Annotated in this window: 50 protein-coding genes, 1 tRNA gene and 1 pseudogene (2 of these 52 running past the window's edge); 34 read left to right on the forward strand and 18 right to left on the reverse strand. The window is 30.6% G+C overall.

From position 1 onward, the window contains the following. The 5 genes from FP421_RS01775 to FP421_RS01795 all read left to right on the forward strand — a co-directional run. A protein-coding gene (locus tag FP421_RS01775) for an aldehyde dehydrogenase (NADP(+)) (RefSeq protein WP_159947012.1) crosses the window boundary here: on the forward strand, positions 1-404 show its 3' end. It extends 1,180 nt beyond the left edge of the window; 404 of the gene's 1,584 nt are visible here — the last part of the coding sequence; the start codon falls outside the window, past its left edge; its stop codon occupies positions 402-404. Positions 405-406: 2 nt separating this feature from the next. After that, positions 407-2,140 (forward strand): DUF885 domain-containing protein, encoded by a 1,734-nt coding sequence (locus FP421_RS01780; RefSeq protein ID WP_159947014.1) that lies wholly within the window; start codon positions 407-409, stop codon positions 2,138-2,140. Further along, positions 2,133-3,143 carry a 4-hydroxyproline epimerase gene (locus tag FP421_RS01785; protein ID WP_159947016.1) on the forward strand — a complete coding sequence of 337 codons (1,011 nt, stop codon included), beginning with the start codon at positions 2,133-2,135 and terminating at the stop codon, positions 3,141-3,143. Before FP421_RS01780 ends, FP421_RS01785 begins: the two co-directional genes overlap by 8 nt. A gap of 61 nt (positions 3,144-3,204) precedes the next feature. Further along, on the forward strand, positions 3,205-4,452 hold the full coding sequence (locus tag FP421_RS01790; protein WP_159947018.1) for an NAD(P)/FAD-dependent oxidoreductase: 1,248 nt from the start codon (positions 3,205-3,207) through the stop codon (positions 4,450-4,452). Between the two features lie 10 nt (positions 4,453-4,462). Beyond that, positions 4,463-5,011: a 5-formyltetrahydrofolate cyclo-ligase gene (locus tag FP421_RS01795; RefSeq protein ID WP_159947020.1), complete on the forward strand. Its 549-nt coding sequence runs from the start codon at positions 4,463-4,465 to the stop codon at positions 5,009-5,011. Between the two features lie 6 nt (positions 5,012-5,017). On the opposite strand, the gene FP421_RS01800 is transcribed toward FP421_RS01795, so the two are convergent. Together FP421_RS01800 and FP421_RS01805 are read right to left on the reverse strand one after the other, a co-directional pair. Continuing rightward, a complete protein-coding gene (locus tag FP421_RS01800) occupies positions 5,018-8,296 on the reverse strand; it encodes an amidohydrolase family protein (RefSeq protein ID WP_159947029.1) in 3,279 nt (1,092 codons plus the stop codon). Positions 8,297-8,346: 50 nt separating this feature from the next. After that, positions 8,347-11,376 (reverse strand): aminotransferase class III-fold pyridoxal phosphate-dependent enzyme, encoded by a 3,030-nt coding sequence (locus tag FP421_RS01805; protein ID WP_159947031.1) that lies wholly within the window; start codon positions 11,374-11,376, stop codon positions 8,347-8,349. Positions 11,377-11,453: 77 nt separating this feature from the next. Between FP421_RS01805 and ade the strand changes: the two genes are divergently transcribed. Further along, the gene (gene ade / locus FP421_RS01810) at positions 11,454-13,073 is read left to right on the forward strand and encodes an adenine deaminase (protein WP_159947033.1); all 1,620 of its coding nucleotides are present in this window, start codon (positions 11,454-11,456) and stop codon (positions 13,071-13,073) included. A gap of 104 nt (positions 13,074-13,177) precedes the next feature. Here ade and FP421_RS01815 read toward each other — a convergent pair whose 3' ends face one another. Further along, the gene (locus FP421_RS01815) at positions 13,178-14,041 is read right to left on the reverse strand and encodes a sigma-70 family RNA polymerase sigma factor (RefSeq protein ID WP_114424921.1); all 864 of its coding nucleotides are present in this window, start codon (positions 14,039-14,041) and stop codon (positions 13,178-13,180) included. Between the two features lie 200 nt (positions 14,042-14,241). Here FP421_RS01815 and FP421_RS01820 point away from each other — a divergent pair, with 200 nt between their 5' ends. Both FP421_RS01820 and FP421_RS01825 read left to right on the forward strand, forming a co-directional pair. Beyond that, a complete protein-coding gene (locus tag FP421_RS01820) occupies positions 14,242-14,811 on the forward strand; it encodes an RNA polymerase sigma factor (protein ID WP_159947035.1) in 570 nt (189 codons plus the stop codon). Between the two features lie 5 nt (positions 14,812-14,816). Next, entirely contained in the window at positions 14,817-14,999 is a 183-nt protein-coding gene (locus tag FP421_RS01825; RefSeq protein ID WP_159947037.1) for a hypothetical protein, read from the forward strand. A gap of 114 nt (positions 15,000-15,113) precedes the next feature. Here the strand turns inward: FP421_RS01825 and FP421_RS01830 are convergent, their stop codons facing one another. The 3 genes from FP421_RS01830 to FP421_RS01840 all read right to left on the reverse strand — a co-directional run bounded on the left by FP421_RS01830 (position 15,114) and on the right by FP421_RS01840 (position 18,060). Further along, positions 15,114-15,728, reverse strand: a complete 615-nt coding sequence (locus tag FP421_RS01830; RefSeq protein ID WP_159947039.1) for a deoxynucleoside kinase — start codon at positions 15,726-15,728, stop codon at positions 15,114-15,116. Between the two features lie 66 nt (positions 15,729-15,794). Further along, the gene (locus FP421_RS01835) at positions 15,795-16,472 is read right to left on the reverse strand and encodes a response regulator transcription factor (RefSeq protein ID WP_159947041.1); all 678 of its coding nucleotides are present in this window, start codon (positions 16,470-16,472) and stop codon (positions 15,795-15,797) included. Continuing rightward, positions 16,465-18,060: a sensor histidine kinase gene (locus FP421_RS01840; protein ID WP_159947043.1), complete on the reverse strand. Its 1,596-nt coding sequence runs from the start codon at positions 18,058-18,060 to the stop codon at positions 16,465-16,467. The genes FP421_RS01835 and FP421_RS01840 overlap by 8 nt, the downstream gene beginning before the upstream one ends. A 120-nt stretch (positions 18,061-18,180) precedes the next feature. Between FP421_RS01840 and FP421_RS01845 the strand changes: the two genes are divergently transcribed. From FP421_RS01845 to gldA, 6 genes are all read left to right on the forward strand, one after another. After that, complete coding sequence (locus FP421_RS01845; protein ID WP_159947045.1) at positions 18,181-18,537, forward strand: hypothetical protein; 357 nt, start codon at positions 18,181-18,183, stop codon at positions 18,535-18,537. 11 nt (positions 18,538-18,548) lie between these two features. Continuing rightward, a complete protein-coding gene (locus FP421_RS01850) occupies positions 18,549-19,391 on the forward strand; it encodes a GLPGLI family protein (protein ID WP_159947047.1) in 843 nt (280 codons plus the stop codon). Positions 19,392-19,581: 190 nt separating this feature from the next. Next, positions 19,582-20,451, forward strand: a complete 870-nt coding sequence (locus FP421_RS01855; protein WP_159947049.1) for a GLPGLI family protein — start codon at positions 19,582-19,584, stop codon at positions 20,449-20,451. Positions 20,452-20,472: 21 nt separating this feature from the next. Further along, positions 20,473-23,265, forward strand: a complete 2,793-nt coding sequence (locus tag FP421_RS01860) for a carboxypeptidase-like regulatory domain-containing protein (RefSeq protein WP_159947051.1) — start codon at positions 20,473-20,475, stop codon at positions 23,263-23,265. Between the two features lie 77 nt (positions 23,266-23,342). Further along, on the forward strand, positions 23,343-24,113 hold the full coding sequence (locus FP421_RS01865) for a hypothetical protein (protein WP_159947053.1): 771 nt from the start codon (positions 23,343-23,345) through the stop codon (positions 24,111-24,113). 81 nt (positions 24,114-24,194) lie between these two features. Beyond that, positions 24,195-25,091 carry a gliding motility-associated ABC transporter ATP-binding subunit GldA gene (gene gldA, locus FP421_RS01870; protein ID WP_159947055.1) on the forward strand — a complete coding sequence of 299 codons (897 nt, stop codon included), beginning with the start codon at positions 24,195-24,197 and terminating at the stop codon, positions 25,089-25,091. Positions 25,092-25,339: 248 nt separating this feature from the next. On the opposite strand, the gene FP421_RS01875 is transcribed toward gldA, so the two are convergent. The 4 genes from FP421_RS01875 to FP421_RS01890 all read right to left on the reverse strand — a co-directional run bounded on the left by FP421_RS01875 (position 25,340) and on the right by FP421_RS01890 (position 32,433). Continuing rightward, on the reverse strand, positions 25,340-25,990 hold the full coding sequence (locus tag FP421_RS01875; RefSeq protein WP_159947057.1) for an HAD family hydrolase: 651 nt from the start codon (positions 25,988-25,990) through the stop codon (positions 25,340-25,342). Further along, the gene (locus FP421_RS01880) at positions 25,977-27,302 is read right to left on the reverse strand and encodes a D-arabinono-1,4-lactone oxidase (RefSeq protein ID WP_159947059.1); all 1,326 of its coding nucleotides are present in this window, start codon (positions 27,300-27,302) and stop codon (positions 25,977-25,979) included. The genes FP421_RS01875 and FP421_RS01880 overlap by 14 nt, the downstream gene beginning before the upstream one ends. A gap of 194 nt (positions 27,303-27,496) precedes the next feature. Continuing rightward, on the reverse strand, positions 27,497-31,834 hold the full coding sequence (gene dnaE / locus FP421_RS01885; RefSeq protein WP_159947061.1) for a DNA polymerase III subunit alpha: 4,338 nt from the start codon (positions 31,832-31,834) through the stop codon (positions 27,497-27,499). Between the two features lie 152 nt (positions 31,835-31,986). Next, on the reverse strand, positions 31,987-32,433 hold the full coding sequence (locus FP421_RS01890; protein ID WP_159947063.1) for a ferritin-like domain-containing protein: 447 nt from the start codon (positions 32,431-32,433) through the stop codon (positions 31,987-31,989). 300 nt (positions 32,434-32,733) lie between these two features. On the opposite strand from FP421_RS01890, the gene FP421_RS01895 reads away from it, so the two are divergent. From FP421_RS01895 to FP421_RS01905, 3 genes are all read left to right on the forward strand, one after another. Beyond that, a complete protein-coding gene (locus FP421_RS01895) occupies positions 32,734-33,270 on the forward strand; it encodes a 30S ribosomal protein S16 (protein WP_159947065.1) in 537 nt (178 codons plus the stop codon). 14 nt (positions 33,271-33,284) lie between these two features. Beyond that, positions 33,285-33,809, forward strand: a complete 525-nt coding sequence (gene rimM / locus FP421_RS01900; protein ID WP_159947067.1) for a ribosome maturation factor RimM — start codon at positions 33,285-33,287, stop codon at positions 33,807-33,809. Between the two features lie 2 nt (positions 33,810-33,811). Continuing rightward, a tRNA-Ser gene (locus FP421_RS01905) sits at positions 33,812-33,898 on the forward strand. Between the two features lie 48 nt (positions 33,899-33,946). On the opposite strand, the gene FP421_RS01910 is transcribed toward FP421_RS01905, so the two are convergent. Further along, the gene (locus FP421_RS01910; RefSeq protein WP_159947069.1) at positions 33,947-35,533 is read right to left on the reverse strand and encodes a family 16 glycosylhydrolase; all 1,587 of its coding nucleotides are present in this window, start codon (positions 35,531-35,533) and stop codon (positions 33,947-33,949) included. Positions 35,534-35,645: 112 nt separating this feature from the next. Here FP421_RS01910 and FP421_RS01915 point away from each other — a divergent pair, with 112 nt between their 5' ends. After that, a complete protein-coding gene (locus tag FP421_RS01915; RefSeq protein ID WP_159947071.1) occupies positions 35,646-36,368 on the forward strand; it encodes a tRNA1(Val) (adenine(37)-N6)-methyltransferase in 723 nt (240 codons plus the stop codon). Here the strand turns inward: FP421_RS01915 and FP421_RS01920 are convergent, their stop codons facing one another. Then, positions 36,369-37,739, reverse strand: coding sequence for a saccharopine dehydrogenase family protein (locus tag FP421_RS01920; RefSeq protein ID WP_159947073.1), 1,371 nt, complete (start codon positions 37,737-37,739; stop codon positions 36,369-36,371). It lies immediately after the preceding gene. Between the two features lie 70 nt (positions 37,740-37,809). Between FP421_RS01920 and FP421_RS01925 the strand changes: the two genes are divergently transcribed. The 9 genes from FP421_RS01925 to FP421_RS01965 all read left to right on the forward strand — a co-directional run bounded on the left by FP421_RS01925 (position 37,810) and on the right by FP421_RS01965 (position 44,512). Beyond that, complete coding sequence (locus tag FP421_RS01925; protein ID WP_159947075.1) at positions 37,810-38,187, forward strand: DUF423 domain-containing protein; 378 nt, start codon at positions 37,810-37,812, stop codon at positions 38,185-38,187. Positions 38,188-38,275: 88 nt separating this feature from the next. Next, complete coding sequence (pckA, locus tag FP421_RS01930; protein ID WP_159947131.1) at positions 38,276-39,886, forward strand: phosphoenolpyruvate carboxykinase (ATP); 1,611 nt, start codon at positions 38,276-38,278, stop codon at positions 39,884-39,886. Between the two features lie 90 nt (positions 39,887-39,976). After that, positions 39,977-41,203: an Nramp family divalent metal transporter gene (locus FP421_RS01935; protein ID WP_159947077.1), complete on the forward strand. Its 1,227-nt coding sequence runs from the start codon at positions 39,977-39,979 to the stop codon at positions 41,201-41,203. Then, positions 41,204-41,935: a 5-oxoprolinase subunit PxpA gene (pxpA, locus tag FP421_RS01940; RefSeq protein ID WP_159947079.1), complete on the forward strand. Its 732-nt coding sequence runs from the start codon at positions 41,204-41,206 to the stop codon at positions 41,933-41,935. Then, entirely contained in the window at positions 41,928-42,656 is a 729-nt protein-coding gene (gene pxpB, locus FP421_RS01945) for a 5-oxoprolinase subunit PxpB (protein ID WP_159947081.1), read from the forward strand. The genes pxpA and pxpB overlap by 8 nt, the downstream gene beginning before the upstream one ends. Then, positions 42,653-43,504 carry a 5-oxoprolinase subunit C family protein gene (locus FP421_RS01950; protein ID WP_159947083.1) on the forward strand — a complete coding sequence of 284 codons (852 nt, stop codon included), beginning with the start codon at positions 42,653-42,655 and terminating at the stop codon, positions 43,502-43,504. Before pxpB ends, FP421_RS01950 begins: the two co-directional genes overlap by 4 nt. A 106-nt stretch (positions 43,505-43,610) precedes the next feature. Continuing rightward, positions 43,611-43,943, forward strand: coding sequence for a YtxH domain-containing protein (locus FP421_RS01955; protein ID WP_159947085.1), 333 nt, complete (start codon positions 43,611-43,613; stop codon positions 43,941-43,943). 4 nt (positions 43,944-43,947) lie between these two features. Then, positions 43,948-44,295: a hypothetical protein gene (locus tag FP421_RS01960; RefSeq protein ID WP_159947087.1), complete on the forward strand. Its 348-nt coding sequence runs from the start codon at positions 43,948-43,950 to the stop codon at positions 44,293-44,295. A 13-nt stretch (positions 44,296-44,308) separates the two neighbouring features. Then, positions 44,309-44,512, forward strand: coding sequence for a DUF6327 family protein (locus FP421_RS01965; RefSeq protein WP_159947089.1), 204 nt, complete (start codon positions 44,309-44,311; stop codon positions 44,510-44,512). 83 nt (positions 44,513-44,595) lie between these two features. On the opposite strand, the gene FP421_RS01970 is transcribed toward FP421_RS01965, so the two are convergent. From FP421_RS01970 to FP421_RS01985, 4 genes are all read right to left on the reverse strand, one after another. Continuing rightward, the gene (locus FP421_RS01970) at positions 44,596-45,621 is read right to left on the reverse strand and encodes a helix-turn-helix transcriptional regulator (RefSeq protein ID WP_159947091.1); all 1,026 of its coding nucleotides are present in this window, start codon (positions 45,619-45,621) and stop codon (positions 44,596-44,598) included. Between the two features lie 135 nt (positions 45,622-45,756). Continuing rightward, positions 45,757-48,144, reverse strand: coding sequence for a sodium-translocating pyrophosphatase (locus FP421_RS01975; protein WP_159947093.1), 2,388 nt, complete (start codon positions 48,142-48,144; stop codon positions 45,757-45,759). 281 nt (positions 48,145-48,425) lie between these two features. Beyond that, on the reverse strand, positions 48,426-48,959 hold the full coding sequence (locus FP421_RS01980; RefSeq protein WP_159947095.1) for an inorganic diphosphatase: 534 nt from the start codon (positions 48,957-48,959) through the stop codon (positions 48,426-48,428). 79 nt (positions 48,960-49,038) lie between these two features. Then, positions 49,039-50,019, reverse strand: coding sequence for a pyruvate dehydrogenase complex E1 component subunit beta (locus FP421_RS01985; RefSeq protein WP_159947097.1), 981 nt, complete (start codon positions 50,017-50,019; stop codon positions 49,039-49,041). A gap of 220 nt (positions 50,020-50,239) precedes the next feature. Here FP421_RS01985 and FP421_RS01990 point away from each other — a divergent pair, with 220 nt between their 5' ends. The 5 genes and pseudogenes from FP421_RS01990 (at position 50,240) to FP421_RS02010 (ending at position 55,140) form a co-directional block, all read left to right on the forward strand. Next, complete coding sequence (locus tag FP421_RS01990; protein WP_159947099.1) at positions 50,240-50,986, forward strand: electron transfer flavoprotein subunit beta/FixA family protein; 747 nt, start codon at positions 50,240-50,242, stop codon at positions 50,984-50,986. A 100-nt stretch (positions 50,987-51,086) separates the two neighbouring features. Next, positions 51,087-52,043, forward strand: a complete 957-nt coding sequence (locus FP421_RS01995) for an electron transfer flavoprotein subunit alpha/FixB family protein (protein ID WP_159947101.1) — start codon at positions 51,087-51,089, stop codon at positions 52,041-52,043. A 154-nt stretch (positions 52,044-52,197) separates the two neighbouring features. Continuing rightward, on the forward strand, positions 52,198-52,800 hold the full coding sequence (locus FP421_RS02000) for a bifunctional nuclease family protein (protein WP_159947103.1): 603 nt from the start codon (positions 52,198-52,200) through the stop codon (positions 52,798-52,800). Positions 52,801-52,814: 14 nt separating this feature from the next. Beyond that, a pseudogene (locus tag FP421_RS02005) lies at positions 52,815-54,199 on the forward strand (NupC/NupG family nucleoside CNT transporter). Between the two features lie 116 nt (positions 54,200-54,315). Then, a complete protein-coding gene (locus FP421_RS02010) occupies positions 54,316-55,140 on the forward strand; it encodes a thymidylate synthase (RefSeq protein ID WP_159947105.1) in 825 nt (274 codons plus the stop codon). 72 nt (positions 55,141-55,212) lie between these two features. Here the strand turns inward: FP421_RS02010 and FP421_RS02015 are convergent, their stop codons facing one another. After that, positions 55,213-55,509: an isoamylase early set domain-containing protein gene (locus FP421_RS02015; RefSeq protein WP_159947107.1), complete on the reverse strand. Its 297-nt coding sequence runs from the start codon at positions 55,507-55,509 to the stop codon at positions 55,213-55,215. A 305-nt stretch (positions 55,510-55,814) separates the two neighbouring features. On the opposite strand from FP421_RS02015, the gene FP421_RS02020 reads away from it, so the two are divergent. Next, positions 55,815-56,306, forward strand: a complete 492-nt coding sequence (locus tag FP421_RS02020; protein ID WP_159947109.1) for a dihydrofolate reductase — start codon at positions 55,815-55,817, stop codon at positions 56,304-56,306. On the opposite strand, the gene FP421_RS02025 is transcribed toward FP421_RS02020, so the two are convergent. Next, complete coding sequence (locus FP421_RS02025) at positions 56,303-56,734, reverse strand: DUF6146 family protein (protein ID WP_159947111.1); 432 nt, start codon at positions 56,732-56,734, stop codon at positions 56,303-56,305. The two genes, FP421_RS02020 and FP421_RS02025, sit on opposite strands and share 4 nt — an antisense overlap. Positions 56,735-56,943: 209 nt before the next feature. On the opposite strand from FP421_RS02025, the gene FP421_RS02030 reads away from it, so the two are divergent. After that, on the forward strand, positions 56,944-57,671 hold the 5' portion of the coding sequence (locus FP421_RS02030; RefSeq protein ID WP_159947121.1) for a M24 family metallopeptidase. 616 nt of this gene lie beyond the right edge of the window; only the first 728 of its 1,344 coding nucleotides appear in the window; it begins with the start codon at positions 56,944-56,946; its stop codon lies beyond the right edge, outside the window.

Genomic DNA, 57,671 nt, shown 5'->3' on the forward strand with positions numbered 1-57,671 from the left:
TTGGCCCTTTTTCTATGGTAGTTCAATGTGAAGATTCAGATGAATTAGAAAAGATAATCGCTAATTTAGAAGGTCAATTAACAGGAACAGTTATTTCTGATAATGATGAAATTAAAAATTATTCAAATGTAATTGCTGCTCTGCAAAATAGGGTAGGTAGAATTATTTTTAATGGAGTTCCAACAGGTGTTGAAGTTTGTGAATCTATGGTGCATGGTGGTCCATATCCTGCTTCTACAGACAGTAGATTTTCTGCAGTTGGAATTAGTTCAATAAAACGTTGGGTAAGACCATTTAGTTATCAAAGTTGGCCTAATAATTTATTGCCTAAAGAATTACAAAATGAGAATCCTTTATCAATTTTTAGAACGATTGATGGAATTAGAACAAAAGATAAGATATAACTATGAGAATTTATAAAGTTCTTTTTGTTGCCTTTTTTATGAATTTATCTTGTAATAATGGAGAAGAAAAATGTGGAAATTCATCAGCAGAATTAGAGATCATTATTCAATCTCATCAAAGAAGACAATCTTATGATAAAAACAAGTATCCTTTAGGATTGTATACAAGAGAACATTACAAAGCTGAAGCAGAATATGCAGAAAACCAAATGCAATATTTTGGTTGTGTGGTTTTTGAAGAGCTTTCTGAAACAGAGCAAATCTCTTATGAATTACTAAAATTTGTGTTGCAAGATAAAATCGATTATTACAAGTTTGAACGATTTTTAAATCCCTTGCTGTCTGATTCTGGTTTTCATAGCAGTTTAAATTATCAAATCAAACCACTTAATAATTACAGGCAAGTAAAAGAATATTTAAAGAAATTAAATAGTTTATCAGATTTTGTAAATCAGCATTTTAAAAATCTAAGAGAAGGTTTAGCAAAAGGAGTTTCGCAGCCTAGAGTTATTTTTAAAGGGTACGAATCTACTTATAATGATCATATTGTTGATGATTTTCAACAAAGTCCATTTTACAAACCGTTTCAAAATTTACCTTCAAGTTTAAATGAAACGCAAAAGGATTCAGTTTTAAAGGCTGCAAAAATTGCAATAGAAAACACAGTAGTTCCTGAATTCAAAAGAATAAAAACTTTTTTTGAAACTGAATATTTACCAAAAACAAGAACAAGTTTAGGGGTTTCAGAAACCCCAAATGGTGCTGCTTATTATCAAAATAGAATTAATTTTTATACCACAAGCACACAATACACTGCAGAAGATATTCATCAAATAGGACTAACAGAAGTTGCCAGAATTAAAGCAGAAATGCAAAAAATAATTAGTTCTCTAAACTTCAAAGGAAGTTTTGCTGATTTTTTAAAATTCCTAAGAACGGACGAACAGTTTTATGCAAAAACACCAAATGAGTTGTTAATGATTGCGAGAGATATGGCAAAAAGAGCAGATGCAAAGTTGCCAAAATTCTTTAAAACCTTACCACGAAAACCTTATGGAGTTGCACCTGTGCCAGAAGCAATTGCTCCAAAATATACTGGAGGACGTTATATAGGGACATCAAAAAATAGTACAGAAGCTGGTTATTATTGGGTAAACACCTATGATTTACCAAGCAGAACTTTGTATACTTTACCTTCTTTAACGGTTCACGAAGCTGTTCCAGGGCATCACTTACAAGGAAGTTTAAATAACGAATTGGGAGATTCTATTCCGCAATTTCGAAAGAATTTATATTTATCTGCTTATGGAGAAGGTTGGGGATTGTATTCCGAATTTTTGGCAGATGAAATGAACATGTATACGACACCTTACGAACAATTTGGAAAATATACTTATGAAATGTGGCGTGCGTGTCGTTTAGTTGTAGATACTGGAATTCACGCAAAAGGTTGGACAAGAGAACAGGTTGTGAATTATATGTCAGAAAATACGGCATTATCACTTCACGAAATTAATACAGAAACAGATCGATATATTTCTTGGCCAGGGCAAGCTCTTTCTTATAAAATAGGGGAATTAAAAATTAGAGAATTACGTGTAAAAGCTGAATCTGAATTAAAAGACAAGTTTGATATTAGAGATTTTCATGAAGTAGTTTTAGAACAAGGAACTGTAACCTTATCAATTTTAGAAAAAAGAATCCATAATTATATTAATAAAGTGAAAAATGAGTAAACATATTTTTGTCTGTGTAGATGCACATACTTGCGGTAATCCTGTAAGAGTCATCAAAAGTGGAGGCCCAGAATTGCTTGGAAATTCAATGAGCGAAAAGCGTTTACATTTTTTAAAAGAATACGATTGGATAAGAAAAGGCTTAATGTTTGAACCTCGAGGACATGATATGATGAGTGGTTCAATTTTATACCCTCCACACAATCCAGAAAATGATTTTGCCATTTTATTTATAGAAACTTCAGGTTGTTTGCCAATGTGCGGTCATGGAACAATAGGAACCATCACTATTGCTATAGAAGAGGGTTTGGTTCAACCTAAAACTCCTGGAAAAATAAAAATGGAAGCTCCTGCAGGTTTGGTAGAAATAGAATATTCTATGAGTAACCAAAAAGTTGAGTGGGTAAAATTAACCAATGTAAAGAGTTATTTAGACGCAGAAAATTTAACCATAGATTCTCCAGAATTAGGCGAGATTACTTTTGATGTATCTTATGGAGGTAATTTTTATGCCATTGTAGATCCGCAGAAAAACTTTACTGGTGTTCAAGATTTTACAGCCTCTGAGATTATCAAACATTCACAAGTTCTAAGAGAATTAATTAATAAAAAATATCCAAATCAATTTATTCATCCTGAAAACCAATCCATAAAAGATGTAACGCATTTGTTATGGACAGGAGATACGATTCATCCAACTTCCAATGGTAGAAATGCTGTTTTTTATGGTGATAAAGCCATTGATAGAAGCCCTTGTGGGACAGGTACATCAGCAAGATTAGCACAATTATATGCCAAAGGAAAATTAAAAGTAGGAGAAGAGTTTATACACGAAAGTTTTATTGGAAGCACCTTTATTGGTAAAGTAGAAAAAGAAACTATTATAGGAAATCAAAAAGCAATTGTACCAAGTATTAAAGGTTGGGCAAAAATTTACGGACAAAATACCATAACTATAGATACAGAAGATGATCCTTATGCTTTTGGTTTTTCAGTAATTTAGAAATATGAACAGTGTAATGTTGAACATAGTTGAGAAATCTATAATATATAATTAAATAGATATGTCTAAAGAAGTTGTTATTATTGGAGGTGGAATTATAGGTCTATGTTCTGCTTATTATTTGCTTAAAGAAGGTCATAAAGTTACTGTAATAGATAAATCTGATTTTTCTACAGGGGCTTCTTACGTAAATGCGGGGTACATTACACCTAGTCACATTATTCCCTTATCTGCACCAGGAATAATCACAAAAGGTATAAAATGGATGTTCAATGCAGAAAGTCCTTTTTATGTAAAACCAAGATTAGATACCGATTTTTTAAAATGGGCTTGGTTATTTAAAAAATCGGCAACAAAACAAAAAGTAGCTAAAGCAATTCCTGTAATTAAAGATATTAATATTTTTAGTAGAGAATTGTATGAGGATTTAAAATCATCTGAAGATTTCAATTTTACATACGATCGTAAAGGCTTGTTAATGTGTTATCAAACAGAAAATGCAGGAGAGGAAGAATGGGAAACTGGTCAAAGAGCCATAAAAGAAGGCCTAAAAGTTGAAAACTTAACGAAAGATAAAGTTAAAAAACTAGAACCTAATGTTGATTTAAATGTTACAGGAGCTGTCTATTATCATTCTGACGCACATATGACACCTAATAATTTTATGCAAGAATTAAAAACATATTTAGAGCAAAAAGGTGTTATTATACTATCTAATGAAGAGGTTGTAGATGTAGATTTTAAAAACGGAACAATACATTCTTTAAGGACTAATAACCAAAAAATTAAGGGAGATAAGTTTGTGTTGGCAACTGGTTCTTGGTCTCAATATTTTGCGAAAAAAATAGGGGTAAATATCCCAATTCAAGCAGGTAAAGGCTATTCTATAAATGTAAAAAGAGAAACTAATATTACAATACCTGCTATTTTAATAGAAGCTAAAGTTGCAGTAACACCTATGCATGGTTTTACTCGTTTTGCAGGCACTATGGAAATAGGAGGAATTAATCATACCATGAATGTAAAAAGAATAAATACAATTGCAAAAGCAAGCGAATCTTACTATAAAGATTTGAAAATTTCTTTAAAAGAACAAAAGAATGCAAAATGTGGTTTACGTCCTTGTTCTCCTGATGGGTTACCATACATTGGTAAATCAAATAAGGTGGATAATTTAATCATAGCTACAGGTCATGCAATGATGGGATGGAGCTTGGGGCCTGCATCTGGAAAATTAGTTTCTGAAATTATTAGTGAATCAAAAACATCTTTAAACTTAAATCCTTTTTCTGTGGATAGATTTTCTTAATTTCGAAATTATGTTGAAATCAGAATTAAGAAAATTATACAAGCAAAAACGGCAAGAGTTAACCCAACTAGATATTGAGAGATTACAAGATAATCTCTATCAACAGATTTTTAATGTAGCGATTTCTGACGTAAAACACATTCATATTTTCCTGTCACTTAGTAGATTTAAAGAGATTGATACAAAACCAATAATCAATTATTTTAGAAATCAAAACAAGCAAATTGTAGTTTCTAAAAGTAATTTTAAAACAAATACGCTATCTCATTTTCTATTAGAAGAAGATTCAGAAATAGAAATAAATAGCTATGGAATTCCAGAACCTGTAAATGCAAAACCAATTACAGAACAAGAATTAGATTTGGTTTTTGTTCCGCTTTTAATCTCTGATAAACGGAATTATAGAGTAGGTTATGGAAAAGGTTTTTACGATCGATTTCTGTCTAATTGTAGAAATGATGTAAAAAAAATAGGTTTAAATTTCTTTAAACCTATTGCTGAAATTTCTGATGTAAATGAATTTGATATTGCTTTGGATGATGTGATTTATCCAATGTAATAAACTTTATTCATGACAACTACACCTTGGAGTCAAGAAATTATTGGTCTTTGTATTTAAAGGAAATCCTTGGTTGTATCCATCTTGTTCAAAATAGAATTTAGATCTTGTTTTATCATAATTTCCAATTTCGTTCATTGTATTGATATCATACAAACGACCATTAACCATCGTGTAAATTACAGAATTTGAGTTTTTGATATCTTCTAACGGATTTTTATCCATAATAATTAAATCAGCTAACTTTCCTTTCTTTAAAGAACCAATTTCATCACCTGCACCAATATATTCTGCTCCATTAATTGTTGCAGCTTTTAAAGCTTCGTGATTCGTTAAGCCCCCTTGTTGTAACATCCATAACTCCCAATGCGCACCCAAACCTTGTAACTGTCCATGAGCACCTAAATTTACTTTTACACCTTCTTTGGCTAATGCAGTTACGGTTTCTGAAGTTAACACATGTCCGTTTTTATATTCCTCTTCAGGCACCATAGTTCTATGTCTAGATCGAGTGTCAATTACATATCTTGGCGTATATTTTAGTAAGGTTTTGTTTTCCCAAACATTCATTTTTTGATACCATTCAAACTCACCATTCATACCTCCATAATTTACAATTAGTGTAGGGGTATATCCTGTTTTGCTGTTTTTCCAAAGTGATAATACATCTTTATACACAGGATTTACAGGAATGTTATGTTCAATTCCTGTATGACCATCAAAAATCATACTCATATTTGCATAAAAATTAGATCCACCTTCAGGAACCACGTTTACCCTTTGTTCTCTTGCAGCTTGCATAATTTGCTGACGTTGTTCTCTTCTAGGTTGATTGTAACTTTTAATAGATTTTGCACCAAAAGCTTTGGTTCTAGAAATTGCAAAACGTGCATCGTCTAAATTGTTTACCACAGCTTTAAAATCTCCTTCTGCACCATATAAAATAAAACCAGTAGAAAACATCCTTGGACCAACTATATTTCCGCTTTTTTGAAGCTCTTCCAGTGTAAAAGCAGCAGCAGTATGTACAGATGGATCATGAGCCGTAGTTACACCAAAAGCTAAATTTGCATAAAATTGCCAATGTTTTTGGGTACTTAATCCATTTCTAAATGCACCAACGTGTGCATGAACATCAACAATTCCTGGCATAATTGTTTTTCCTTTTAAGTCGTATACTTTTGCATCAGAAGGAATAGAAACTTTTCTTCTTTTTCCAAGTTGCTCTATTCTGTTCTTGTTGATAACAATGGTTCCGTCTTCAATAACTTCATCTCCTTCCATAGTAATAATTCTCACATTTTTAAATGCAATTCTACCTTCAGGAACATCAGATTTTACTTTTAAATTGATTTTAATACCTGGTGTATTACTTTCTCCTAGGTTTGTCTTCGCAAAAGGATCTGTTGTGTTATTTACAATAGATTTTGAAAAATAATCACCACCTAATGTCCAAAAAACTTCTTTATTATTGGTAGCCCAATGCAAGTTGATCCCTGCATTTTCAGACAAACTTTCTACCTTAAACGATTTTGTGTTTTGATCTAAATTAATTTCACTTCCGTTCATTACAAACGGAGCAACATATAATTTATGCAAATGAATAAATGCAATCCATTTGTTATCATGACTAGGCACAAGTCTATTGGCTAATTTTGAAGAAAAATGACTTTTTTCGTCTTCTCCATTCAGATTGACACTTTTTAATTTCTTAGTTAAACCTCCAAAAAAAGATCCTCCAGTTTGAAAGAAAATACGTTGATCATCACTAGAAAAACTAGGGAATTCTCCAGTTTTAGAAATTCTTTTGACTAGTGAGCCATCTGTATTTGCGATATAAATTCCAGTATTTTTTGTGAAATCATACCCTTGATCTCCATTCCCAGATTCTTTTCTATATACAATTTTAGTGTTAGCATTATTGAATTTTGGTGTTCTGTAAATTCCTTTTTCTTTGGTGATTTTAACCAAACCAGTACCATCCAAATTTATTTGATAAATAGCACCTAATTCCTCATCATTCCATGTTACAAACAAGATTGAATTTCCATCAGCAGAAAAACTAGGTTCTGCTTCAAAATCTAATAAAGTTGTTACTCTTGTTATAATTCCATCAGGTAAATTTTTCTTGTAAACATGACCTAAAGCAGTAAAAACAATCGTTTTTCCGTTAGGAGAAGTTTGTACATCTTTAATCATTTTAGAGGTAAATTCGGTTTTAAAAACCTTACGTTTTACACGATGTGTTTGCGCTAATTTTATTTGTTGATTTACTTGAAAAGGAATATTACTAACTTCTTTTGTATCAATATTTATGCTGTTTATTTTTCCTTGAGACCAAAATACAATTTCTTTGTTATTAGGCATCCACGCAAAATGAGGGTACACTCCAAAAACTGCCCAAGCTTCACTTTGATCTTTACTCAAATCTTCATAAATAGGATATTCTTTTCCAGTTTCTAATTCGTGGATATATAATACTGATTTTGTTCTTACTCTTTTTACAAAAGCCAGTAATTTGCCATCTTTAGAAACTACAGGTCTTGCAGCACCTCCAGGACCACCAGTTACTTGGTCTATTTCTCCAGTTTCAAAATTATATCGTTTAATAACATAAATTTGTTTATTAGGGTCTTTATTATATTGAAAAAACCCACCTGGATACATGTCTTCTGCATAATACAAATACTTACCATCAGGAGAAATTGATGGGTCATTTACATCTTGTTGATCATTTTTACGCTTTGTCAATCGCAATCCAGCAGTACCAGAAAGAGGATATTGCCACATTTCTCCAGCACCAACAGAGCGTTGAGAAGTATAATGTTTTCTTGCAACTAAAGACTTTCCATCTGGAGTCCAAACCGCATTATTTAACAATCTGTACTTTTCTTTGGTGATGGATTTTGCATTTTTACCATCAGCTGTCATCACCCAAATATTATTACCGCCTTCAACATCACTTGTAAATGAAATATATTTACCATTTGGACTAAATCTAGGTTGAACTTCATACGCCAAACCAGAGCGTATAATTGTGGTTGTTCCACCCGAAATTGGCATTTTGTAAATGTCACCTAATAAATCAAAAACAATAGTTTTTCCATCAGGAGAAACATCTAAGTTCATCCAAGTTCCTTCAGCAGTATCTAAATTGAAAGAGTTGTAGAGCCAAGTTTCATGAGGGTTGTTTACATCCCATTTTTTTTGGGTATCAACTTTTTTTTGACCGCTAATTTGAAAAGAAATTGCAATGATTAATAATAAGATTTTATTTTTATACATACGATTTATGTTGATAATTATTTTGGTTTTATAAATGTAAGAATTCTATTTTAGTTCTGTTTCATAAAGTCTTCCGTAAACACCTTTTCTAAGTAAAAAATAACATCTTTAACATTTTCTTTAGTAAAAGTGATAGGAGGTTTTATTTTAATGACGTTATGATCTGGACCATCAGAACTCATTAAAAACCCAAAATATTTCATTCTATTGATTAAATAGTCTGTTTTTTCAGCTAATGGATTAAGGTTTTCATCAACCAATTCAAAACCCAAAAATAAACCTTGCCCTCTTATATCACCAATAATTGGAAATTTTTGAGCTAATTTTTTTAATTCAATCTTTAAAAAATCACCAACTATTAATGCATTTTTCTGAAGTTTTTCTCTTTTTACTTCTTGTAAAACTTGGGTTGCAATTGCGCAAGAAACTGGATTTCCACCAAATGTATTGAAGAATTCCATTCCGTTTGCAAATTTTTCAGCTACCTCTTTGGTGCAAGCAACAGCAGCAACAGGGTGTCCATTTCCTAAAGGTTTTCCAATGGTAACAATATCAGGGATTACATTGTGCAATTGAAATCCCCAAAAAGTCTTGCCCATTCTTCCGATTCCTGTTTGTACTTCATCAGAAATACACAAACCACCAGTTTTTCTAATCTTTTTATATGTTGCCTCTAAAAAGCCTTTTGGCAATTCTACTTGTCCGCCACAAGAAATAATGGGTTCAATAATAAAACCACCCACTTTTTTATTTTGTTGATGAATTTTATCAATTAAAAGTTGCACTTCTTCAACATAGTTATCAGCGGTGTTTTTACCCCTATATTTTCCTCTAAAGGCATTAGGTATCGGAAAAATATGGGTGTTTTCTGGTTTTCCTTTACCTCCTTTTCCATCAAATTTATAAGAAGAAATGGCGATAGTTGTGTTTGTATTACCATGATAACCGTGTTCAGATGCAATAATTTCATCAGAATTTGTATTTGCCTTTACCATTCTAATTGCTAACTCATTGGCCTCACTACCTGAATTTACAAAATGTAAAACGGATAATTCTTCGGGTAAGGTTTCCAATAGTTCTTTAGCAAGTGTAGTAATATTTTTGTGTAAATAACGTGAATTGGTGTTTAATAAAGCCATTTGTTGTTGACCAGCCTTAACCACATTAAAATTTTCATGACCCACATGCGCAACATTATTTACAGTATCTAAATATTTTTGACCAAAATTATCTATTACATATTGATTGGATCCCTTTACGATATGTAAGGGGTGCTGATATTGTAGACTTAGACTTTTCCCTAAATGTCTTTTTCTATCCTCTAAAATATTTTGAGAAACATCAATTAAATTTTCTGTAAAACCGTCTAATTTGAATAGTAAATTAGGATCAGGACAAATACTTTTCCATACTTCAATTTGATGAAAATACCCAACACCAGGAAAATCATTTTTATAATCTAATAAAGACAACATTACTTGAAAATGCAGGTGAGGAGCCCAATTTCCATTTTCAGGATAGTTGGCCAATACAGCCACTTGTTCACCTTTTTTTATGATGTCACCAACAGCATGATGCTGAACGCTTTCTATGGTATTGTGTCCGTATAAAGTGTAAAATGTCAGTTCTTTTAGTTGATGTTTTAATACGATTAATCCTCCATATTCTTTATCGCCTTCATCGTTCACCGCAATAACTACTTCACCATCAAATAAAGCATGAGCAGGTGTACAGGTTGGTAACCAAAAATCTATTCCTAAATGGATGCTTCTGCTTTGTCTGCCATAATTTCCAATAGTGTCATATTCTGATGAGGTATATAAAGAACGAGGTTCTAAATAACCCCCAGTAAGTATTTTATTTGGAACTTCTTTTTGAAGTTGATCAATTTTAAATTGAAACAAATCTAGATTGTTAAATTCTTCTTGATGACCTGCAAACGTACTAGATACACTTAAATCTAAATGATGAATTTGATTTCTTTGTATTGTTGGAAACAAATCTACCAATGAGAAATTATGTTTTTTTGCCCAATTTTCAAATTTTTGTTGATTTGGATGTGCAGTATAGCCGCAAGCATTTCTAAAACTATAGTGCGCAAAATCTTTAGAAACTGTTTTCCATTTTTGTAACAAATTCCAAGCAGGTTTTTCACTAATTGTTAAGTACTCATTTTCTGGATTTTCTTTTTTGTTGATGGCAGATTTTGTAACTGAAATAACCAAACGAATTCCAATTAAAGTATATAAAAATTCAAGTTCTTTTTCTTGTAAAAGAAAAGAAGAGTTATAACCTCTTAGAATAGGTAAACAGATTTCTAACGGGTCTTCTGTATCTAAAATTGCATAAGCACAAGCAATCGCTATATCATTAATAATTTGTGTTTTTATGGCATCTCCAAAATCAATGATACTTGTTACTTTTGGATCTAATAAATCATAAGAAACAATAGTGTTATAATCATTGGCATCATTGTGTACAACACTTTTTCTAAGCAAATCAAAATTATTTTTATTGCGTTCAAAATCATCTAAAAAGTAGTTGACAATTGCTTTTTCTTCAGGATTAAATAAATGCAAATAATCTTTAACCCACAAGCATTGTGCAATATCCCAAACAAAGGTTCTAGTCGCTTTTGGATGCTCAAAATCTTGCAATAAATTTGTGATTTTACCCACAGTTTCACCTAAACTAAATTGTAAATTCTTTAATTTAGGATTTACGGTATTCCAAATTCTACCTTCTATAAAGTCTAATAATCGCACTTTATAAGTACTTTTATCCTTAGATGAAACCTCAGAAATCACCTTTCCATTTTTATCTAAAATTACTTTCGGTAACAGTATCTCTGAATTTTTGTGTTCAAGATGCTGTAATATTTTAGTTTGAAAATCGAGTTCTAATATTTCAACGTCCTTTGGAGCTATTTTTAAAATTAAGCTAGGAGAATCATCAACAGTTATCTTAAAATTTGCATCAATTTCTCCTGGTAATTTTGAGGCAGTTCCATTGATGTTATACAAAGTAAACAAGATGTTTTCTGCATCCTGAATAGTAAGTGTTTCAAAGGTAAAATTCATGAACTAAAAATAAGATAAAGTTTAGAAACAAACTCACTCGAATTTTTATTATTTGTAGCTTTGTGAAAAAGCAAATTATGGTTGTTAAAGGTAATATTGTAGATATTTTGAATCGTAAGATTTTTAAAGGTGAAGTTGTGGTTGAAAATGACAGAATTACAGATATACGAAATTCAAATCACCAAATAGAAAACTATATTATTCCTGGTTTTATAGATGCACATATTCACATTGAAAGCTCTATGTTGGTACCAAGTGAATTTGCAAAAATTGCTGTAACTCACGGAACTGTAGCTACTGTCTCTGATCCGCATGAAATTGCAAATGTTTTAGGAGTAAAAGGTGTTGAATTTATGATTGAAAATGGAAAGAAAGTTCCGTTAAAATTCAATTTTGGAGCACCAAGTTGTGTGCCTGCGACTTCTTTTGAAAGTGCTGGAGCTATTATTAACGCTGATGATATTAAATTGATGTTAGAAAATCCTGATATCAAATATTTAGCTGAAATGATGAATTATCCTGGTGTTTTGTTTGATGATGCAGAAGTATTTGCTAAAATAGAGCATGCTAAAAACTTAGGAAAACCAATTGATGGTCATGCTCCAGGTTTGAGAGGTGAAGATGTCTCTAAGTATATTGCTGCTGGAATCTCTACAGATCACGAATGTTTTTCTTATGATGAAGCTTTAGAAAAGTTGCAAAAGGGAATGAAGGTGATTATACGTGAAGGAAGTGCAGCAAAAAACTTTGAAGCTTTAATTGATTTACTTCCTGAATACTTTGAAAACATGATGTTTTGTTCTGATGACAAACATCCTGATGATTTGTTGTTGGGGCATATCAATGAACTGTGTGCAGGAGCAGTTGCTAAAGGTGTTGATGTTTTTAAAGTTCTACAAGCTGCTTGTGTAAATCCTGTAAAGCATTATGATTTAGAGGTTGGACTATTACAAAAAGGTGATTTTGCAGATTTTATTGTGGTAGATAATTTAACCAATTTTAATGTTTTAGAAACCTATATTAATGGTGAGTTAGTTGCTAAAAATGGAACTAGTTTTGTTAAAAATGTAGATTTCGAAATTTTAAACAATTTTAATACGAATAAAAAGAAAGTAGAAGATTTTAAGTTTGAATCATCATCTAAAAAAATTAGAGTGATTGAGGCTTTAGATGGCGAATTAGTTACAAATCAAATAGAATCAGCATCTTTAATTGAAGATAGAAACTTAGTTTCGAATACTAAAACTGATGTTTTAAAAATGACAGTTGTAAATCGATATAAAAATGACAAACCTGCAATTGCATTCATCAAAAACTTCGGGTTAAAAGAAGGTGCAATTGCGAGTTCTGTGGGTCATGATTCTCATAATATTATTGCAGTTGGTGTTTCTGATGAAATGATTTGTAAGGCTGTTAATTTAATTATCAAAAATAGAGGAGGAGTTTGTGCTGTAAATTCTAAACAAGAAAAAATTGTTTCTTTACCTGTAGGAGGAATTATGTCTGATAAATCTGCAAAAGAAACTGGAAAGTCTTATGCAGTATTAGATAAAATGGCAAAAGAAATGGGCAGTAAATTAAAAGCTCCTTATATGAGTTTGTCTTTTATGGCCTTGTTGGTTATACCTTCTTTAAAATTATCTGATAAAGGTTTGTTTGATGGAAACTCATTTCAATTTACTTCTTTAGAGATGTAAAAGTTTAAAATAAAAATAGTTATAAACTAAAAAAACTCCCGAAATAATTTCGAGAGTTCTATTTTTTTAATTTTCAGTAAGATACCAAAAACAACCTGAGATTGCTATCCTAAGTAAGTCATTAAAATTTTACTTCTAGAAGTATGTTTTAATCTACGAATTGCTTTTTCTTTAATTTGACGAACACGTTCACGAGTTAAATCGAAAGTTTCACCAATTTCTTCTAAAGTCATCGGTTGGTGTTCTCCTAAACCAAAATATAGTTTTACAACATCAGCTTCTCTAGGAGTCAATGTTTCTAGAGCTCTATTAATTTCAATTCTTAATGATTCGTGTAATAAAGTTCTATCAGGATTTGGAGATTCTCCAGAGTTTAAAACATCATATAAATTAGAATCTTCCCCTTCTATTAAAGGCGCATCCATAGATACGTGACGTCCAGAATTTTTCATAGATTCTTTTACGTCATTTACAGTCATATCTAATTTCTTTGCAATCTCTTCTGCACTTGGTGGACGCTCATTTTCTTGTTCTAAGAATGCGTACATTTTGTTAATTTTATTGATAGAACCAATTTTATTTAACGGTAAACGCACAATACGAGATTGTTCTGCTAAAGCTTGTAAGATAGATTGACGAATCCACCATACAGCATAAGATATAAATTTAAAACCTCTAGTTTCATCAAAACGTTTTGCTGCTTTGATCAATCCTAAGTTTCCTTCATTAATTAAATCTGGTAATGTTAATCCTTGGTTTTGGTATTGCTTTGCAACAGATACTACAAAACGTAAATTGGCTTTCGTTAATTTTTCTAATGCTCTTTGATCACCTGCTTTTATAAGCTGTGCTAATTCTACTTCTTCATCAGCTGTAATTAAGTCTACTTTTCCAATTTCTTGTAAGTACTTGTCTAACGATGCAGTCTCCCTGTTAGTAACCTGCTTTGTAATTTTAAGTTGTCTCATCTAATTCTTTGTGACTTTTAAAGGATTAATGTAATTGCTACATTTAATTATACGTTAGATTTTGAGTTAATGTTACAAAAAGATTAATTTTTTTTTCAAAGAACTTTATTTACCATTCAACGATTTAAGTGTACTACTAAACTTTTTTTTAAAAATAAGAGTGACATAATTGTTTTCTTCGTGTCATAAAAATAACAGAATTGAAAACATTAGTATTAAAAAGACTTTCAGACGAAGAATTGGTATTTAAAATAGCAGCAACAAATAATTCAGATTTGTTTGCAGAATTATATGACAGGTTCTCTAATGTGGTTTTTAATAAATGTTATGGTTTTTCTAAAAGTAGAGAAGAAGCAGAAGATTTAACACATGATGTTTTTGTTCGGTTATTTGTGAAGTTAAGAACCTTTAAAGGCAATTCTAAGTTTTCTACATGGTTATATTCTTTTACCTACAATTTCTGTGTAAATTATGTTCAAAGGAATAATTATAAGAAAAAAGAGAAAGTCACGGTTGTTACAGATCAAATAAAAGAAAATGATGCTTTTGATGAAGTTAACGATGCAAGTTTGTTTGAATTAAAATCAGAAAAACTAGCAAAAGTTTTAACATTAATTGATCCAGCAGAAAAAATGATTTTATTAATGAAATATCAAGACGATATGAGCATTAAAGAAATTATGGAAGTCTTAAAAGTTGGTGAAAGTGCTGTTAAAATGAGAGTTAAAAGAGCAAAAGCAAAAGTTGTAAAACTATATGATGAGCTGTAATAATTATGAAAAATCCTTTCAAGGAAATCCTCACCAAAAAAGAGGTGTCTAAGAATCTTAAAAGTAGGGTTCTAGATGATGTTGGTATGATAAATTTAACATACCATTTTGCTGATTTATTTTTAATGAAAGTTCCAGGTACTATTTCCGACATTTATATTGGAGTAGAAATATCAGAAAAAAAATAAGTTTAAATATAAAAAGTTGATAGAGAGTTGGGGGACTATCTATCTATTGTGATTTTTCACAAAAAGAAAGAGATCGCATTTGCGATCTCTTTTGATGTTTGTGTAATTTTTAGGTTAAAACAAACCATTTATTTGCGAATCTATTCTATCTATAATATATCCTAAATCTTCTTGATTATCAACAAAATCAATATTATCTACGTTTATGACTAATAGTTTTCCTTTAGTGTATTTAGAGATCCAAGCTTCATAACGTTCATTCAATCTGCTTAAATAGTCAATACTAATTGAGTTTTCATATTCTCTACCTCGTTTATGAATTTGACCTACCAATGTAGAAATGTCTGCACGTAAGTAAATTAATAAATCTGGAGGAGAAACTAAGTTTTCCATCAATTCAAACAAAGAAGAATAATTGCTGTAATCTCTGTTGGTCATCAAACCCATTGCATGCAAGTTGGGTGCAAAAATATGGGCGTCTTCATAGATTGTTCTGTCTTGAATAATATTTTTACCACTTTCTCTGAGTTCTAAAATTTGACGAAAACGACTATTTAAAAAATATACTTGTAAATTAAATGACCAACGTTCCATTTCTGCATAAAAATCATCCAAATACGGATTCTCATCAACAGACTCAAAATGTGGTTTCCATTTGTAATGTTTGGCTAAAAGTTTGGTTAGTGTAGTTTTACCAGCACCAATGTTTCCTGCAATTGCAACGTGCATATTTTTATTTTAAATAGGATGAAAAGGAATGCTAAAGGTAATAAAAAAACTAAAAACTTAGGTGCGTTAGCAAATCAATTTATATCCATAACCACGAATGTTTATAATTTGTATGTCTGTGTCTTTTTTTAATTTTTTTCTAAGTTTGCTAATAAACACATCCATACTTCTAGCATTAAAAAAATCATCATTTCCCCAAAGTTTATTTAGAATAAAACTTCTATCTAAAATCTGATTTTTCTTTTCGTGTAAATAAAATAACAATTCAGATTCTCTATGTGTTAACTGAATTGTATCTGAAGAATACTGCAAAGTTTGCTTAGTTTTATTAAAAATGTAAGTTCCTATTTTTATAGTTTCTAAGTTGGGTTTTAGTTCAATTCGAGATAATAAAGCCTTAATTCTTACAATAAGTTCTTCCATAGAAAAAGGCTTTTTTAAATAATCATTTCCACCATGGTTAAAGCCTGCAATAACATCTTCTGTTTGAGATTTTGCTGTAAGAAAAATTATAGGAATTATTTTGTTGTTTTCTCTAATTTCTTTCGCTAAGGTAAAGCCATCTTTTAGAGGCATCATTACATCCAACACTAATATGTCTGGTTTTTCTAATTTGTAAAAATGTAAAGCTTCATCTCCGTTTTTTGCATGAAATACAATAAAATCTCGAGACTCCAGACTCTCTTTAACAATCATTCCTAAACTTTCCTCGTCTTCGGCTAAAAGTACTTTTACTTTACTCATTAGGAATATTTATTTTAAAAGTTGTTTTGTTTTTGTCTGATAAAAGTAATATTTCTCCATTATGTTTTTCAACAATTTTTTTACAATAATACAGTCCAATTCCAAACCCTTTTACATTATGCGTATTTCCTTTTGGAACTCTGTAAAACTTATCAAATATTTTTTCTTGTTGATTTTTTTCGATTCCTTTTCCGTCATCAGCAACAGAAATTTCAACAGAGTTTAAAACAGAATTAATGTTAATTTGTATAGTTTCACCTCCATATTTTACAGCATTGTCTATTAGGTTAGAAACACAGTTTTCAAAATGAAATACATCAACATTAATATAAATAGGTTTTTGGTTTGTTGAAAATAGTAAAGTTTTGTGTTGTGTTAACAGTTTGTATTTGTTTACTAATTTTTCCATCAATACAACAAGATCTATGGTTTCTTTTTTCAGCAACAATTGTTCACTGTCTAAAGTAGCAGTTTCAAGCAATTTTTCTACCATTTGATGTAATTTTTTTAATTGAATAGATGACATAGAAAGATACTTTTTTGTTTTTTCTTTATCCTCTAAAACATTAAAATTTTCTATAGCCTCAATTGCAGTAGATACTGTGGCAATTGGCGTTTTAAATTCGTGAGTAATGTTACTAATTAAATCGTTTTTTATGGTTGCCAATTCTTTTTGCTGATTGATGACCTTTAGTAAATAAAACAAAGAGGTAATTACGGCTAAAGCTAATAATAACGATAAAAATATACCAAAAGAACTTCTTTTTAAAGCTTCTAGATTAGAGCTTAGGTATACTAATTCAAAGCCTTCATTTTCTTTTGCGTAAGTAGATTTAGACTTAACAACGGAAAAATCATTTTTTAAAATAGTATCTTTTGTTTGATGAAATAACGTATCATTTTTTAGATGATGAAAACTATATTCTATAGTAATTTCTTTCTGTTTTAATTGATTTTCAATTAAAGAATCTATTTTATCATATTTTATGGTCTGGTCTAAAAACGAGATAAAAATTGGCTTTAAATTACGAATAACTTTTAAGCTATCTGCGGCTCTTTTTCCTTTAAAATATTTTACCGAAGTTTTGGAACCATCTGAATTTAAAGTAATACCCTGTTTATCATCTAAAAATTGAGTTAAAACTTTGGTTTTCTTTTGTTTTTTAGCAACTATACTGTCTATTTTAGTGTTAAAATTAGTGACAAATTCTTTTGTAGAATTCATCATAGAATCTATTTTTTCTTTAGATAAATTATCATCAGATGTAATTTTAATATTGTTTATAGTAACTTTTGATTTTTGGTTTTTAGTATTTTTTTTAATTTTTTTTATAATATTTTCTACACTACTATTTTTAAATGATTTGCTATTAGAGTCCTTTGTGTCAATAATAGTTAAAAAGTTACTTTTTGCCAGTAAAGAAAAATATTCTTCGATAGCATTGTCTAAACTTAATTGTATTTCATTGGTTACTTGCCTTTTGTTTTCTTCAAAATTTTTATAATTCCAATAGAACTGTATGGCAATTGTAAATGCAATTGTAACTGAAATAAAATAGAAAATCCAATTATATTTTTTTGTGTTCATAGGTCAAATATAGTTAGTAATTTTAATAAAATCAGTTGGTTAACATTCGTTAACACTCGTTAACTGTAAAATGTTCTGTTGTGTTGCATCTTTGTAGTGTTCAATTTAAAAAACAATATTATGAAAAAACGAACCACTTTATTTTTACTAATTATTTCACTACTTATAAATGCACAAGAAACTACTACAAAAGCAACTTACTCTAAAGATAAAGTTTCTAAAATAACTTCCCTGACCTTTTCAGCAACTTCAGTAAAAGATTTAGAACAGATAAATTGGAAGGATGTAAAATCTATTTTTGAAAACAACAAACCTAGTGAGAATATTGCATTGAGTTTTGAGTTGGATTTAAAAGAATCTAAAAATAAATTTAAAGGAAAAATGGAAGTTTCTGGAGAAACAAAAAACATTGACACGCTAATAACTAAATCAAAAAAAAATATACAAAAGCTAATTAAAATTTCTAAAAAATACTAAAACACTAAATTATGAAAACACTATTAACAACATTTGCATTCTTGATGGTAGTATCATTAAATGCACAAAAATTTCAAGGAAAAGCAGTTTATAAAACAAGCAGAAAATCGAACGTTAAATTTGGCAACGATAAAAATTCTAAAATGTCAGATGAAATGAAACAACAGCTGCAAGCGAGGTTGCAAAAAATGAATCAGAAAACTTATATTTTAGATTTTGACAAATACGAATCTGTCTATAAACAAGATGTTGCATTAGGTGCACCAAGAACTAAAGTTGGTGGAGCTCAGATAAAAATGATTTCTTTAGGAGGTGGAAGTAGTACTGTTTTGTATAAAAATATAAAAGAAAAACGATACGCAAAACAGACAGAAATACAAGGTAAACGCTTTTTAATAAAAGATGAAATAAATAAACAGGATTGGGTAATGTCTTCAGAAACAAAAAATATTGGAAAATATACCTGTTATAAAGCTACTTATACCAAAGAAGTAGAAAGTAAAAAAGCAACATTTGTAGATGGTAAATCAGAAATAAAAACTACAAAAGAAAATGTAACTACAACAGCTTGGTATACGCCAGAAATACCTTTAAGCAATGGTCCTGATAACTATCAAGGTTTACCTGGTTTAATTTTAGAAATCAATGATGGTAAAAATACCATTGTTTGCACAGAGATAATTATAAATCCTTCTGAAAAAATAGTCATTGAAGAACCTAAAAAAGGGAAAGTAGTTAATCAGAAAAAATTTAATAAAATTCAGGAAGAAAAATCTAACGAATTAATGGAAAAATTTAAAAGTAGAAATGGTATGGATTTAGGAAATGGTATCAATATTAAAATGGGAGGGTAGTTTTAGTATTATGTTAAAGTTTGTTAAAGCCAATTAAACTTTATTCTTATAGATATGTCTTATGCTTAGGGTTCTTGATTTATTAGAAATATAAAATGATTTTTAATTTTAGAAACAACAAACATTTGTATTTTTTTAAGACTCTTATAAATTTTAACACATATTTTTGACTAAAACTTAAACAAAACGTATGAAATCAATTTTTACTTTTTTACTAGCATTAGCAGCTACTGTTACTTTTGCTCAAAAAGATTTTCAAGGAAAAGCAGTTTACATGTCTAAAACTACACTAGATATGAGTAGTTGGGGAAGCAGAATGAACAGCATGTCTGAAGCGCAAAAGAAACAAATTGCAGAGAGAATGAAATCGATGCTAGAAAAAACATTTATTTTAAGTTTCGATAAAACAGCATCAATTTATAAAGAGGATGAAAAATTATCTGCACCTGGTGCTGGTGGTGGAATGAGATGGGGAGGAATGACTGGTGGAGGAACCAAATATAAAAACACTAAAGATTTAGTGGCTTTAGAATCTACAGAGTTTTTTGGAAAAAACTTTCTAATTTCAGATGCTATGGAAATGCCACAATGGGAATTGGGTAGTGAAACTAAAAAAATTGGAGAATATGTTTGTTACAAAGCAACACTTACCAAAGATGTAGATGTTACAGATTGGCGAAACATGAGAAGAAGAAATAGAGATAATGATAAGAAAAAAGACGATGCTAAAAAAGATTCTACAGAAACTGTAAAAGTTACAGAAGATATTGAAATACCAAAAAAAATAACAGTTACAGCATGGTATACACCACAAATACCAGTAAGTAATGGTCCAGGAGAATATTGGGGGTTACCTGGTTTAATTTTAGAAATTAACGAAGGTAGAACCACTATTTTATGTACAGAAATTGTACTAAACCCATCAGAAAAAATAGAAATAAAAAAACCAACAAAAGGTGATGAAGTTACAAGAAAAGAATATGTAAGTATCATTACAAAAAAGATGGAGGAGATGAGACAAAATTTTAGAAGTAGAGGAAGAGGAAGAGGAAGATTCTAATTAAAAAAACTAAAAAACACAATGAAAAAATTACTACTATTAACCATCTTTATGGTTTCATTTATTTCTAGTGCCCAAGTTAAACTTACAGGTGTTGTAAAAGATAGTATAGGTGAGCCCTTAGAAATGGCAAATGTATTGGCTATCAATAAAACTACTAAAAAAATGGCTTCTTATGGCTTTACAGATGCTAAAGGAAACTACAAGTTAGACTTAGATAAAAACAGCACATTTGATATCAAAATTAGCTACATAGGTTTTAAGACGGCCAACTTTGTAATAACTACAACAACAGAAAATATTGTAAAAAATATTACTTTAAAAGAAGATAATTCTTTAGACGAAATTACAGTAGTTTCTAAAATGCCAGTTACCATTAAAGGAGATACTATTGTTTATAATGCAGACTCCTTCTCAAATGGTTCTGAACGTAAGTTAGAAGACGTAGTTGAAAAGTTACCTGGAGTAGAAATAAATGATCAAGGACAAATAGAAGTTGAGGGTAAAGTTGTTGAGAAAATAATGGTAGATGGAAAAGAGTTTTTTAGTGGTGATACAAAACTAGCGTTAAAAAATATTCCATCAAATGCGGTTGATAAAATTCAAGTACTCAGAAACTATGGTGATGTAAATCAATTAAAAGGAGTTCAAAATAATCAAGATCGAGTTGCAATGAACATCAAATTAAAAAAAGGTAAAAAGAATTTTTGGTTTGGAGATGTATATGCTGGTGCTGGTTTTACTCCAAGTGATGATTTATACCTGTTTCAACCCAAATTATTTTATTATAACCCAAAATATACATTAAATGTAATTGGAGATATCAATAATTTAGGAGAGGCTGTTTTAAACAGAAGAGATTTAAGAAGTTTTAGAGGTGGTTTTAGAAGTCAAAGTCCATCAAATGGAACTAATATTAATTTAGCAAGTGCAGGCATTGGTTTTTTAACCCCAAATGCAAGAAATGCGAATAGAATAGAAACTAAGTTAACGGCTTTAAACTTTAGTTATTCACCCAATAAAAAACTAGATTTAAGTGGATATTTAATATGGTCTAGTAACAGTAATGGACAAAGAAATAGAAATATTATCAATTATAATGATCCTGCAATTCCAGATGATGTAACAGATAACACAACAGATCAAACTAGTAATTCTGGATTATTCAATTTTAAAACGATTTATAAGAAAAACATCAACAATCAATTAAATTATGATTTGAATGGTCGTTTTACAAACGAGTTTAGATTAGATAATGGTACGTCTCAGATAATAGGTAATAATGTACCTATTATAGAAAATGAAAAGGCAACACCATTTACAATTAATCAGAATTTAAGTTACTTTTATACAGCAAACGAAAACAATATTTTTGCTTTAGAAGTGCAGCATCAATTGCAAGACGAAGATCCTTTTTATGTTTCTTCTATAGAAAATTTAAATCAAGATCCAAACAACAATGCAGATGGTTTTGATGCGGCAGCAGATGTTTTAGGTTTAGATAAAACACAACAGTTTTATACTTTAGAACAAGATAGACGTGTTAAATCAAATCAATTAGATGCCAAGTTAGATTACTATTATATTATTAACAATAAAAGTAACTTTAACTTTGTTGGAGGTACTATTTTGAGTAAACAAAACTTTGATTCTAGGTTCTTTCAATTGCTAGATAATGGCAGTACATTAGATCCCAGTTTAAATATTCCAAATGTTGCTAATGCAAGTAATACGAATGATGTAGAATATAATTTTTCAGATATCTATGCAGGTATGCGTTATCGTGTAAAAGCAGGTATTTTTACTTTTAGACCAGGTTTTACTGCGCATTCTTATAATTTAAACAATAATCAAGTAGGTGTTGTATCAGATTTTAAAGACACTTTCACAAAAATTTTACCAGAATTAAATATTATTGCTCAATTTAAAAAGAGTGAAAGTTTGCGTTTTAACTACAGACAGCGAGTTAATTTTACAGACGTAAATCAAATTGCAGAAGGTATCGTTGCTAGAAATTTTAATTCTTTTTTCTTTGGAAATAATGATATAATGAATGCACAAGTTGAATCTATTAATTTAAACTATAGTAGTTTTAATTTGTTTAACAACTTGTTTGTTTTTGCGGGAGTAAATTATAACAAAACTATGGAACAAATTGCTTCAATTGCAGATTTTGTACCTGACGTAAACAACCCAAATGTTAGATCTAATGTTTCAACAAATACCAATTTAAACTTGCCTTTTGATATTGAATCTATTTCTGCTTTTGGACGTGTTACAAAAACTTTTGGAAAGATTAGAACAAGTTTTAATGCCCGTTTTTCAGACTCTCAAGCATATCAATTATTTGGATCAGAAACAACAAAATTAAATACACAAAGTTATTCGATTACTCCAGGGATTAGAACTAATTACATAAAAGCACCTAACGTTAGTTTAAATTATAGAGCTTCATTTTCAGACCAAAACAGAACAGAATTAGGAACAGGAAATACTTCTAACTTTAAATCGGTTACACACGCACCGTCTATAAATTTTGATGCTTATATTTGGAATTCTCTAACAGTTAGATCTGATTTTTCTTACAATGAAGTTATACAAAATGGGCAACATCAAAATTCTTTTAAAATATGGGATTTTTCAATGTCATATAGAAAAGATAAAGATGCAAAATGGGAGTATGAGTTTCAAGCAAGTAACATATTGGGCACAGAATCTAGAGTAAGTGTTAATAACGGAAACATTTCAAACTCAATTAATGAAACTTTTATTTTACCAAGGTTGGTAACATTTAGAGTACGTTATCAATTATAAAATTTGCAATTTAAATCATAAAAAAAAATGGCTCAATTTATTGAGTCATTTTTTATTTACTTTAGTATTTTCGCACTATGAGTTTATTGGCTTCAAAATCTCCTTGGTATGCAGCAGGAAAAAGTATAGGTTTATTATTCTTTTTTATGTTAACGGGTCTTTATTTAGATAGTTATCATTTTGTAAAAATAACCCCAAATGCACAATGGTATGCCAATGCAGTTATGTTTATAGTAACCACTATTGTTTTTTTACAAGTAACCAAACGTTGTAAAGAACAAATGATTTCTGCTATTTTAATTGCTATTTTTGGTGAGTATTTATTTTCAATTGTTATGGGAATGTATACTTATAGATTAGGTAATGTGCCGCACTATATTCCTCCAGGACATGCATTGGTATATGTTGCTGTTTTATATTTTTCTAAAGCCAGTGCTATTATTAAATACAAAACACAACTAGAAAAAGTATTTACAATTTTTATTTTTATATATGCATTGGTATTTTTAATTTTTAAAAATGATGTTTTTGGTTTTGTGATGACCATTGCCACTTTATTAATTTTAAGAAACAAACCAAGAGAACGTTTGTTCTATTTAACAATGTATATAACAGTTGCTTTTTTAGAAATTGTTGGTACCAACTATTTATGTTGGAAATGGCCAGCTACAGCTTGGGGCGTTTTCGATTTTTTACCAAGTCATAACCCACCAAGTGGAATTAGTTTCTTTTATTTTTTACTTGATTTAGGCTCATTATGGATTTACAAACAGCGTCATAAATTAGCTTGGGCAAGAATGAAAAATATCAGAAAAATAAAAAATAAAACTTTGGTTTTTGTAAACTAAAAGTCACTTACATTCGTTACCATAATAAATTAATTGTCAGGTTGATTGATTAAGAAATCTAATTATTTGTAAATTTTTAAAATGTCCATAAAAGTATCATCAGTTACAAAAAACTACCAAGCACAAAAAGCGTTAAACAACGTTTCTTTTGAGGCTAAAGACGGACAAATTATAGGTTTTTTAGGGCCAAATGGCGCAGGAAAATCAACAATGATGAAAATCTTAACAGGTTTTATAAAACCTAATAAAGGTAAAGTTTTAGTTGATGATATAGATGTATTACAAAACCCAATTAAGGCGCAAGAGATAATTGGTTATTTGCCAGAACACAACCCTTTGTATACAGAGATGTATGTTCGTGAGTACTTGCAATTTCAAGCCTCTATTTATAAAGTAGATAAAAGCCGAATTGAAACTTGTATCAATAAAGTTGGTTTAACTTCTGAGGCACACAAAAAAATAAATCAATTATCAAAAGGATATCAACAAAGGGTTGGTTTAGCAGCTACCATTTTACACGACCCTAAAATCTTAATTTTAGATGAACCTACAACTGGTTTAGACCCAAACCAACTGGTTGAAATTAGATCTCTAATAAAAGAATTAGGGAAAGACAAAACCGTACTTTTTTCTACACATATTATGCAAGAAGTTGAAGCTGTTTGTGATCGAGTGATCATCATAAAAAAAGGGGAATTAGTTATTGATAAAACCCTTATAGATTTGCAACAAAACAATCAACAAATCATAAAAGTTATTTTTAATTTAGAAGTTGAAGAATCTCAAATTAAAACACTTGAAAACCTTGTTGTATCAAAAAATATAGGAAATAATACTTGGCAACTTACTTTTAAATCAGAAGAAGATATGCGTTCTAAAATCTTCGATTTTGCTCAAGAAAATGGTTTTAAAGTGTTAGAATTAAGTTCTGAAAATAAGACTTTAGAAAGTTTGTTTAGAGAATTGACTTTACAATAAAGTTATTTGCCTACAAAATGATAGACCTCACAGGTTTTCAAAACCTGTGAGGTCTTGTTGTTTTAAAAAAATCTTTGAATTATTGCTTTTGGAGTCTGTAATACGCGTTAAGGATTTAGTCTTTCTTCAAGCTCAAAAGAGTTTTTTGTTTGATCTCTTTTTTACTTTTTCAGCAAAAAGAGTGATTGTCTTTCGTCTACACTCAAGACAAAATCTAGCCTGACCTGAAAGGGAACGCCCTAAAAATTTTAATAAGTTAAATATTGATAGGCTTCAAACAATGTAGGAAAAACCAAATGACTCCCAGCTGCTTTAAGCTCTTCCTCAGGGTATTGAGTTAAAATACCAATAGGAATCATACCTGCTGCTTTTGCTGCTGTTGTGCCTGTTAAACTATCCTCAAAAACCCATAATTCTTTAAAATCACTTTGTTTAAAACCCAACGCTTTTGCTAAAGTTTTGTATGCTTCAGGATGAGGTTTAGGTTTCTCATAATCTTGTACACCAAAAACTGTTTTAAAATCTAAATTTAGATGATAAACACTGTTCTTTAAAAATTGTTTGGTGGCGTTACTTGCAATACCATAAGGAATCTTTTTTTCTGATAAAAAAGCCGTAAATTCTCTTACACCCGGCAATAATTTAGGTACTGTAAAATAGGTGTCTAAGTGTTTATCTTTTAACTGGTATAATTCTTTTGTTTGGTCATTTTTACCTATAACACTACAAAAATATTCAGCAATAATCATGGGTGATTTTCCTGAATGAAATTTTGGGAAAGGCACAATTTCTTGATCAAACAGTTCTTTGAAAGCCGATTTCCAAGCAGAAAAATGGCTTTCAAAACTGTTTACAATTACACCATCAAAATCGAATAAAAATCCTTTAGGCAATTTCATTTACTAATTTTTTAGCACCCACTAATTTTGTTAAATACGGGTTTAAAAACTTATTTGTGGGGTCTAATTCTTGTCTAACTTCTTTAAATGCTTTCCATTTTGGATAAATTTGAGACAATTCTGCATCTTTTGCTGCAAAACGTTTTCCCCAATGTGGTCTACCACCATATTTTAAGAAAATATTTTCTATAGTTTTAAACGCTTCATAAGTATCTGCAGTTGCTGCATTTCTAGATACACAACCCATGGTTACTGTATCGTGTCCATAGGCATAACTTAACCAAGATTTGTCTTGATATACAAAACGCACATCCATTGGAATATGAATAAATGACTTATTATTCCATTGGTTAATAACTGTTTTTAATTCTTTAAAAACTTCTGGAAATTTATCTAGACTTACTGTCCATTCTGCCAATTCTAAAGTAGATCCTCTAGATTTGGTAACAGTGGCTTGGTACAGAGTACCTTTATGTTCTTTTTTAGAGTTGAAGAAAGCTTTTGCAATAATTTTATTTGCAATTGAAGTTATCCAAGGAAATTTATGAGAATACTTATACAATATTTTAGAAACCGTTCTTCTATGTTTTAAGTATTTAGGGCCTGTATTTTCAATTACTTCTTGATTTTTGTCAATTTTATCTCCAGTAATCACATATCCTGTATCTGTGTGAGGCAACCATAAAATTCTTAAAAAGTCGTGCTTTTTTAATCTACTTTTAATTTTTGGCAACCATTCGCTATCTTTTTCTGGACCTTCCTTAATATGCAATGTGTAAGCAGGTTCACATTTAAAAGTTACTGTAGACATTACACCTAACATCCCTAAAGAAACGCGAACTGCATCTATTAAATCATCGTTTTCTGTAATGGTTTTTACGCTTCCATCAGCAAGTACTAAGTTACATTCGGTCATGTATTCACATAACAATTTACCACTTGTACCATGGGTTCCTGTAGCTAAAGCACCACCAATGGTAATGGTATTAATATCAGGTAAACAAGGTATACACCAACCTACAGATTCAACAGCTTCTAGTAGCTCACTTAAGATTAAACCAGACTGAACTGTAATTGTTTTTGCATTATAATCGTAAGAAACAATTTTATTATAACTTGTCATATCTATCAACACATCAGTACCAGCGGCAATATCTGCAGAGGACTGTTTGCTTCCAAAAAAACGTATTTTTTCATTATTAGCTACAACTTTTTGAAGCTCCTCCTCAGAAGTAATGTCATACTTTGTAAGGTAGTTATACTTTAGGTTTTCATTCCAGCTAACCCAAGTTCCGTTATTTTTTTGTTTCATGTTAATTTAATTTTGTTAAACAAAATTACAGAATAATAAGGTTAACGAAGTTTTTAAAATGTTAAGAAAAACCAAATTGAGTTTCTAATAAAAATAGATGTGATATTTAATGAATTCCTTAAAATAATCCTTTTAAAAAAGTCTTTTTAATTATAATCATGAATATGCATACTCTTAAGGTGATAAAAAAACAATTAATTTAGTTTAAAGTTAATCTGTTGTTGTTCTAAAATGGCCAACAATTCATTAGAAACTTTAATTTTTGTGTTTCTACTAGGTAAATTCACTTCTATTTTATCTCTTGCATCCCAAATGGTAAATCGTAAAGATTGTTTACCTATATTATTTTTTAAAATACTTTCTAGATTTAGAATATTTTCTTCGTTAACTTCTTCGACAGGGATTTTTATAGTGAGTTTTTTACATAACTCGTCCATAATATCATGTAATAATTTAAAATCTGTAAATTTAATTCTAGGCTCTCCAGTTACACCATCTTTATTAGTCCAACCTGGTTGAATGGTCGCTCTCACATATAAGAATGAATTTGGAACTAAAAAATGTTTGTATTTTAAGTATTCTTCACCAAAAATTCTGAACTCATTACTATCTCCATAATCTTCAATAGTAAATGCAGCCCAACCTTTTCCAGCTTTAGAAACTCGATGTTGCACATCTGTAATAATGCCTGCAAAAGATAAATTATTACCTACAATCTTTTGTAAATCACTTTTAAAATCTTTTAATTTGGCATTACAAAAAATCATTTCATTCTTAAAATCATCTAAAGGATGTGCAGAAATGTACATTCCAATAACTTCTTTTTCTTGTGATAATAATTCCATAGTACCCCAAGTATCACATTCTGGAATATCAGGTTCTGGAAATTGTACATTAGATGCTTCTCCAAATAAAGAAACTTGGGCAGAATTTAAGTTTTCTTGGTACTTATTACCAAATTTCATTGCACGTTCTAAAAAGGTTTGTCCTTTTTCATCTGTTGCAAAATATTGTGCCCTGTGTGTATCTATAAAAGAATCAAAACCACCTGCTTTTATTAAACTGTCAAAAGATTTTTTATTTGCAGCACGTAAATCAACACGTTTTGCCAAATCAAAAATAGACGAGTAATTTCCATTTTCTTCTCTTTCTTTAATAATTGCTCTTACTGCTGCAGCTCCTACACCTTTAACTGCAGCCATTCCAAAACGAACTGCACCATCTTTGTTTACAGAAAACTTTAAAAAAGATTCGTTTACATCTGGTCCTAAAACTTCTAGTCCCATTCGTTTACATTCTTCCATAAAAAAGGATACTGATTTAATATCGTTCATATTGTTAGAAAGTACAGAGGCCATATATTCTGCAGGGTAATGGGCTTTTAAATAGGCTGTTTGGTAGGCAATCCACGCATAACAAGTGGAGTGACTTTTATTAAAGGCATAACTTGCAAAAGCTTCCCAATCTTTCCATATTTTTTCTAATTTTTTTGCATCGTGTCCATTTGCAGCAGCTTGTTCAATAAATTTTGGTTTCATTTTATCTAAAACCGCAATTTGTTTTTTACCCATGGCTTTACGTAAAACATCGGCTTCACCTTTGGTAAAATCTGCCAATTTTTGCGAGAGTAGCATTACCTGCTCTTGGTAGACTGTAATTCCATACGTTTCTGCCAAATACTCTTCCATTGCTGGTAAATCGTACTCAATATCTTCTGTACCATGTTTTCTATTGATAAAACTTGGGATATATTCCATTGGTCCAGGTCTGTACAAGGCATTCATTGCAATTAAATCGGCAAAAACGGTTGGTTTTAAAGAGCGCATGTGTTTTTGCATTCCTGGAGATTCATATTGAAAAATACCAACAGTTTCTCCTCTTTGGAATAATTCGTAGGTTTTGATATCATCTAAAGGGAAACTTTCAGGATCTAATTCTACACCATGTTTTGCTTTCACAATTTTTACGGTGTCTTTGATTAGAGTTAACGTTTTTAATCCTAAGAAGTCCATTTTTAACAAACCTGCAGATTCTACTACAGAGTTGTCAAACTGAGTGACGTACATGTCAGAATCTTTTGCTAAAGCAACAGGAACATAGTTAGTAATATCTCCAGGAGTAATAATTACACCACAGGCATGAATACCAGTATTTCTAACTGAGCCCTCTAAAATAGTAGCTTTATTTACAGTTTCTGAGGCCAAATCATTTCCTAAAGCAAGGTTTTGTAATTCCTCAACCATTACTTTTTCTTCGGATCGTAACCCTGCTATTTTGCCTTTACTTTTAGCGTCATCACCAAAAATATTTTTCAGTTTTACACCTGGAATTAACTTTGCAATTCTATCGGCTTCAAACAATGGTAAATCTAAAACTCTAGCTGTATCTCTAATAGAAGATTTTGCAGCCATGGTACCATACGTAATGATTTGTGCTACTTGGTTGGCACCATATTTATCAATTACGTAATCCATTACTCTACTTCGTCCTTCGTCGTCAAAATCAATATCAATATCTGGCATTGAAACACGCTCAGGATTTAAGAAACGCTCAAAAAGTAAATCGTACTTTATAGGATCTATATTGGTTATCCATAAGCAATAAGCAACTACAGAACCAGCAGCAGAACCACGCCCTGGGCCAACAGAAACGTCCATATTTCTGGCTTCTCTAATAAAATCTTCAACAATTAAAAAGTATCCTGGGTAGCCTGTGTTTTCAATAACAGAAAGTTCAAAATCTAAACGTTCTTTAATGGCTTCTGTGATTTCTCCATACCGTTTTTTAGCACCTTCATAAGTTAAATGGCGTAAGAAATTATTTTCTCCACGTTTTCCTCCATCTTTTTCATCTTCAGGATCTTTAAATTCATCTGGAATATCAAAAGCTGGTAATAAAACGTCTCTGGCTAAGGTGAAGATTTCAATTTTATCTACAATTTCTTGAATATTGCTAATCGCTTCAGGAATATCTGCAAAGAGTTTTTTCATCTCATCTGTAGACTTAAAATAATATTCTTCATTTGGCAAACCATATCTGTAACCACGTCCTTTTCCTTTTGGAGTAGCTTGTTTTTCGCCATCTTTTACACATAATAAAATATCATGTGCATTTGCATCTTCTTTATTTAAATAAAAAGTATTGTTGGTTGCAACAATTTTAACATCATGCTTTTTAGAAAATTTCAGTAAAGTTTCGTTCACAATCTTTTCATCTTGTTGATCATGACGCATCAACTCAATATAAAAATCTTCCTTAAACTCTTCTTTCCACCATAGCAAAGCTTCTTCAGCTTGTTTTTCTCCAAGGTTTAGAATTTTGCTAGGTACTTCACCATAAAGATTTCCAGTTAAAACAATAACATCCTCTTTATATTTTTTGATGATTTCTTTATCAATTCTTGGTACGTAATAGAATCCATCAACAAAAGCAATGGAAGACATTTTTGCTAAATTGTGATATCCTTTTTTGTTTTTTGCCAATAAGACTACTTGATAACCGTTGTCTTTTTGAGATTTATTGGTATGATCTTCGCTAACATTAAATTCACAACCTATAATGGGTTTTATTGGTTTTTCTGCGTCTTTGTTATGATTTAAAACAGCGCTTACAAAGTGAAATGCAGCCATCATATTTCCAGTGTCTGTCATTGCCACAGCAGACATGTTATCGTTTGCAGCTGCTTTTACAATATTACCAATTTGAATGGTAGACTGTAATACAGAAAACTGTGTATGATTGTGCAAATGTGCAAACTGAACCTCTTTTAATTCTGCTAAACCTACAGAAGTTGATTTTTTTGTAACATCAACTTTTAATTTTTCTAGACGTTTACGAATCTTGTCACTTTCTCTTTTTAGATTGATGTGTTTAAGACCAATTACTTGAATGGGTTTTGGATTTTCTTCAGAAAAGTTTTTGAAATAATCAGCATCAACATCCAATTGTTCTTTGGTAAATTCACGCAAACGAATTAACTCTAAAAAACATCGAGTTGTGGCTTCAACATCTGCAGTTGCATTGTGCGCTTCACCAAAACCAACTCCAAATAAATGGTTGTGTAATTCCGTTAACGTTGGGAGTTTAAATTTTCCTCCACGTCCGCCAGGAATTTGACACATTTGTGCCGTTTTTTCTGTACACGTATCTAAAACAGGGAGTTCTAATAATTTATTTTCAACCCCAAGTCTATGAAATTCACACCCCATAATATTTAAATCAAACTCTACATTTTGACCAACTACAAATTTGGTTTTCTGTAAAGCTTCATTAAATAGTTGTAACCCTTTGTCTAAATCAATACCTTGTTCATCAGCTAATTCAGTAGAAATTCCATGAATTCTCTCCGCGTCATAAGGAATGTTAAATCCCTCAGGTTTAATTAAAAAATCATTATGCTCAATAAGATTTCCCATTTTATCATGTAGTTGCCATGCAATTTGGATACATCTTGGCCAGTTGTCAGTATCTGTAATAGGTGCATTCCAACTTTTTGGTAAACCTGTAGTTTCAGTATCGAAAATTAAGTACATAAATGGTGTTTTTGCTGATAAATTTGGGAAGTTAAAATTACAAAAACATTGATGATTTTTGACTGATTATTTATTGTGACTTATCAACAAAAAAAGTCAACCCAATGAAAGGTTGACTTATAAATTTAATTGTTAATTTAATGAGGTTGCATTTATGCTAACTCTTCTTCTACCATTAAACTATTAATTGCAGATTGTATTTGGTGCTTTTGGTTTTCTAACATTGTTCTAGTTGATGGGGCAAAAGCGTCTTCTTTTAATATTTCGCTGTATTCATCTAAACTTGCTTTTTCTCCACGAATTGCTTCTTCTAAAATGGCTTCTTCATCATTTGAGCTAAATAGAGATTTTAAAGACATCCAATTTCTATGCATTGTTCCTTTTATAGAGCCATCTTCTTCTGGTATTTGTCCATAACTTAATATCTCTGTTCTTATGTTTTTAGCAAACTCACTTCTTTCTGAAGCTCTTTTTTTAAAAAACATTTTTAATTTTGGACTATCAATATTATCTGCAGCATTAAGGTATCCTTTCTCTGCGTCATAATTTTTTTCTAATAATTCATTTATTTTTTTTGAAATTTTTTCACTGTACTTCATATTGTCGTTTTCATTTTAAATTTCAATAATTTCTTTTGAGATGCTTATTGTTACACATCTGTTGCAAAATTAATTGATATCTATCCTTAGGGTTTGCTGATAAGGTTTTGTTTTTGACTCATTTGAGTTTTTAAGAAAAGTGTAATCTTTTTTTAAAGAGCAAAGCATTTTAATTTCTGTAAAATTTATTGAAAATTAGTGATTTAGATTAAAAAAGGTTTTGTAATTTTGCGCCCACTTATCACGAGATGGTAAGATTTTTAATAACCAAGGTCGAGAACCTTAAAAAATTAACAAATTATGTCTGTAAAAATCAGATTACAAAGACACGGAAAAAAAGGGAAACCATTCTATTGGATAGTTGCCGCTGATGCACGTGCAAAAAGAGATGGACGTTACTTAGAAAAAATTGGAACGTACAACCCAAATGTTAACCCTGCAATTATCGATTTAAATGTTGATAAAGCTGTAGAATGGTTACAAAATGGTGCACAACCAACAGATACTGCAAAAGCAATTTTATCTTACAAAGGAGCTTTATTAAAGAATCATTTAGCTGGTGGTGTACGCAAAGGAGCTTTAACTGAAGAGCAAGCTGAAGAAAAATTCAAAGCTTGGTTAGAAGAAAAAGAAGGTAAAGTTTCTACAAAAGAAGAAAAATTAGCAAAAGCTGATGCTGATGCTAAAGCAAAAGCTTTAGAGGCTGAAAAAGCTGTAAACGAAGCAAGAATTGCTGCTGCACAACCAGAAGAAGTAGTTGAAGAAGCTACAGAAGAAGTTGCTGCTGAAGCAACTGAAACTGCTGAAGAAGCAACAGAAGAAAAAGCAGCTGAGTAAATTTTTAAACGATAATGCGTAAAGAAGATTGTTTTTATTTAGGCAAAATCGTTAGAAAACATAGCTTTAAAGGTGAGGTTGTTATCAAGTTAGATACAGACGAACCTGAGTTGTATAAAAATATGGAATCAGTTTATGTCGAATTTGGCAGTAATCTGGTTCCATTTTTTATTGACAAAAGTTCGTTACATAAAGGTAATCAGTTGCGTGTTCAGTTCGAAGATGTGTACTCTGAAGAAGAAGCCGATTCTATCTTAAAATGTGGAATTTATTTGCCACTTGATTTATTGCCAAAACTTACAGGTGATAAGTTTTATTTTCATGAAGTAATTGGTTTTACGGTTGTTGATACAAACTTTGGTGAAGTAGGAACTATTGTTCATATAAATGATAAAGCCGCTCAACCACTTTTTGAAATTGACAGAGAAGGAAAAGAAATATTTATTCCTATGATTGATGATTTTATCAAAAAAGTAGATAGGGATACAAAAACTGTTCTTGTAGAAACTCCTGAAGGTTTAATAGAATTGTATTTATAACTAGAAAGGTGGCCGAGTGGTCGAAGGCGCTACCCTGGAAAGGTAGTATACTGGTAACGGTATCGAGGGTTCGAATCCCTTCCTTTCTGCAAAAAAAAATATAATCCTTTGATAATTATATCAAAGGATTTTTTTATTTATTCAAGAAAAAGCTTTTTAATTGCTGTATTGTTGCCTGAAGAAATTTTTAGAAAATATAATCCTTTTGGTAAATTTTCGATATTAATTTCTCTATTGTCTGTGTATTTTTGTGAATATACTTTTTGACCAATATTATTAAATAGTATAATATCATCAATTTTTTCTGTAGTCTTTATTTTAAAAGACCTAGAAACTGGATTGGGATACACAGAAAAATTACTACTGAAATTTTCATCAACACTTGCAGTATTGGTGTTTTGATAAATTCTTACATAATCTACAAGCATACTGCTTTCTGTAAAACTAGGGCTTACTGCTCCAGAAATACCTCCCATTGCAAAATTAATCAACAAAAATTGAGGTTCATCAAAAGGCCAACCATCGTCTACACCATCAGAGTTTACGTCTGTAAAATTTGCGGGTTTTTTATAGGTATAATGTACTTCACCATCTACTAAAAAAGTAATTTGGTTTGGAGACCAATTCATAGAAAATACATGATAGGTATTTGCAACATCTGTTAAAGGTTTTGTTTTAGTATTTACAGTTCCTCCAAAGCTTGAACGCGTATGAAGCGCACTAGAAACAGTATTTGTTGCGTGTAAACCATGTTCCATAATATCTATTTCTCCACAATCTGGCCAAGGTGTTGTGCCAAAACCTTGGGTTTGCCAATAAGCACCTGTTTCGCTAATATTTTTTCCTAAGGTCCATATTGCAGGAAAAGTACCTTCTCCTTCTGGCAGTTTTGCTTTAACATCAACTCTACCATAAGTAAATGCAAATTTTGAGTTTAATCTTGCTGAAGTAAAATCTCTAGAAACACCATTTTGGACAATGGTTTTTCTTTTAGCCACAATATGTAAATTATCAGCTGTAACAAAAGAGTTCTCTGTGCTATTTGTGTAGTGTTGTACTTCTCCATTTGCCCAACCACCATTTACAATTCCTATAGTTTGATGATGCCATTTACTAGTATTTAATGTATTTCCATCAAATTCATCAGACCATACCAAATCACTATATACAACATCTAGCTCATTTGGGTCTGTGGGTGTGGAACCATCAGAAATATCGTCTAACAAATAGGTACCTGCAGTTGTAACGCCTAAGTCAATAAAAATTACCAATTTGCTATAAGTTCCAGATGAATTTGTAGTGTTATTGGTACCTGAAAATGTAGCGTTAGAAAAATCGAAAATAAGGTTTTGCCAGTTTGTTGCATTTCCACTTGCGATAGTTTGTGTTACTTCTACATCTGCATTGGTTCCATTTTCTAATTTTAATGTAATTGTATGTTGATTCGGATCAAAAGCATAAAATGAAAAAGTAATTTCTTTTTGATTTGTTAAATCTATATCTCTATTTAAATCAATATAAAAACCTTGATCTGCAGCTGATCCATTATTATTAAATTGTCCAACTTTATTAGAAGAGTTTGTAGGGTCATTAACTGTAGCAAAACTAGAACCTGTGAATCCTGAAAAAACATGATTGCTATTTTCGAAATCAATAGGCATCTGTTGTGAAAACGATACTAAGGTTACTAAAATAAAAAAGGCTAAGATGTAGAAATGTTTCATAAAATAGTTTTTTGTAAAAATAGCTACAAGAATCTTTTTTTAGAATTAAAACACCAATACAAAAACCATACATTATGTTAAAAACCCTAATTTTTCGTTGTATTTTTGACAAATGACAAAGCTATTTCAATTTAAAGAGTTTTCTGTAAATCAAGATAAAACTGCTATGAAAATAGGAACAGATGGCGTTTTATTAGGTGCTTGGAGTTCATTGGAAGCTTTTCCTGACTCGATTTTAGACATTGGTTCTGGAACAGGAGTACTCTCTTTAATGATGGCACAACGTTCTGATGCAATGACTATTGATGCAGTAGAAGTTGATGAAAATGCATACGAACAAACTGTTGAAAATTTTGAAAATTCAGATTGGGGAGATCGTTTGTATTGTTACAATGCAACTTTTCAAGAATTTGCTAAAGAAATTGCTGAGGAAGAAGAAACTTATGATTTGATTATTTCTAATCCTCCATTTTATACAGATGATTACCAATCTGATGATATTGCTAGAAATAAGGCTAGATTTACATCATCTTTAACTTTTGAAGATTTACTATTTGGAGTTAGTAGAATACTTTCTGAGAATGGAAGTTTTTCAGTAATCATTCCTTTTAAAGAGGAAAAAGAATTTGTTGATATTGCAACTAAAAATAACCTTTTTTTAAATAAAGTTTGTCATGTTAGAGGAAATCCAATATCAGAAATTAAACGAAGTTTATTAACGTTTTCTTTTCGTCAAAATGAACTTGTAAACGAGGATTTGATTATAGAGGTTGAACGTCATCAATACACTGAAGCGTATATCAATTTAACGAGAGATTTTTATTTAAAAATGTAATTACCCATTTACACTTTGTGGGTTATACCCTAAATAGGGAACTTTTCTTTCTGTAAATTGTATTCCGTTTTCTGCTAGTTCATCTAAAATAGGTTTGTAAATTTCTTTAGCTATAGGTATTTGTACACCTATAGTTTTTATTTCCTTTTTTAATATTTTTAATGCTGCAATTCCTACAGGTAAGCCTACCGTTTTTGCCATGGCTGTATACGTTTGATCCTCACCAATAACCACTAAGCTACTTTCTATTTGACGTTTTTCTCCATTAATTTCATAACCAAAAAGATGTTGCATTACTATCATATCTTTGTCATCATCTTTTAATGTCCAAGAGTCTGATAATATTTTTTGCAAACCTTGTGCTGGAGTTGCATTTTCAATTCCAATTTTTTTGGTATCACTAAAAATATCTAACTCTACTAACTTTTCCCACATTACATCATCTTGGTCTATTTTTAAATAAGAACGTAATTTTAATTCTACAGAATCTGAGGGTGAATAGGCTAAAAATAAGTTTACAAAATCACGATAACTCATATTAAAAGAGTTTTCTATAGTGTAAGAATCATCTGTCATCCCCAATTGAATAAAAATATTCCAAGCTCTAGAAAACCCTACTTTTCTTATGGTGCCTCTATACATTGTGGGTATATCATCCAAACCATAGACACTTCTGTATTTTAAAGAATCTCTATTAGCATAAGCTTCAAATTTTCCACTTCCATTGATATTTAAAAATTCAGTTCTACGAAACAATTTATGGTAGGGAATATATTTGTAAGTTCCCTCTTGAATAAATTTAGCAGCTCCACCTTGCCCCGCCAAAACAACATTTCTAGGATTCCAAGTGAATTTATAGTTCCAAAGATTATCATCGCTTTCAGGAGCTATTAATCCGCCAGTAAAAGACTCAAACAATAATATTTTAGCATCATTTTCACGAATTCTATCTATCACCTGCATTGCACTCATATGGTCAATTCCTGGATCAACACCAATTTCATTCATTATAATCAATCCTTTTTGTTTGGCAGCTTCATCTAATGTTTTCATTTCTTTTGAAACATAAGAAGCTGTCACCATATTTCTATGATAGTTAATGCAATCTTTGGCTACTTCTATATGGAACCTTGCAGGTAACATTGAAATTACAATGTCAGATTTTTGGATGAATTCTTTACGTTGTTCTGCGTTAAAAACATCAAAAACAACACTTTTTGCATTTTCATGATTGTTGATGAGTTTGTCTGCTAGATTGATGGAAATATCACCAATTGTTAAAAATAAATTTTCATCATAAGATTTTTCTAACAAATATTTAATCAAGTAAGAACTTGACTTTCCTGCACCAATAATTAGAATGTTTTTCATCAATAATAACGTATTTTTGTCTTAAACGAAGATACTAAAATTGTTTAAAATTTAACAAAAACAATATAAAATGTTTAAAAATTTAATAATCACATCATTTTTAGGAGTTTTAGCCATTGCTTTAGGCGCATTTGGTGCTCATGCACTTAAAGATGTATTGACTCTTCAAGAAATCTCAAGTTTTGAAACTGGAGTCCGTTATCAAATGTATCATGTAATTGTACTTCTATTTGTGAATATTTATAAAGAGTTTACTGCTGCACAAAAAAATAGAATTAGCTTCATTTTTTTCTTAGGGATTATTTTATTTTCAGGTTCAATTTTTCTAATTCATTTAACACCAATTACAGCTAAACAAATATGGTTTATTACCCCTTTGGGAGGCGTAATGTTGATAATTGGTTGGTTGTTAATGATTGCTATATTTTTAAAGAAAGTCAAAAAATAGTGATAAATTCATAATTCTTTCATCAAAATTAATCAGTTTTAAAATATTGTTTAATTTTGTAGCATATAAAAACATCAAAAATATTGATATGGTAGATACAAATACGAAATCGATTTCGTTAAATAGTCTAGGAATCAAAAATGCAACAGTTCGTTACCAATTAACTTCAGACGAATTGCATAACGAAACATTAAGCAAAGGTCAAGGAACTGAGTCTAATTTAGGAGCAATAGCTGTGAACACAGGCGAATTTACTGGTCGTTCTCCTAAAGATCGTTTTATTGTAAAAGATGAGATCACCAAAGATGAGGTTTGGTGGAGTGATATCAATATTCCATTTGATTCATATAAGTTTGAAGCCTTGTATGATAAAGTTGTTGATTATCTTTCTGAAAAAGAAATTTTTGTAAGAGACAGTTATGCTTGTGCTGATGAAAATTATAAACTACAAATTAGAATTGTTAATGAATATCCTTGGAGCAATATGTTTGCTTACAATATGTTTTTGCGTCCTACAGAGAAAGAACTAGAAACCTTTTCTCCAGAATGGACAGTGATTAATGCTCCAGGTTTTATGGCAAATCCAAAAGAAGATGGAACTCGTCAACATAATTTTGCGATTTTAAATTTTAGTAAAAAAATAGCTTTAATTGGAGGTACAGGGTACACAGGAGAAATTAAAAAAGGAATTTTTTCTGCCTTAAATTTTATCTTACCAGTTGATAAAAATACATTGCCAATGCATTGTTCTGCAAACGTTGGTGAACAAGGTGATACAGCTATTTTCTTTGGATTATCAGGTACAGGGAAAACTACGCTTTCTACAGATCCGAATAGAAGTTTAATTGGTGATGATGAACATGGTTGGACATCAGAAAATACCATTTTTAATTTTGAAGGAGGATGTTATGCCAAAGTAATTAATTTATCTAAAGAAAAAGAACCAGAAATTTATGGAGCTATAAAAAAAGGTGCGATTTTAGAAAACGTAATTTTAGATGAAAATGGAGAAGTTGATTTTGAAGATACAACCATTACTCAAAATACAAGAGTAAGTTACCCTATACATCATATAGAGAATATCAAAGTACCATCAGTGGGTTCAAACCCTAAAAATATTTTCTTTTTAACTGCAGATGCTTTTGGAGTTTTGCCTCCAATCTCAAAATTAACAGCGAGTCAAGCAGCGTATCATTTTATTTCTGGATATACTGCAAAAGTAGCAGGAACAGAAGCTGGTGTTACAGAGCCAATGCCAAGTTTTTCAGCATGTTTTGGTGCTCCATTTATGCCTTTACATCCTACAAGATATGCAGAAATGTTAAGTAAAAAAATGACAGAAGCTGGTGTTAATGTTTGGTTAATCAATACAGGTTGGTCTGGCGGAAAATATGGAGTTGGTAGAAGAATGCCTTTAAAATATACACGCGCAATGATTACAGCAGTTTTAGAAGGTAAATTAGGAGATTATACATATGAAGATTATCACATCCATTCTGTATTTGGAGTTGCACAACCAAGAACTTGTCCTGGTGTGCCAACAGAACTTTTAAGTCCAAGAGCTACTTGGAATAATGATGAAGCCTATTATAAAGAAGCATTTAAATTATCGAATGCATTTAGACACAATTTTAAAAAATTCGAAGAGTTTGCTAGCGAGGAAATCCGAAGAGGAGGACCACAACGTTATGCATTTTAGTAGTTTTTTGTTTTTAGGAAAACACCTCTTTTTGAGGTGTTTTTTATTTTAATAAAGTATCTTTAGTCAGTAAATTGAAAATTCTTTTTAATGATTAAAAAATGGTTTAAAAATATTGGACCTGGAACTTTAGTGGCTGCTGCATTTATTGGACCTGGAACAGTAACTATATGTACACTTGCAGGAGTAAATTTTGGGTTTAATCTACTTTGGGCAATGTTACTCTCTATTATTGCAACTATTGTTTTGCAAGAAATGGCTGCAAGGTTAGGAATTATCTCACAAAAAGGACTTTCTGAAGTCGTTAGAGAAGAAGTTAATAACCCTTTTTTTAAACAATTTATCACGCTTTTAATTTTAGCTGCTGTTGTGGTTGGAAATGCTTCTTATGAAGCTGGAAATATAAGTGGTGGAATTTTAGGACTAGAAACCATTTTAGGAAAACATACAATTGATTTTGGTTCAGTTAGCTTAAATGTAATGAGCTTACTAATAGGAATAGTTGCTTTTATGTTGCTTTATATAGGCAATTATAAATTTTTAGAAAAAGCCCTAGTTACCCTAGTTTTATTGATGAGTATTTCTTTTTTAATTACAGCTATAATCACAAAACCCAATGTATTAGATATTTTAAATGGATTGTTTTTCCCAAAATTTCCTGAAAGAAGTATTCTAACTATTATTGGTTTGGTAGGAACAACTGTAGTGCCTTATAATTTGTTTTTGCATGCTTCTCTAGTGAAAGAAAGATGGAGTAAAAAAGAGGATTTATCATTAGCAAAAAAGGATACACTAATTTCGATTGTTTTAGGAGGATTGGTTTCTATGGCAATCATTGTTTCTGCAGCAGCTATTCAAACCACAAATATTACAAATGCAGCTGATTTGGCAAAAGGATTAGCACCATTGTATGGAGAATTCGCAAAATACTTCTTGGCTTTAGGTTTATTTGCAGCAGGAATTACATCAGCCATTACAGCACCTTTGGCTGCAGCTTATGTGGCAAAAGGTTGTTTAGGATGGAAAGTAGGTTTGAAATCTAAAAAATTTAGAATAGTTTGGATGTCCATATTATTTTTGGGTGTTTTGTTTTCATCAATTGGAATAAAACCTATCGAAATAATAAAATTTGCTCAGGTTGCTAACGGAATGTTATTGCCAATAATTGCAGGAATTTTGCTTTGGATCATGAATAAAAAATCAGTTTTAGGAAAATTTATCAATTCTAAAACTCAGAATATTTTAGGTGTTGTCATTTTAGCAATTACCATTTTTTTGGGAGTAAAAGGAATTTTAAAAGTATTTAATTTGTTGTAAATGAAAATAGATATTAATTGTGATGTGGGTGAAGGAATAGCAAATGAGCATTTGTTAATGCCTTATATTTCCTCATGTAATATTGCTTGTGGAGGTCATTTTGGTGATCAAAAAACGATTGATAATACCATACAACTAGCGATTGAAAATAATGTAAAAATTGGTGCACACCCTTCTTTTCCAGACAAAATTAATTTTGGGAGAAAAGTGATGAATATTTCTAATGCTAAACTCCAAAAAAGTATTCAAAATCAAATGGATTTGTTTTTAGAAAGATTGTGTAAGACAGATGCAAAACTCCATCATATAAAACCGCATGGAGCTTTGTATAATTTAATTGCAATTGATGAAATTACTGCTGAAAAATTTTTAGAAAGTACTAAGCCTTATTTAAAAGATGTTTTTTTGTATGTTCCTTATGGTTCTAAAATTGAGGAAGTTGCACTTAAAAAGAATATCAGCATTAAATATGAAGCTTTTGCCGATAGAAATTATACAGACAATTTAAAGTTAGTTTCAAGAAATGAAAAAAATGCGGTAATTAAAAACCCAAAAGAAGTTTACAATCATATTCATAAAATGATTTCTGATGGAAAGGTGAACACAATTTCAGGATTAGCAAAAGAAATTAAAGCAGACACGTTTTGCGTTCATGGAGATCATAAAAATTCATTACAAATTTTAGAATTTTTATGGCAAGAATTTTCTAAAAACGGAATTGAAATTGGATAAAAACATTACATATAAGTCTTATGGAAATCAAGCCATTTTAATTGAATGGGAAGCTGTTATTCATAAAGAAATTTTGAATGATATTTTAGAATTTAAATATAAAATTGAACAACAAAAAGAAATTAAGTTTAGTGATTTAATTGTTGGATATAATTCATTAACCATAAAACTAAATCAACCTTTTAAAGATTTAGAGATTGAGAAAAAGGTTTTAAAATCGATCTATTCTTCTAAAATTAGAGTTGCTCAAAAAGACCATTTTATTTGGGAAATTCCTGTTTGTTATGATCTAGAATTTGGAATTGACCTTAAAGAAGTTGCAACAAAAAAAAGATTAACCATTGATGAGGTAATACAACTCCATTCAGAAAAAACATATACTGTTTTCTTTATTGGATTTTTACCTGGGTTTTTATATTTAGGTGGATTAAAAGAGCGACTTTTTTTTGATAGAAAACCAAACCCAAGATTAAAAGTTGAAAAAGGATCTGTAGCAATTGGAGGTCAACAAACAGGAGTGTATCCAGTAGATTCTCCTGGTGGATGGAATATTATTGGCAAAACACCAATTCCTTTTTTTAATGTAGATGAAGAAAACCCTTGTTTTGCAAAATCTGGAGATCTCATTAAATTTAAACCCATTTCTTTGGATGAATATTTAAAAATTAAAAATAAAATTGAGCAAAATTGTTATCAAATTTCTAAAACTTTAGCACAATGATTAAAGTGTTAAAAGCTGGTTTCTATGCTTCAATTCAAGATAGAGGTAGAGTAGGTTTTGCTGCTATGGGAGTGCCTGTTTCTGGAGCAATGGATATGTTTTCTGCAGAAGTTTCGAACTCACTTTTAAATAATGATTTAGATGATGCCGTTTTAGAAATAACTTTTGGCGGTACAGAATTACAGTTTTTATCAGATACTTTTATTGCTGTTTCTGGAGCAAATTTTAATCCAGTTTTAAATCAGAAAGAAATTAGACAAAATAAAAGAATTAAAGTGTGTGAGGGTGATGTTTTATCTTTTCGAAAATCTAGTTTAGGAGCAAGAAGTTATATGGCCGTAAAAGGAGGGTTTCAAACCACGAAAGTACTTAAAAGTAGAAGTCAGTTTAAAAATATCACTCAAACCTTTAGAGTTAAAAAAGATGAACTTTTAGCAATAAAATTACATCCTAAAGATTTAAAACCCACAAATGCATCTCTTAAAATAAGTCCAAATCATTTTGTGTCATCATTTATAGAATGCTTTAAAGGACCAGAGTTTTATTTGCTGTCAGAAAAACAAAAAAAAATACTATTGAATACTGTTTTTTCCATTTCATCAGATAACAATAGAATGGGATATCGTTTAAAGGAAACAATCAAGAATAATTTTTTTAGTATCTTAACATCAGCAGTTTTACCAGGAACAGTGCAATTAACTCCTTCTGGTAAATTAATTGTTTTGATGAGAGATTGTCAAGTTACTGGTGGATATCCACGAATTCTGCAGCTTTCAGAAAGTGCGATAAGTGTTTTGGCTCAAAAAACTACCAATTCTGAGCTTAAATTTAAGCTCAATTTCATTTGAGTTAAGATTTGATTTTTTAGAGTTAACGAGAAGTGTACATTTTTGTTAAGTTTGTAGTGAGCTTATTAGTAAGCAAAAATTAAGTTTAACCATAAAAAAATATATTATGAGTAATAGTAGCAACACAATATTAGGATTATTAGCAGGTACAGTAATTGGAGCAACCTTAGGAGTTTTATTCGCTCCAGATAAAGGAGTTGAAACCAGAAAAAAAATAGCTGATGAAGCAGCTAATGCAAAAGATAAAATTGTTGACACAGCAACTGAAATGAAAGAAAAAGTGTCTTCTGTATATGTTGATAGAAAAGATACTTTAGACAATCAAATAGAAACAATTGTTTCTGATGTAAGTCACAAAACAGAGGATGTGATTACATCATTAGAGAAAAAATTAAAAGAGTTAAAAGAAAAAAATAAAAAATTACAAAAAACTGCCTAATTAGATGGATATAATTGATGACATTAATAAGTCAACAGATAAAGGTACTGATGTTGGTAAGAAGTATATAGCTACATCTTACAAATACACAAAATTAAAGATATTTCAATTAGTAACAGTATCTATTACTACCATTGTAAAGCTTTTTTTTATTGGTGGTTTACTTTCTACAGGAATGATTTTTTTATCGTTTGCAGCAGCAAATTACATAGGGGAGTATTACAATGATATTGCAGTAGGATACCTTTTTGTTGGATTATTTTTCTTCATAATTTCCTTAATTATTTTTGCTTTTAGAAAATTTTTGGATAAGAAAATTATACAAAATATGTCAAAAATATTCTTCGATTAAAAACCAACCTACTATGAAAAGAACTTACGAAAGTTTTAATGAAATTGAAGCCGACTTAAAAAAGTTATACTTAGAAAAAGAGATTGCTTATGAAGAACTAAAAATTGTGAAACATGATTTTGAAGATCATTTAAAACCATTAAACTGGTTGAATAGTATTCTAAAAATGATAAGTAAATATGGTGTTTTACTGATGATAAAGAAGATGTTTAAATAAAAATCATTATTCTTCAGTGATGAAGAATAGTACTTATGGTTGGTTGATTTTAATCTCTGCATATTTAATATGTGGAGATTTTTTTAAGTAGTATTAATTAATTTTTTTTTAAATTGATTAGGAGTGATGTCATACTTTTCTTTAAAAATTTTAGAAAAATAACTTCTACTGCTAAAACCAACACTATATACTACTTGAGAAATATTTAAATCTGTACTTTTTAATAAATTTCTTGCAGATTCTAAACGAACGTGACGTATGTATTCTGTAACAGTTCTATTGTATAAAAACTTACAACCTTCTTGCAGTTTAGCCTGAGTTAAACCAGATTTGTAAGATAGTTGTTCTAAAGAGTATTCTTTAGCAGGGTTTTTTACAATATCATATCCTAATTTTCTGATAATCTTTAAATCACCTTTATCTAAAGCACTTGGTATTTTTTTACCATCTAAAATTCTGTTGTGTTGTTGAATATGAAGAGATAAAATCTCATATACTTTAGCTTCAATTTTTAGAATACGCAACATTCCTTTACCTCTAACCTTTTTCATTTTCTTTATTAAATCAGCCATTTGTAAATTAAGCGTACCAAAATTAGAAAATCGATTTTCGTGATCAGTATCTACAAAAATTTCATATAATTTTTGATTTAAAGAAGAAACATTAGTAGTTCTTTTCTTTAAAAAATGTTTTCTTGTAATCTGAATAATATTAATATCTACAGATTCATTTTTAGGGAAAGAAATGTAATTGTAACCCCCAGTTTTGTTGGTAAAAACTAAAGATTGAAATTGATCAATGACTTTTTCATCATTTTGAACACCAAAACGATGTTTTAAATATCCTAATGAAGGGTACAAAAAACGAATAGGGTTGTATTCTTCATCAGCTTTTATCTTTAAGATAAAGTCTTTATGAAGTTTTAATTCGAAATCTAGCAAGTTTACTCCCCAATCAAAACCAATAAAACGAATAAACCCAATGGCATAATCGTTATTAATTCTTAAGTAACTTTCATTCCATTCAGTTTCTAAAGTTCCTCCAGTTACATCATGTATTTGAGTAATTAAATCTTTAGGGCTATCTGCAGTGATTTCTATTTCAATCATAATTCTAATTTCTGTTTACAAACAGATTTAATTTTTTGATAAAGATAACTTATTTCATTGTTTAAAATAAAAAAATCGTTTGTAATACATTACAAACGATTTTCTATATTTATAGTAAAAATATATGTGTTGAAACTACTCTTTCTTTTCAACAATAACCTCTACTTTTTCGGTAACTTCTTTTTTGTCTTTAGAAACATTTACAGAAATTATATGTCCAGATTCTTTTGCTTTTTGCTCAATTTCAGCAACAGTTCCTTCAATTTTCTGAACATCAGAAATAACTTCACCATTAACAGTTTTAGTTGTTGTAATAGTTGCCATTGCTAATTCTCCAGTAGTTTGTTTGATTTCAACTTTAACTTCTTTTTGAGTATTGTAATCAGTAACTGCAGTGCTATTTAATGCAATACTTGGTGCAATTACCAATGCAACAACAGACATTAACTTTAATAAAATGTTTAATGATGGTCCAGAAGTATCTTTAAAAGGATCACCAACAGTATCACCAACTACAGCAGCTTTGTGTGCATCAGTTCCTTTTTTACCTTCTTCTTCAATAGTTTTCTTAGCATTATCCCAAGCACCACCTGCATTCGATTGAAAGATCGCCATTAAAACTCCACAAGTTGTAACACCTGCAAGAAGTCCTCCTAACATTTCTGCTCCACCTAAAAAACCAACAGCAACAGGAACAACTATTGCAAGTAAACCAGGTAATACCATTTCTTTAATAGATGCTTTTGTAGAAATATCAATACATTTTCCATAATCAGCAACACCATCAGCTTCATCAAAAATAGCACGTTGTTCTTTTGATGCTTTTGTCATATCAGAATCAACAGCTCTCATCACTTCTAAAGCAGCTTTTAATTTAGGAATATCTCTAAATTGACGACGAACTTCTTCAATCATAGCCATTGCTGCTCTACCGACAGCATTCATTGATAATGCTGAAAAAACAAATGGTAACATACCACCAACTAATAAACCTGCCATAATTTTAGGCTGAGAAACATCAATTGCAGTTACACCAGCAGTTTTCATAAAAGCAGCAAATAAAGCCAAAGCTGTTAACGCAGCAGACGCAATTGCAAAACCTTTACCCACTGCAGCAGTTGTGTTACCAACAGCATCTAATTTGTCTGTACGCTCTCTAACCTCACTTGGTAATTCTGCCATTTCAGCAATACCACCTGCATTGTCACAAATAGGTCCATAAGCATCAACAGCTAATTGAATACCTGTGTTTGCTAACATACCAACTGCAGCAATTGCAATACCATATAAGCCTGCAAAATGATGAGATACTATAATAGCAGCAGCAATTAAAAGTATAGGAATCATTGTAGACATCATACCAACACCTAAACCAGCAATAATATTTGTTGCTGCACCAGTTTCTGATTGCGCAACAATTGAATTAACTGGTTTTTTGCCAGTTGCAGTATAATATTCAGTTATTTTACCAACACCTAAACCAGCAACTAAACCAGCAATTGTTGCCCAAAATACACCCATAGCTCCAAATGGTAAACCTTCTACTGATTCAGGAATTAATGCGTTAATTATAAAATAAGAAGCAATAACCATTAAACCAGCAGAACCAAATTCTCCAATATTTAATGCTGTTTGTGGGTTTCCACCATCTTTTACTCTTACAAAAAATGTACCTAAAATAGACATTACAATACCTACAGCACCAAGTACTAAAGGTAAATATACAGCACCTAAACCATCAAAATTAGGTGTTAAAATAAATGCTCCTAAAACCATTGTACCAATTATAGAACCTACGTAAGACTCAAATAAATCTGCTCCCATACCAGCAACATCACCAACATTATCACCAACGTTATCTGCAATTGTTGCAGGGTTTAGAGGGTGATCTTCTGGAATACCAGCTTCTACTTTACCTACTAAATCTGCTCCAACATCCGCTGCTTTTGTATAGATACCACCACCAACTCTCGCAAATAATGCAATTGATGAAGCTCCTAATGAAAAACCAGAAAGTACATTTAATACCAATGTTAAATTTTCAGCTCCAGGCCACACACTTTGATATATCATAAATAAGGCGCTTAAACCTAAAATACCTAGACCTACAACACCAAGTCCCATAACAGCTCCACCAGCAAAAGCAACTTCTAATGCTCTTCCTAAAGAGTTTCTTGCAGCTTCTGTTGTTCTAACATTTGCTTTTGTTGCTACTTTCATTCCGATAAATCCTGCTAAAGCAGAACAAATAGCGCCAATAATAAATGATATAGCTACCATTCCATTAGAACCTACTTCGTTTGAACCTTTAAAGTATAATAAGATTGCAACTGCAATTACAAAAATTGCTAAAACTTTGTATTCAGCTTTTAAAAATGCCATTGCACCATCTGCAATGTTCTTTGCAATTCTTTTCATTTTGTTGTCACCTTCATCTTGTTTAGATACCCAGGCACTTTTAATGAAAACAAAGGCTAATGCTAAAAGACCAAAAGCCCATAAATAATTTACTATTAATTCCATATTAGTTAGTTTAATTTAAAATTTTTGAGGGGCTAAAAGTAATAAAATTAATGTGATAAAAAAAGACTATATAAATTAAAGATTGCACATTAAAACACGCCTTAAATTATAATATTTGTAATTCAATGACATCTATCAGTTTTATTTAAGAATGATATTGAATTTTAATATTGAGTAAAGATTTTGAATAAGTTAAATTGATAGAAACAGATCTATTATTCATAAATAAAAAAACACCTTAAATTATTAAGGTGTTTTTTTAACTGATAGAATCTAATAGATTAGATTGTAAACGTTCTTTTCTTTTTGTGTTCACTATTATCATAACGGTCAACACATTCGTGATAAATTTTAACAGCAGCTTCTGCATTACCCCATCCACCTGTGTCAACTTTTTTCTTTTCTAAATCTTTATATACTTGGAAAAAGTGTTCGATTTCTTTTAATCTATGTGGGTTTAAATCAGAAATATCTGATCTTTTACTCCAAATAGGGTCAGAAACAGGTACGCAGATTACTTTTTCATCTGGTCCTTTTTCATCTGTCATATAAAAAACTCCAATTGGTCTTACTTCCATAACTACCATTGGGTATGTAGGTTGATGTCCTAAAACCAATACATCTAATGGATCTGAATCTAATGCTAACGTTTCTGGGATAAATCCATAATCACCTGGATACATCATAGAAGAGAATAACATTCTGTCAAAACGTATTTTGTGTAATGTGAAATCGTACTCGTATTTATTTCTACTTCCTTTCGGAATTTCAATTAATACGTCAAACGTTACTGGTTTCTTTTGTTCTTTACTCATAATTTGATTTTAATTTGATTAAAAAAGAAAAACCTTTTTATAAAATTTACAAAAAGGTTTTTTCTAATATTTTTTTAGTTTACTTGATGTATAAAACTTCTTTTACAGCATCAATTACATCTTTGTGGTTTGGTATCCATTTTTCAAGAAGAACAGGAGAATAAGGGGCTGGTGTGTCAGCAGTTGTAATTCTCTTTATTGGAGCATCTAAATAATCAAATGCTTCATCTTGAATTCTATAAGTGATTTCTGAAGCTACACTTGCAAATGGCCATGCTTCTTCTAAAACAACCAATCTGTTTGTTTTCTTAACTGATTCAATAATTGCAGCATGATCCATTGGACGTACAGTTCTTAAATCGATAATTTCTACAGAAATATTTTCTTTTGCTAATTCATCTGCAGCTTTGTAAGCTTCTTTAATAATTTTTCCAAAAGAAACAATAGTTACATCTGTTCCTTCTCTTTTTATATCAGCTACTCCTATTGGTATGATGTATTCTCCCTCAGGAATTTCCATCTTATCACCATACATTTGCTCAGACTCCATAAAAATTACAGGATCATCATCTCTGATAGCAGCTTTTAAAAGCCCTTTTGCGTCATATGGGTTAGAAGGTACAATAACTTTTAATCCAGGAGTATTCGCAAACCAGTTTTCAAATGCTTGAGAATGTGTTGCTCCTAACTGACCTGCAGATGCTGTTGGACCTCTAAATACAATAGGGCAATTGAACTGCCCACCAGACATTTGTCTAATTTTAGCAGCATTGTTTATAATTTGATCAATACCAACTAGAGAAAAGTTAAACGTCATGTATTCTACAATAGGTCTGTTGCCATTCATAGCAGAACCTACTGCTACTCCTGCAAAACCAAGTTCAGCGATAGGAGTGTCAATTACACGTTTTTCACCAAATTCATCTAACATTCCTTTAGATGCTTTGTAAGCTCCATTATACTCAGCAACTTCTTCACCCATTAAATAAATGCTTTCATCTCTGCGCATTTCTTCACTCATTGCCTCACAAATGGCTTCCCTGAATTGAACTGTTTTCATTGATTATAGTTGTTATTGTTAATTTTTGAAAAGCAAAAATAAGGAATTAATTGTCAATTTTTAGGATTCGTTTTTAGAAAGTGATAGAATTCGTACACATTATGTACTCAATCGTTTTCGTAAAATGTTAAATTATTTAAAATTTATTATGCATGCATAGTATTTTTTAAAAAAAAGACGTAATTTCGTCATCAATTAAAAAGTATAAAAATAGAATTTTATGAAAATATTGGTATGTATTAGTCATGTTCCTGATACCACTTCTAAGATTAATTTTACAGAAAATGATACAAAGTTTGATGCTAATGGAGTACAGTTTGTAATTAATCCGTATGATGAGTTTTGTTTAACAAGAGCCATGTGGTTTAAAGAAAAACAAGGAGCTTCTGTTACAGTGGTAAATGTTGGAGGTGCAGAAACTGAACCTACGTTAAGAAAAGCTTTAGCTATTGGTGCAGATGATGCAATACGTGTAAACTCAGTTCCTACTGATGGAATGCAAGTAGCAAAAGAATTGGCAGCAGTTGTTAAAAATGGAGATTATGATTTGGTTTTAGCGGGCAAAGAATCAGCAGATTATAATGGTCAAATGGTTCCTGGAATGTTAGCAACATTAACTGATTTTAATTTTGTAAATGGATGTGTAGGTTTAGAAATTGATGGAACAAATGTTACCGCAGAAAGAGAAATTGATGGAGGTAATGAAACAGTATCGTCAAGTTTGCCAGTGGTAATTGGAGGGCAAAAAGGAATCGTTGAAGAGAAAGATTTACGAATCCCGAATATGAGAGGAATTATGATGGCGCGTAAAAAACCTTTAAATGTTATTGAAGCTATTGGAGGTGAAGTAGCAACTACTATTCAATCTTTTGAGAAACCAGCACCAAAAGGTACTGTAAAATTAGTAGATGCTGATAATGTAGATGAGTTAATCAACTTATTACATAACGAAGCAAAAGTGATATAGAAATGTGTAAATGTTTAAGCGTTTAATTGGGTAACTATACAAAGTTACTATCGATCAATTACACGATTAAACTAATAAAGAATTAAACAAAATAAAAAATATGTCTGTTTTAGTTTTTGCCGATTCATCGGAAGGAAAATTTAAGAAAACTGCTTTTGAGGTGGTTTCATATGGAAAAAAAGTTGCTGAACAATTGGAAACAACCATTGTTGTACTTACTATAAATGCAAGTGATTCATCAGAATTATATAATTATGGAGCAGAAAAAGTAATTTCAGTTTCTAACGATTCTTTAAAAACCTTTAATGCAAAGCAATATGCAGCAGTAGTTAACGAAGTTGCCAAATCAGAAAATGCAACAGTTGTTGTTATTGATTCAAGTATAGATGGTTTGTACTTATCACCCATTGTGGCGGTTAATTTAGATGCTGGTTATGCTTCTAACGTAGTAGATTTACCAACAAGTGTAAGTCCATTTACAGTAAAAAGAAAAGCATTTTCAAATAAAGCATTTTCAAATACTGTTATATCAACAAGTGTAAAAGTAATTGGTTTAGCAAAGAATTCTTATGGAGTTCATGAAAATATGGTTTCTGGAACTACAGAAAGTTTTGAAGCTACAGTTATTGATGCAGGAGTTACCTCAGAAAAATTAGATAAAGTTACAGGTACAGTTACCATTGCTGATGCAGAAATCGTTGTTTCTGCAGGTAGAGGTTTAAAAGGACCTGAAAATTGGGGAATGATTGAAGAATTAGCTGATGTTTTAGGAGCAGCAACTGCATGTTCTAAGCCAGTTTCTGATTTAGGATGGCGTCCTCATGCAGAACACGTTGGTCAAACAGGAAAACCTGTTGCGTCAAACTTATATATTGCAATTGGTATTTCTGGTGCTATTCAGCATTTAGCAGGTATTAATGCATCAAAAGTAAAAGTGGTTATTAATACAGATCCAGAAGCACCTTTTTTTAAAGCTGCTGATTATGGTATTGTAGGTGATGCTTTTGAAGTTGTACCAAAATTAATAGAGAAATTAAAAGCTTTTAAAGCCGCTTAATAAAATTCTGCATTGTGTTGTAGGATAAAATTTAGAAAAACCTATCAATGTAAGTTGATAGGTTTTTTATTTTTATTAAATTGTCCCCTCTAAAAAGCAACTGATTATATCAGGTATAAACAAACAAAACTTTTTAGATTATGCAGAAAGATATATGAGTTTAATACAATTAAACATTAAAGGAATCTCTTACAGTCAAACTCAAAGCGGTGCATATGCTTTAGTTCTTAGTGAAATTGATGGGACAAGAACATTGCCTATTATAATAGGAGCTTTTGAAGCACAATCTATAGCAATAGCTTTAGAAACAGAAATTAGACCTCCAAGACCACTAACACATGATTTGTTTAAAACTTTTTCTGACCGTTTTTTGATTACGGTTAAAGAGGTTATCATCCATAAACTGGTAGATGGGGTATTCTTCTCAAGTTTAATTTGCGAAAGAGATGGAGTAGAAGAAACTATAGATACAAGAACTTCTGATGCAATTGCGATAGCAGTGCGTTTTGAAGCACCAATCTACACTTATGAAAATATTTTAGAAAAAGCAGGAATCTATTTAAAGATTGAAGAAGAACTATCTATAGAAGATACCACAAAACCTAAAAATATTTCTTTTGAAATAGAGGACGATCTTAATACTGATTTTACAACCTTATCGCTAAGAGAATTAAATGAACAATTAAATCATGCAGTTTCTAATGAAGATTACGAATTAGCTGCAAAAATTAGAGACGAAATTAGTAAGCGCTCTTAATTAAAATACTATAGATGAAAAAAATATTCATTGCAGTTTTCTGTTTGATTTCCATTTCAGTTTTTTCTCAGAATACAGAAATATTACCTAGTCAAGGATTTTCGATAAGCAGTTTATGGCGAGGAGTTTTAGGTATGTTTTCTTTAATTGTAATCGCATTTTTATTTAGTTCTAATAAAAAAGCAATAGCTTGGAAAAAAGTAGTTATAGGTTTATCTCTTCAGTTGTTAATAGCAATTGGGGTCTTGAAAATAAAATTTATTCAATCTGTTTTCGAATTTGTAGGTGGAATTTTTATCGAAATATTAGAATATACAAAGGCAGGTAGTGAGTTCTTATTTGCAGGTTTTGTTGCTGATATGGATAAATTTGGCTACATATTTGCATTTCAGGTTTTACCAACCATCATTTTCTTTTCGGCATTAACATCTTTGTTATTTTACCTTGGGATAATTCAAAAGGTGGTAAAAATTATGGCAATTGGGTTATCCAAATTCTTAGGGATTTCTGGGATGGAAAGTCTATCTGTTGCAGGAAATATTTTTTTAGGTCAAACAGAAGCACCATTGTTGATTAAAGCTTATTTAGAAAAAATGAATAAGTCAGAAATGTTGTTGGTTATGATAGGTGGAATGGCAACAGTAGCAGGTGCAGTTTTAGCAGCTTATATTGGGTTTTTAGGAGGTGGAGACAAAGCTTTAGAACTAGTTTTTGCAAAGCATTTATTAGCAGCTTCTGTGATGGCAGCTCCAGGAGCAATTGTGATATCTAAGATTTTATACCCTCAAACTGAAGAGGTAAATAAAGATGTAACTGTTTCTCAAGAAAAAATAGGGTCTAACATTTTAGATGCCATTGCAAACGGAACCACAGAAGGATTGCGTTTAGCAGTAAATGTAGGTGGAATGTTGTTGGTTTTTGTGGCAGTAATTGCAATGTTAAACGGAATTTTAGGTTGGGTAGGAGATGTTACCACTTTAAATGATATCATTGCTGCAAATACATCCTACAAAGCATTGTCTTTAGAATTTATATTAGGTTCAGTTTTTGCTCCATTAATGTGGTTAATTGGAGTGCCAACAGCAGATATTTCCATGATGGGACAGTTGTTAGGAATTAAATTAGCGGCAAGTGAATTTGTAGGTTATATTCAAAATTAGCAGAATTAAAAAATGTAGCAAATGCAACACATTTAACGTTTAATAAATCAGTAATTATGGCTACTTATATGTTATGTGGTTTTGCAAATTTTGCATCAATAGGAATTCAAATTGGAGGTATTGGTTCGTTAGCACCTGGGCAAAGAAAAGTTTTATCAGAATTCGGGATGAAAGCGTTAATTGGAGGCACAATAGCTTCTTTAATGTCTGCTACGATTGCAGGTATGATTATTGGATAAATACATGAAATAGGTTATTAAAAAACGTTAATAACTTTATGATATTAATTTGAGCTTCAATCTCTAAAGAATTGAAGCTTTTTTTATTTTAGTAGGCACTAAATTTTTGAAAGATTATGAAGCAGTATCACGACTTAGTAAAACACGTTTTAGAAAACGGAAACGAAAAAGGAGACAGAACAGGGACAGGAACAAAAAGTGTTTTTGGATATCAAATGCGATTTGATTTGAGTGAAGGTTTTCCTATGGTAACTACAAAAAAGTTGCATTTAAAATCTATTATTTACGAGTTGCTTTGGTTTATTAATGGTGATACAAATGTAAAATACTTACAAGAAAATGGGGTAAGAATCTGGAATGAATGGGCAGATGAAAATGGAGATTTAGGGCCTGTTTATGGCCATCAGTGGAGAAATTGGAATAGTGATGAAATTGATCAGTTGCAAGATGTAATTACAACTTTAAAGAAAAATCCAAATTCAAGAAGAATGTTAGTTTCTGCTTGGAATCCATCAGTATTGCCAGATACTTCAGTTTCTTTTTCGGAAAATGTAGCTAATGGTAAAGCAGCTTTGCCTCCTTGTCACGCCTTTTTTCAGTTTTATGTAGCAGAAGGTAAATTGTCTTGTCAATTGTACCAAAGAAGCGCAGATATTTTTTTAGGAGTGCCATTTAATATAGCATCCTATGCCTTATTTACAATGATGATTGCCCAAGTTTGTGGCTATGAAGCAGGAGAGTTTATCCACACTTTTGGTGATGCACATATCTATAACAATCACAAAGAACAATTAGATTTGCAATTGTCTAGAGACATCAGACCATTACCAAAAATGAAAATCAACCCAGAAGTAAAAAGTATTTTTGATTTTACTTTTGATGATTTTGAGCTAATCAATTACAATCCACACCCTCATATTAAAGGGGTAGTTGCTGTTTAAACTTTATAAGTAAAAAAAAGAGCTTTCAAAAAAATAATTGAAAGCTCTTTTTACCTTTTCACAACATTTCTGTTATAAGTTTAAAACGCTATTGTCTGCTCCAGCAAAATCACTCCAAGCAAAAGCATCTGCATCATCTTCGTTCAAATAGCTACCATCTACCAAGTATCTAAACTCGTAAGAACTTCCAGCTTCTAAGTCAACAGTCCCTTTGAAAGATCCGTTTTTCAATTTCTTTAATGGAGTAGCTTTTTCATTCCACTCATTAAAGCTTCCTACTACTGCTACTTTTTTAGCATCCTCAGCAGGAACAGTAAAAGTTACTTTACAAACTGGTTTGCTTTTCAAAAATTGTTTTTTAATTGCCATAATTAATTATTTATTTCAAATTTTACGGTAAAATTATAGAAGTTTAATTATATGGCAAACAATGTTTTTAAAGATTTTTGAAGAATTATCAGTTTGATAAAATGCTTATGTAAATTATTGATATTCCCAAATAAATAGAATGCTTAATTGAGGTTTGTACAAAAAAGTACGATTTCTTTTTGCTTGATTTTCAGTCATTTTAATCCGAAAACGTATTCGCTGTTAATAAATTTGTCTTAAAAAGATTATAAAACGTCAAATCTGAAGAGAATTGGTTTAATTTTGTTAAAAATTTAGAAGATTATATGATTACAATTATTGCTGCAATTGCAAAAAACAATGCATTAGGAAAAAATAATGATTTAATATGGCACTTGCCAGCTGATTTAAAAAGATTTAAAAAGATAACTTCTGGACATTTTATTTTAATGGGTAGAAATACCTTTGAATCAATAGGTAAACCATTACCAAATAGAACAACAATAATCATCACAAGAAATAAAGAGTATTACAAAGACGGATGCTTAATTGCGCATAGTTTAGAAGAAGCAATTGAATTGGCCTCATCTGAAGAGCAACTATTTATTATTGGTGGAGCTCAAATTTACAAGGAAACCTTAGCAAAAGGTTTGGCAGACCAATTAGATATTACATTAGTTCACCAAGAGTTTGAAGCAGATGCTTTTTTTCCAGAAATAGATAAAGAAATTTGGAAAGAAGTAGCTAGAGAAGATTTTGTTGCAGATGAAAAAAATGATTTTGATTATAGCTTTGTAAGTTATAAAAAGAAAAGCTAATTAATTCTATTTCTTCTAAAACCACCACCTAAATTCATATTGTACTTTCTTTGTGCAAATAAGAAATAGTTAAATAACTTATAGTTTACTTCGTATCCGTAATCTATATTATTTTGATAATTAATCTGATTTTCATAAATATTAGGATTAAAACGCATAGGATTTTGTACTCTTTGATTCCATGTTATAACCCAAGCTCTATTTCTAGTTTCTAGGTAGTTTTGAGAGTAAAACCCAACAGGTTGAGCAATAGAATTTAAATAAGCAGTAAATCCTGGGTCTATAATAATAATCTCATACTCTAAACTATCGTTGGCAATTACAACTGGTTCTTCTTTTTCTGTTTCTTTTTTTATAGGTGATGAACCACAAGCCCAAAAAATGAATGTAGATATGGTAAGAATCAAAATGTATTTAATAGTTTTCATAAATTATGATTTTAAATGAAAGCAATATTGCTTTATATGTATAGAATGATACTCAAAATTAAGAACTTGATACGGGCTCAAAAAACATGAATTAGTTAACCTATACTTTCAATGAGTTAACTCGATTATAAATTTATCAAAAATTATTCCAAATCAGATAGGAAGTTATTGCTTTTAACATTAATTTTAAAACCTAAAATACATTGGTTTTGAGAAACTTTTTAATAATATTCAGTCTACTCTTTTTTATTTCTTGTCAGAAAAATGAAGCTATTTCTGTTACATACAATATAAAAAGTGAGGAAAAAAGAGCCACAATTAAAGATGATTTATTAGAAGATAGATTTACAAACTTACTTCCTGAGTTAATGGACAAGTCTAAAATAGACATGTGGATTTTAATTTCTAGAGAGTATAATGAAGATCCTATTTTAAAAACCATGCTACCTTCAACTTGGTTAAATGCCAGAAGAAGAACCATTATTGTGTTTTATAGAAATAAGGAAAAAAACACCTTAGAAAGATTAGCCGTTGCAAGATATGATATTGGAAAAAACATAAAATCTGCTTGGAATAAAGAGGAAGAACCAAATCAATGGAATGCACTGGTTAAAATTATTAAGGCCAGAAACCCTAATAATATTGGTTTAGATTATTCTAAACATTTTGCACTTGCAGATGGTTTGGTAAAAACAGATTATCAAGAGTTTTTAGAAAACTTACCAAAAGAATATCATAATAAGATAGTTTCAGCTGAAAAATTAGGCATTCAATGGATTGAAACCAGAACTGAAAAAGAAATGGTTCATTTTAGAAATTTAATAGATATTACTCATAAAATTATAGATGAAGCGTTCTCCAATAAAGTAATTCAACCTGGAAAAACAACAACAGATGATGTAGTTTGGTGGATGCGTCAAAAAGTAACAGATTTAGG

The organism is Polaribacter septentrionalilitoris, assembly GCF_009832745.1.
Lineage (GTDB): Bacteria > Bacteroidota > Bacteroidia > Flavobacteriales > Flavobacteriaceae > Polaribacter > Polaribacter septentrionalilitoris.

Coding starts and splice junctions, on each gene's coding strand:
- FP421_RS01780 (WP_159947014.1), top strand. CDS start 407: ATGAGAATTTATAAAGTTCTTTTTGTTGCCTTTTTTATGAATTTATCT.
- FP421_RS01785 (WP_159947016.1), top strand. CDS start 2,133: ATGAGTAAACATATTTTTGTCTGTGTAGATGCACATACTTGCGGTAAT.
- FP421_RS01790 (WP_159947018.1), top strand. CDS start 3,205: ATGTCTAAAGAAGTTGTTATTATTGGAGGTGGAATTATAGGTCTATGT.
- FP421_RS01795 (WP_159947020.1), top strand. CDS start 4,463: ATGTTGAAATCAGAATTAAGAAAATTATACAAGCAAAAACGGCAAGAG.
- FP421_RS01800 (WP_159947029.1), bottom strand. CDS start 8,296: ATGTATAAAAATAAAATCTTATTATTAATCATTGCAATTTCTTTTCAA.
- FP421_RS01805 (WP_159947031.1), bottom strand. CDS start 11,376: ATGAATTTTACCTTTGAAACACTTACTATTCAGGATGCAGAAAACATC.
- ade (WP_159947033.1), top strand. CDS start 11,454: ATGGTTGTTAAAGGTAATATTGTAGATATTTTGAATCGTAAGATTTTT.
- FP421_RS01815 (WP_114424921.1), bottom strand. CDS start 14,041: ATGAGACAACTTAAAATTACAAAGCAGGTTACTAACAGGGAGACTGCA.
- FP421_RS01825 (WP_159947037.1), top strand. CDS start 14,817: ATGAAAAATCCTTTCAAGGAAATCCTCACCAAAAAAGAGGTGTCTAAG.
- FP421_RS01830 (WP_159947039.1), bottom strand. CDS start 15,728: ATGCACGTTGCAATTGCAGGAAACATTGGTGCTGGTAAAACTACACTA.
- FP421_RS01835 (WP_159947041.1), bottom strand. CDS start 16,472: ATGAGTAAAGTAAAAGTACTTTTAGCCGAAGACGAGGAAAGTTTAGGA.
- FP421_RS01840 (WP_159947043.1), bottom strand. CDS start 18,060: ATGAACACAAAAAAATATAATTGGATTTTCTATTTTATTTCAGTTACA.
- FP421_RS01845 (WP_159947045.1), top strand. CDS start 18,181: ATGAAAAAACGAACCACTTTATTTTTACTAATTATTTCACTACTTATA.
- FP421_RS01850 (WP_159947047.1), top strand. CDS start 18,549: ATGAAAACACTATTAACAACATTTGCATTCTTGATGGTAGTATCATTA.
- FP421_RS01855 (WP_159947049.1), top strand. CDS start 19,582: ATGAAATCAATTTTTACTTTTTTACTAGCATTAGCAGCTACTGTTACT.
- FP421_RS01860 (WP_159947051.1), top strand. CDS start 20,473: ATGAAAAAATTACTACTATTAACCATCTTTATGGTTTCATTTATTTCT.
- FP421_RS01865 (WP_159947053.1), top strand. CDS start 23,343: ATGAGTTTATTGGCTTCAAAATCTCCTTGGTATGCAGCAGGAAAAAGT.
- gldA (WP_159947055.1), top strand. CDS start 24,195: ATGTCCATAAAAGTATCATCAGTTACAAAAAACTACCAAGCACAAAAA.
- FP421_RS01875 (WP_159947057.1), bottom strand. CDS start 25,990: ATGAAATTGCCTAAAGGATTTTTATTCGATTTTGATGGTGTAATTGTA.
- FP421_RS01880 (WP_159947059.1), bottom strand. CDS start 27,302: ATGAAACAAAAAAATAACGGAACTTGGGTTAGCTGGAATGAAAACCTA.
- dnaE (WP_159947061.1), bottom strand. CDS start 31,834: ATGTACTTAATTTTCGATACTGAAACTACAGGTTTACCAAAAAGTTGG.
- FP421_RS01890 (WP_159947063.1), bottom strand. CDS start 32,433: ATGAAGTACAGTGAAAAAATTTCAAAAAAAATAAATGAATTATTAGAA.
- FP421_RS01895 (WP_159947065.1), top strand. CDS start 32,734: ATGTCTGTAAAAATCAGATTACAAAGACACGGAAAAAAAGGGAAACCA.
- rimM (WP_159947067.1), top strand. CDS start 33,285: ATGCGTAAAGAAGATTGTTTTTATTTAGGCAAAATCGTTAGAAAACAT.
- FP421_RS01910 (WP_159947069.1), bottom strand. CDS start 35,533: ATGAAACATTTCTACATCTTAGCCTTTTTTATTTTAGTAACCTTAGTA.
- FP421_RS01915 (WP_159947071.1), top strand. CDS start 35,646: ATGACAAAGCTATTTCAATTTAAAGAGTTTTCTGTAAATCAAGATAAA.
- FP421_RS01920 (WP_159947073.1), bottom strand. CDS start 37,739: ATGAAAAACATTCTAATTATTGGTGCAGGAAAGTCAAGTTCTTACTTG.
- FP421_RS01925 (WP_159947075.1), top strand. CDS start 37,810: ATGTTTAAAAATTTAATAATCACATCATTTTTAGGAGTTTTAGCCATT.
- pckA (WP_159947131.1), top strand. CDS start 38,276: ATGGTAGATACAAATACGAAATCGATTTCGTTAAATAGTCTAGGAATC.
- FP421_RS01935 (WP_159947077.1), top strand. CDS start 39,977: ATGATTAAAAAATGGTTTAAAAATATTGGACCTGGAACTTTAGTGGCT.
- pxpA (WP_159947079.1), top strand. CDS start 41,204: ATGAAAATAGATATTAATTGTGATGTGGGTGAAGGAATAGCAAATGAG.
- FP421_RS01950 (WP_159947083.1), top strand. CDS start 42,653: ATGATTAAAGTGTTAAAAGCTGGTTTCTATGCTTCAATTCAAGATAGA.
- FP421_RS01955 (WP_159947085.1), top strand. CDS start 43,611: ATGAGTAATAGTAGCAACACAATATTAGGATTATTAGCAGGTACAGTA.
- FP421_RS01960 (WP_159947087.1), top strand. CDS start 43,948: ATGGATATAATTGATGACATTAATAAGTCAACAGATAAAGGTACTGAT.
- FP421_RS01965 (WP_159947089.1), top strand. CDS start 44,309: ATGAAAAGAACTTACGAAAGTTTTAATGAAATTGAAGCCGACTTAAAA.
- FP421_RS01970 (WP_159947091.1), bottom strand. CDS start 45,621: ATGATTGAAATAGAAATCACTGCAGATAGCCCTAAAGATTTAATTACT.
- FP421_RS01975 (WP_159947093.1), bottom strand. CDS start 48,144: ATGGAATTAATAGTAAATTATTTATGGGCTTTTGGTCTTTTAGCATTA.
- FP421_RS01980 (WP_159947095.1), bottom strand. CDS start 48,959: ATGAGTAAAGAACAAAAGAAACCAGTAACGTTTGACGTATTAATTGAA.
- FP421_RS01985 (WP_159947097.1), bottom strand. CDS start 50,019: ATGAAAACAGTTCAATTCAGGGAAGCCATTTGTGAGGCAATGAGTGAA.
- FP421_RS01990 (WP_159947099.1), top strand. CDS start 50,240: ATGAAAATATTGGTATGTATTAGTCATGTTCCTGATACCACTTCTAAG.
- FP421_RS01995 (WP_159947101.1), top strand. CDS start 51,087: ATGTCTGTTTTAGTTTTTGCCGATTCATCGGAAGGAAAATTTAAGAAA.
- FP421_RS02000 (WP_159947103.1), top strand. CDS start 52,198: ATGAGTTTAATACAATTAAACATTAAAGGAATCTCTTACAGTCAAACT.
- FP421_RS02010 (WP_159947105.1), top strand. CDS start 54,316: ATGAAGCAGTATCACGACTTAGTAAAACACGTTTTAGAAAACGGAAAC.
- FP421_RS02015 (WP_159947107.1), bottom strand. CDS start 55,509: ATGGCAATTAAAAAACAATTTTTGAAAAGCAAACCAGTTTGTAAAGTA.
- FP421_RS02020 (WP_159947109.1), top strand. CDS start 55,815: ATGATTACAATTATTGCTGCAATTGCAAAAAACAATGCATTAGGAAAA.
- FP421_RS02025 (WP_159947111.1), bottom strand. CDS start 56,734: ATGAAAACTATTAAATACATTTTGATTCTTACCATATCTACATTCATT.